The organism is Mesorhizobium ventifaucium, assembly GCF_935822925.1.
Classification (GTDB): Bacteria; Pseudomonadota; Alphaproteobacteria; order Rhizobiales; family Rhizobiaceae; genus Mesorhizobium; species Mesorhizobium ventifaucium.
Map to the genome: position 1 here is coordinate 1 of NZ_CAKXZS010000034.1, position 56,875 is coordinate 56,875.

At 62.4% G+C, this 56,875-nt stretch carries 52 protein-coding genes and 2 pseudogenes (1 of these 54 cut by a window edge); 32 read left to right on the forward strand and 22 right to left on the reverse strand.

What is annotated here, in order from left to right:
• Window positions 1–731 precede the first annotated feature (731 nt).
• Window positions 732–1,670 (forward strand): diacylglycerol/lipid kinase family protein, encoded by a 939-nt coding sequence (locus NMG70_RS25485; protein WP_254027082.1) that lies wholly within the window; start codon window positions 732–734, stop codon window positions 1,668–1,670.
• 151 nt (window positions 1,671–1,821) lie between these two features.
• On the opposite strand, the gene NMG70_RS25490 is transcribed toward NMG70_RS25485, so the two are convergent.
• The 3 genes from NMG70_RS25490 to NMG70_RS33050 form a co-directional block, all read right to left on the reverse strand.
• Entirely contained in the window at window positions 1,822–3,033 is a 1,212-nt protein-coding gene (locus NMG70_RS25490) for a mandelate racemase/muconate lactonizing enzyme family protein (protein WP_254027083.1), read from the reverse strand.
• On the reverse strand, window positions 3,030–4,646 hold the full coding sequence (locus NMG70_RS25495; protein WP_254027350.1) for a GMC family oxidoreductase: 1,617 nt from the start codon (window positions 4,644–4,646) through the stop codon (window positions 3,030–3,032). Before NMG70_RS25495 ends, NMG70_RS25490 begins: the two co-directional genes overlap by 4 nt.
• 162 nt (window positions 4,647–4,808) lie before the next feature.
• Window positions 4,809–5,288: a GNAT family N-acetyltransferase gene (locus NMG70_RS33050; protein ID WP_436798465.1), complete on the reverse strand. Its 480-nt coding sequence runs from the start codon at window positions 5,286–5,288 to the stop codon at window positions 4,809–4,811.
• Between the two features lie 207 nt (window positions 5,289–5,495).
• Here NMG70_RS33050 and NMG70_RS25505 point away from each other — a divergent pair, with 207 nt between their 5' ends.
• Window positions 5,496–5,891, forward strand: a complete 396-nt coding sequence (locus NMG70_RS25505) for an acyl-CoA thioesterase (RefSeq protein ID WP_027151084.1) — start codon at window positions 5,496–5,498, stop codon at window positions 5,889–5,891.
• A gap of 73 nt (window positions 5,892–5,964) precedes the next feature.
• Window positions 5,965–6,207 (forward strand): hypothetical protein, encoded by a 243-nt coding sequence (locus NMG70_RS25510; protein ID WP_254027085.1) that lies wholly within the window; start codon window positions 5,965–5,967, stop codon window positions 6,205–6,207.
• Window positions 6,208–6,393: 186 nt separating this feature from the next.
• Here the strand turns inward: NMG70_RS25510 and NMG70_RS25515 are convergent, their stop codons facing one another.
• A complete protein-coding gene (locus NMG70_RS25515; protein WP_167378795.1) occupies window positions 6,394–6,762 on the reverse strand; it encodes a winged helix-turn-helix transcriptional regulator in 369 nt (122 codons plus the stop codon).
• A 93-nt stretch (window positions 6,763–6,855) separates the two neighbouring features.
• Here NMG70_RS25515 and NMG70_RS25520 point away from each other — a divergent pair, with 93 nt between their 5' ends.
• The 5 genes from NMG70_RS25520 (at window position 6,856) to NMG70_RS25540 (ending at window position 11,882) form a co-directional block, all read left to right on the forward strand.
• The gene (locus NMG70_RS25520) at window positions 6,856–7,461 is read left to right on the forward strand and encodes an NADPH-dependent FMN reductase (RefSeq protein WP_254027086.1); all 606 of its coding nucleotides are present in this window, start codon (window positions 6,856–6,858) and stop codon (window positions 7,459–7,461) included.
• 251 nt (window positions 7,462–7,712) lie between these two features.
• Window positions 7,713–9,470 carry an adenylate/guanylate cyclase domain-containing protein gene (locus NMG70_RS25525; protein ID WP_254027087.1) on the forward strand — a complete coding sequence of 586 codons (1,758 nt, stop codon included), beginning with the start codon at window positions 7,713–7,715 and terminating at the stop codon, window positions 9,468–9,470.
• A gap of 106 nt (window positions 9,471–9,576) precedes the next feature.
• Window positions 9,577–9,840, forward strand: a complete 264-nt coding sequence (locus NMG70_RS25530; protein ID WP_254027088.1) for a hypothetical protein — start codon at window positions 9,577–9,579, stop codon at window positions 9,838–9,840.
• Window positions 9,841–9,870: 30 nt separating this feature from the next.
• The gene (locus tag NMG70_RS25535; RefSeq protein ID WP_254027089.1) at window positions 9,871–11,145 is read left to right on the forward strand and encodes a YcaO-like family protein; all 1,275 of its coding nucleotides are present in this window, start codon (window positions 9,871–9,873) and stop codon (window positions 11,143–11,145) included.
• On the forward strand, window positions 11,142–11,882 hold the full coding sequence (locus NMG70_RS25540) for a TfuA-like protein (protein ID WP_254027090.1): 741 nt from the start codon (window positions 11,142–11,144) through the stop codon (window positions 11,880–11,882). Before NMG70_RS25535 ends, NMG70_RS25540 begins: the two co-directional genes overlap by 4 nt.
• Here the strand turns inward: NMG70_RS25540 and NMG70_RS25545 are convergent.
• Window positions 11,808–12,289: pseudogene (locus tag NMG70_RS25545) on the reverse strand (IS5/IS1182 family transposase); the annotation flags it as partial. The gene NMG70_RS25540 and the pseudogene NMG70_RS25545 overlap by 75 nt on opposite strands.
• 206 nt (window positions 12,290–12,495) lie before the next feature.
• On the opposite strand from NMG70_RS25545, the pseudogene NMG70_RS25550 reads away from it, so the two are divergent.
• Together NMG70_RS25550 and NMG70_RS25555 are read left to right on the forward strand one after the other, a co-directional pair.
• Window positions 12,496–12,594 (forward strand): annotated as a pseudogene (locus NMG70_RS25550) (SDR family NAD(P)-dependent oxidoreductase); the annotation flags it as partial.
• A gap of 666 nt (window positions 12,595–13,260) precedes the next feature.
• The gene (locus NMG70_RS25555) at window positions 13,261–13,437 is read left to right on the forward strand and encodes a hypothetical protein (protein WP_254027091.1); all 177 of its coding nucleotides are present in this window, start codon (window positions 13,261–13,263) and stop codon (window positions 13,435–13,437) included.
• Window positions 13,438–13,802: 365 nt separating this feature from the next.
• On the opposite strand, the gene NMG70_RS25560 is transcribed toward NMG70_RS25555, so the two are convergent.
• The 3 genes from NMG70_RS25560 to NMG70_RS25570 form a co-directional block, all read right to left on the reverse strand.
• Entirely contained in the window at window positions 13,803–15,647 is a 1,845-nt protein-coding gene (locus NMG70_RS25560; RefSeq protein WP_254027092.1) for a peroxidase family protein, read from the reverse strand.
• 284 nt (window positions 15,648–15,931) lie between these two features.
• Complete coding sequence (locus tag NMG70_RS25565; protein ID WP_254027093.1) at window positions 15,932–19,084, reverse strand: ATP-binding protein; 3,153 nt, start codon at window positions 19,082–19,084, stop codon at window positions 15,932–15,934.
• A gap of 366 nt (window positions 19,085–19,450) precedes the next feature.
• Window positions 19,451–20,212, reverse strand: coding sequence for a LuxR family transcriptional regulator (locus tag NMG70_RS25570; protein WP_254027094.1), 762 nt, complete (start codon window positions 20,210–20,212; stop codon window positions 19,451–19,453).
• Between the two features lie 112 nt (window positions 20,213–20,324).
• Between NMG70_RS25570 and NMG70_RS25575 the strand changes: the two genes are divergently transcribed.
• Genes NMG70_RS25575 through NMG70_RS25595 form a run of 5 tightly spaced genes read left to right on the forward strand, consistent with a single transcriptional unit; the run spans window position 20,325 to window position 26,271 of the window.
• Window positions 20,325–21,215, forward strand: a complete 891-nt coding sequence (locus tag NMG70_RS25575; protein ID WP_254027095.1) for a proline iminopeptidase-family hydrolase — start codon at window positions 20,325–20,327, stop codon at window positions 21,213–21,215.
• A gap of 51 nt (window positions 21,216–21,266) precedes the next feature.
• Window positions 21,267–22,205, forward strand: coding sequence for an ABC transporter permease (locus tag NMG70_RS25580; RefSeq protein ID WP_254027096.1), 939 nt, complete (start codon window positions 21,267–21,269; stop codon window positions 22,203–22,205).
• A complete protein-coding gene (locus NMG70_RS25585) occupies window positions 22,202–23,050 on the forward strand; it encodes an ABC transporter permease (protein WP_254027097.1) in 849 nt (282 codons plus the stop codon). Before NMG70_RS25580 ends, NMG70_RS25585 begins: the two co-directional genes overlap by 4 nt.
• Window positions 23,047–24,723, forward strand: coding sequence for a dipeptide ABC transporter ATP-binding protein (locus tag NMG70_RS25590; RefSeq protein ID WP_254027098.1), 1,677 nt, complete (start codon window positions 23,047–23,049; stop codon window positions 24,721–24,723). The genes NMG70_RS25585 and NMG70_RS25590 overlap by 4 nt, the downstream gene beginning before the upstream one ends.
• Before the next feature lie 48 nt (window positions 24,724–24,771).
• Window positions 24,772–26,271: an ABC transporter substrate-binding protein gene (locus NMG70_RS25595; protein ID WP_254027351.1), complete on the forward strand. Its 1,500-nt coding sequence runs from the start codon at window positions 24,772–24,774 to the stop codon at window positions 26,269–26,271.
• Window positions 26,272–26,617: 346 nt separating this feature from the next.
• Here the strand turns inward: NMG70_RS25595 and NMG70_RS25600 are convergent, their stop codons facing one another.
• A complete protein-coding gene (locus NMG70_RS25600) occupies window positions 26,618–27,520 on the reverse strand; it encodes a LysR family transcriptional regulator (protein ID WP_254027099.1) in 903 nt (300 codons plus the stop codon).
• Window positions 27,521–27,617: 97 nt separating this feature from the next.
• On the opposite strand from NMG70_RS25600, the gene NMG70_RS25605 reads away from it, so the two are divergent.
• On the forward strand, window positions 27,618–28,463 hold the full coding sequence (locus tag NMG70_RS25605) for an SDR family oxidoreductase (RefSeq protein WP_254027100.1): 846 nt from the start codon (window positions 27,618–27,620) through the stop codon (window positions 28,461–28,463).
• Window positions 28,464–28,593: 130 nt separating this feature from the next.
• Entirely contained in the window at window positions 28,594–29,016 is a 423-nt protein-coding gene (locus NMG70_RS25610) for a RidA family protein (protein WP_254027101.1), read from the forward strand.
• 76 nt (window positions 29,017–29,092) lie between these two features.
• On the opposite strand, the gene NMG70_RS25615 is transcribed toward NMG70_RS25610, so the two are convergent.
• Entirely contained in the window at window positions 29,093–30,025 is a 933-nt protein-coding gene (locus NMG70_RS25615) for a LysR family transcriptional regulator (protein WP_367185593.1), read from the reverse strand.
• Window positions 30,026–30,141: 116 nt separating this feature from the next.
• Here NMG70_RS25615 and NMG70_RS25620 point away from each other — a divergent pair, with 116 nt between their 5' ends.
• From NMG70_RS25620 to NMG70_RS25640, 5 genes are all read left to right on the forward strand, one after another.
• Window positions 30,142–31,020, forward strand: coding sequence for an NmrA family NAD(P)-binding protein (locus NMG70_RS25620; protein ID WP_254027103.1), 879 nt, complete (start codon window positions 30,142–30,144; stop codon window positions 31,018–31,020).
• Window positions 31,021–31,206: 186 nt separating this feature from the next.
• On the forward strand, window positions 31,207–32,106 hold the full coding sequence (locus NMG70_RS25625) for an alpha/beta fold hydrolase (RefSeq protein WP_254027104.1): 900 nt from the start codon (window positions 31,207–31,209) through the stop codon (window positions 32,104–32,106).
• An 11-nt stretch (window positions 32,107–32,117) separates the two neighbouring features.
• A complete protein-coding gene (locus tag NMG70_RS25630) occupies window positions 32,118–32,981 on the forward strand; it encodes an alpha/beta fold hydrolase (protein ID WP_254027105.1) in 864 nt (287 codons plus the stop codon).
• Window positions 32,982–33,385: 404 nt separating this feature from the next.
• Window positions 33,386–36,808 (forward strand): adenylate/guanylate cyclase domain-containing protein, encoded by a 3,423-nt coding sequence (locus NMG70_RS25635; RefSeq protein WP_254027106.1) that lies wholly within the window; start codon window positions 33,386–33,388, stop codon window positions 36,806–36,808.
• Window positions 36,809–36,837: 29 nt separating this feature from the next.
• Window positions 36,838–37,224, forward strand: coding sequence for a YybH family protein (locus NMG70_RS25640; RefSeq protein WP_167378781.1), 387 nt, complete (start codon window positions 36,838–36,840; stop codon window positions 37,222–37,224).
• Between the two features lie 222 nt (window positions 37,225–37,446).
• On the opposite strand, the gene NMG70_RS25645 is transcribed toward NMG70_RS25640, so the two are convergent.
• Window positions 37,447–38,757, reverse strand: a complete 1,311-nt coding sequence (locus tag NMG70_RS25645; protein WP_254027107.1) for a hemolysin family protein — start codon at window positions 38,755–38,757, stop codon at window positions 37,447–37,449.
• 76 nt (window positions 38,758–38,833) lie between these two features.
• Window positions 38,834–39,748 (reverse strand): LysR family transcriptional regulator, encoded by a 915-nt coding sequence (locus NMG70_RS25650; RefSeq protein WP_254027108.1) that lies wholly within the window; start codon window positions 39,746–39,748, stop codon window positions 38,834–38,836.
• Between the two features lie 225 nt (window positions 39,749–39,973).
• Here NMG70_RS25650 and NMG70_RS25655 point away from each other — a divergent pair, with 225 nt between their 5' ends.
• Window positions 39,974–40,504 (forward strand): zinc-dependent alcohol dehydrogenase family protein, encoded by a 531-nt coding sequence (locus tag NMG70_RS25655; protein WP_254027109.1) that lies wholly within the window; start codon window positions 39,974–39,976, stop codon window positions 40,502–40,504.
• Window positions 40,501–40,893: a zinc-binding dehydrogenase gene (locus NMG70_RS25660; RefSeq protein WP_254027110.1), complete on the forward strand. Its 393-nt coding sequence runs from the start codon at window positions 40,501–40,503 to the stop codon at window positions 40,891–40,893. Before NMG70_RS25655 ends, NMG70_RS25660 begins: the two co-directional genes overlap by 4 nt.
• Window positions 40,894–40,937: 44 nt before the next feature.
• On the opposite strand, the gene NMG70_RS25665 is transcribed toward NMG70_RS25660, so the two are convergent.
• The 4 genes from NMG70_RS25665 to NMG70_RS25680 all read right to left on the reverse strand — a co-directional run bounded on the left by NMG70_RS25665 (window position 40,938) and on the right by NMG70_RS25680 (window position 44,284).
• A complete protein-coding gene (locus NMG70_RS25665; RefSeq protein ID WP_254027111.1) occupies window positions 40,938–41,639 on the reverse strand; it encodes an LssY C-terminal domain-containing protein in 702 nt (233 codons plus the stop codon).
• Between the two features lie 164 nt (window positions 41,640–41,803).
• Entirely contained in the window at window positions 41,804–42,604 is an 801-nt protein-coding gene (locus NMG70_RS25670; protein WP_254027112.1) for an extensin-like domain-containing protein, read from the reverse strand.
• A gap of 195 nt (window positions 42,605–42,799) precedes the next feature.
• On the reverse strand, window positions 42,800–43,783 hold the full coding sequence (locus NMG70_RS25675; protein ID WP_254027113.1) for an extensin family protein: 984 nt from the start codon (window positions 43,781–43,783) through the stop codon (window positions 42,800–42,802).
• Between the two features lie 75 nt (window positions 43,784–43,858).
• Window positions 43,859–44,284, reverse strand: a complete 426-nt coding sequence (locus NMG70_RS25680; protein WP_254027114.1) for a DUF3775 domain-containing protein — start codon at window positions 44,282–44,284, stop codon at window positions 43,859–43,861.
• A gap of 197 nt (window positions 44,285–44,481) precedes the next feature.
• Here NMG70_RS25680 and NMG70_RS25685 point away from each other — a divergent pair, with 197 nt between their 5' ends.
• Window positions 44,482–45,021 (forward strand): tetratricopeptide repeat protein, encoded by a 540-nt coding sequence (locus NMG70_RS25685; RefSeq protein WP_254021224.1) that lies wholly within the window; start codon window positions 44,482–44,484, stop codon window positions 45,019–45,021.
• A gap of 275 nt (window positions 45,022–45,296) precedes the next feature.
• A complete protein-coding gene (gene greA / locus NMG70_RS25690; protein ID WP_023799806.1) occupies window positions 45,297–45,770 on the forward strand; it encodes a transcription elongation factor GreA in 474 nt (157 codons plus the stop codon).
• Window positions 45,771–45,908: 138 nt separating this feature from the next.
• Here greA and waaC read toward each other — a convergent pair whose 3' ends face one another.
• The 3 genes from waaC to rfaD are packed head-to-tail and all read right to left on the reverse strand — an operon-like array spanning window position 45,909 to window position 48,810.
• Window positions 45,909–46,883 (reverse strand): lipopolysaccharide heptosyltransferase I, encoded by a 975-nt coding sequence (gene waaC / locus NMG70_RS25695; protein ID WP_254027115.1) that lies wholly within the window; start codon window positions 46,881–46,883, stop codon window positions 45,909–45,911.
• Window positions 46,880–47,887: a lipopolysaccharide heptosyltransferase II gene (waaF, locus tag NMG70_RS25700; RefSeq protein WP_254027116.1), complete on the reverse strand. Its 1,008-nt coding sequence runs from the start codon at window positions 47,885–47,887 to the stop codon at window positions 46,880–46,882. The genes waaC and waaF overlap by 4 nt, the downstream gene beginning before the upstream one ends.
• Window positions 47,860–48,810, reverse strand: coding sequence for an ADP-glyceromanno-heptose 6-epimerase (rfaD, locus tag NMG70_RS25705; protein ID WP_254027117.1), 951 nt, complete (start codon window positions 48,808–48,810; stop codon window positions 47,860–47,862). The genes waaF and rfaD overlap by 28 nt, the downstream gene beginning before the upstream one ends.
• 166 nt (window positions 48,811–48,976) lie before the next feature.
• On the opposite strand from rfaD, the gene NMG70_RS25710 reads away from it, so the two are divergent.
• The 4 genes from NMG70_RS25710 to NMG70_RS25725 all read left to right on the forward strand — a co-directional run bounded on the left by NMG70_RS25710 (window position 48,977) and on the right by NMG70_RS25725 (window position 52,489).
• Window positions 48,977–49,609, forward strand: a complete 633-nt coding sequence (locus tag NMG70_RS25710) for a LysE family translocator (RefSeq protein ID WP_254027118.1) — start codon at window positions 48,977–48,979, stop codon at window positions 49,607–49,609.
• Window positions 49,610–49,760: 151 nt separating this feature from the next.
• The gene (gene rfaE1, locus NMG70_RS25715; RefSeq protein ID WP_254027119.1) at window positions 49,761–51,251 is read left to right on the forward strand and encodes a D-glycero-beta-D-manno-heptose-7-phosphate kinase; all 1,491 of its coding nucleotides are present in this window, start codon (window positions 49,761–49,763) and stop codon (window positions 51,249–51,251) included.
• 7 nt (window positions 51,252–51,258) lie between these two features.
• On the forward strand, window positions 51,259–51,831 hold the full coding sequence (locus NMG70_RS25720; RefSeq protein ID WP_254027120.1) for a D-sedoheptulose-7-phosphate isomerase: 573 nt from the start codon (window positions 51,259–51,261) through the stop codon (window positions 51,829–51,831).
• Window positions 51,824–52,489, forward strand: coding sequence for a D-glycero-alpha-D-manno-heptose-1,7-bisphosphate 7-phosphatase (locus tag NMG70_RS25725; RefSeq protein ID WP_301555186.1), 666 nt, complete (start codon window positions 51,824–51,826; stop codon window positions 52,487–52,489). Before NMG70_RS25720 ends, NMG70_RS25725 begins: the two co-directional genes overlap by 8 nt.
• On the opposite strand, the gene NMG70_RS25730 is transcribed toward NMG70_RS25725, so the two are convergent.
• Window positions 52,486–52,971, reverse strand: coding sequence for an Lrp/AsnC family transcriptional regulator (locus NMG70_RS25730; protein ID WP_254027121.1), 486 nt, complete (start codon window positions 52,969–52,971; stop codon window positions 52,486–52,488). The two genes, NMG70_RS25725 and NMG70_RS25730, sit on opposite strands and share 4 nt — an antisense overlap.
• 253 nt (window positions 52,972–53,224) lie before the next feature.
• Here NMG70_RS25730 and trxB point away from each other — a divergent pair, with 253 nt between their 5' ends.
• Window positions 53,225–54,199 carry a thioredoxin-disulfide reductase gene (gene trxB / locus NMG70_RS25735; RefSeq protein WP_254027122.1) on the forward strand — a complete coding sequence of 325 codons (975 nt, stop codon included), beginning with the start codon at window positions 53,225–53,227 and terminating at the stop codon, window positions 54,197–54,199.
• Window positions 54,200–54,272: 73 nt separating this feature from the next.
• Window positions 54,273–55,169 (forward strand): LysR family transcriptional regulator, encoded by an 897-nt coding sequence (locus NMG70_RS25740; RefSeq protein ID WP_254021215.1) that lies wholly within the window; start codon window positions 54,273–54,275, stop codon window positions 55,167–55,169.
• Window positions 55,170–55,357: 188 nt separating this feature from the next.
• Here the strand turns inward: NMG70_RS25740 and NMG70_RS25745 are convergent, their stop codons facing one another.
• Complete coding sequence (locus tag NMG70_RS25745) at window positions 55,358–55,606, reverse strand: hypothetical protein (protein WP_254027123.1); 249 nt, start codon at window positions 55,604–55,606, stop codon at window positions 55,358–55,360.
• A 761-nt stretch (window positions 55,607–56,367) separates the two neighbouring features.
• Window positions 56,368–56,875 carry the 3' portion of an elongation factor G gene (locus tag NMG70_RS25750; protein ID WP_254027124.1) on the reverse strand. 1,544 nt of this gene lie beyond the right edge of the window, so the window shows 508 of its 2,052 coding nt (coding positions 1,545–2,052); the start codon falls outside the window, past its right edge; it ends in the stop codon at window positions 56,368–56,370.

The window sequence follows — 56,875 nt, forward strand, 5'->3', positions numbered from 1 at the left end:
AACCTGAGCGTCCGACGCTCTAGGTGTTCGAACTTGAGGTGCTGCCAGCTTCTGAATCAACGCCAGGAAGCTTCCCTCCGCGCGAAGCTGGCAGTCAGATCGCGAGAGCAGCCCAAACGACAGTCGGCGCCGGGATTTCTCCCAGCGCCTCCCTGTCAGATCAGGACACGGTCGCGGCAGCAACTTCCGTAAAGACGTCGCGCGATGCCGGCCTTGATGTTGACGGTCCTGCCAGCCGCCGCCCGAGGGCAGCGTCCGTTCTGGACCTCGCCAGTCTCCACCCTTGCGAGCTTCGGCCAGCGCCATCGAAGGTTTTGCCGTCCTTCATGGCAGCATCGGTCCGCCGTAGGCGTTCGCACGCTTTCCGCGGCCCCGTAGGTCTCGGTCCTCAAAACAGGCAAGCCTGCCTTCGTTCGGGGCCGTACGGGCCTCAGGAAATCTGCCGTTTCGCTTTGCCTTTCGGCTTGGCAATCGGTAGCCGCCTGAGATGGGTTTAATCTACGCCGAGTAAGCGTTTGGCGAAACGGCTGCGAGCCTGTGGATAGCGGGATTATCGGGGACCAGGGCCTGCATCGGAGCGTTTTTTGACGGGATGCGGGGCGGCACACGCCCAATCTGCGGCGAGCCGCAGGATCACACATTCTGCCCTTGCCCCACACTGCGCCGCGGGCTTCAATGCCGGCGAAGGATTTTAGGACAGCAGTGTCGTTGCTGTCCCGGGGAGGACATTCTTGAAGGTCGGGGTGGTTCTCAATCCGATTGCCGGCGGCGGCTGGCTCAAGCGGCATTGGCCCGAGGCCAGCGCTTCGCTTAGGCAACATTTCGGCGATTTCGAGATGCGCGAGACGCAGGCGACCGGCGATGCCGAACGCCTGGCGCTGGTCCTTGCCGCCAGCGGCTTCGACCTGGTGATCGCGGCGGGCGGCGACGGCACCGCCAGCGAAGTCGCCGACGGGCTGCTGCAGGCGTTTGCGGAAACCGGCCGGACGGCCGAGCTCGGCCTGCTGCCTTGCGGCGCCGGCATCGATTTCGCCCGCGGGCTCGGCCTGTCTGGCGAGGTCGACCTGACGCTGAAGCGCATCGCCGGTGCCACGGCCCGCAAGGTCGATGCCGGCCGCATCTCCTATGTCGACGATCATGGCGCGCTGGCCAGCCGCCATTTCATCAACATCGCCAGCCTCGGTCTGTCGGGCGCCACCGACCGCGCGGTCAACGCCGACAAGCGCAAGGGCAATGTGTCGGCCAAGGCGCTGTTCTACTGGCGCACCGTGTGGGAATTCATGCGCTACCGGTTCCAGGACGTCGTGATCACCGTCGACGACGGCGTCCCGATCGAGGCGCGCGTGGCGCTGGTGGCGGTGGCCAACGGAAGATTCTTCGGCGCCGGCATGATGATCGCGCCCGATGCCGAACTGGACGACGGGCAGTTCGACATCGTCATCCTGCGCGCGGCTGGCAAGCTGAAGCTGATCTGGGATATCCGTCTGCTCTATGGCGGCCGGCATCGCAACCACCCGGCGATCACCATTTTGCGCGGCAGGAAAGTCGTTGTCGAACCGCTGGGCGATGTGCAAAAGAACGGCGCCCCGGTCGACATAGACGGCGAGTCGCCGGGGCGTATACCGGCAACCTTCGAGATCCTGCCCGGCGCGCTGACGCTGAGGTATTGAATCAAGGTGTTGAGACTTTGGTTCCGGTCGCTTCGATCGTGATTCCGGCGATCAAGCCAATATGCTGGAATCGCGTGACAATTACCTGATGGCTGAGATCGAGCTTGGCTGTGAACCCGGTGACCGATGAACGCGTGGCTCTCGCGCGCGCTCACGGCACCAACGGCGTCTGCATCATCTGCAGATGCAGGTCCGTGCCGGTCCAGGGATATGCCTCGCAGACGGCTTCGTCGAGCTCGACGCCGAGGCCTGGCTCTTTCGATGGAATGACGTTGCCGTCCTGCCATTCGATCTTCTTCTTCAGCAGCTTCTCGTGAAAGCCGTCCCATTGCTTCAGCGATTCCAGGATGAGGAAGTTGGGCAAGGTCACGGCAAGCTGGATGTTGGCCGCACCGACGATCGGCCCGCAATAGCAGTGCGGGGCGATCTGGATGTGATAGGCCTCGGCCATGGCGGCGATCTTCTTGGTTTCGAGAATGCCGCCGGACCGGCCAAGGTCGGGCTGCAGAATGGTCGCGGCGCGGTTCTCGATGACGCGGGCGAATTCGAATTTGGTCGTCAGCCGTTCGCCGGTGGCGATCGGGATCGACGTGCCGCGCGCCACTTGGCCCATCACTTCGGGCATATCGGGCGGAACCGGCTCCTCGAACCACAGCGGGTCGTAACGTTCGATGGCGCGTGCCATGCGCAGCGCGCCCGATGCGGTGAACTGGCCATGCGTGCCGAACAGGATGTCGGCCCTTGTGCCGACCGCCTCGCGGATCGCCTTGATCATGCGGGCGGAGAGATCGATGTCGACGAGACGCGGCTGGTGACCGTCAAAGGCGGTGTAGGGGCCGGCCGGATCGAGCTTGACGGCATTAAAACCCTGCTCGACATATTCGAGCGCGCATTCGGCCGCCAGGTCGGGGTCGTTGTAGACGTTCTTGCCGCGGGCGTCTTCCGAATGGACGCTGCCGCTGTGCGGATAGAGGTAAGTATAGGAACGCAGCGTTTCGTTAACCTGCCCGCCGAGCAGCTTGTAGACCGGCTTGCCGGCCTCCTTGCCGATGATGTCCCAGCAGGCGATTTCGAGCGCCGAAAAACAGCCCATGCCGGACACGTCGGGGCGCTGGGTGAAGCCCGACGAATAGGCGCGGCGGAAGAAGTTCTCGATGTCGTGCGGATCGCGGCCGATGAGATAGCGTTCGGCCATGTCCTCGATCATTTTCGCGGTGACGTGGGCGGAGAAGGTGGCGTTGTAGGCCTCGCCATAGCCGACGACGCAGCCGTCGGTGGTGAGCTTGACGAAGATGAAATACTTGCCGCCGATACCGGGCGGCGGATTGCCGACCACCCAGGTTTTTACGTCGGTGATTTTCATTTTTGATCCTCCAGAACCAGTTCGGCGCCCTTCCATCCGGTCATGATCGAGGCGGCGTTGGTGTTGCCGGTGATGTTATCGGGAAAGATCGAGGCGTCGATGACCCGCAAGCCTTCGAGGCCGTGAAGCCGCAGGCGCGGGTCGACGACGGCGGCGGTGGCGTCCGGTCCCATGCGGCAGGTCGAGACCGGGTGGTAGACGGTGCCCGAGCGTTTCCTGAAATCCTGAATGAGATCCGCGTCGGAGGTGATTGACGGGCCCGGCAACACCTCTTCCTCGATGATATCGACCATCGCCGGCATGGCGGCGATCTTCCGGATGAACTTCACCGCCGCCAGCATTTCGGCGACGTCCGGTTCGGTCGAAAAGGCGTTGGCGACGATCTTCGGGTAATCGCGCGGATTGGCGGAGCGGATCATGATCTCGCCACGGCTCGATGGACGGCAGTTGGACAGGCCGATGGAAAAGCCCGGCCACGGATCTGGGGTCAGGATCGGGCGCTCGCCGCTCTTCGGAATGACGGTCGAGAACGCCTGGAAATAGAGCTGCATGTTGGGCCGCGAAAGCGCGGGGTCGGTGCGGAAAAAGCCGCCGGCATTGTTCATCGAGAGCGACAGCGGGCCGGAGCGCATCAGCATGTATTGCATGCCGACCATGAGCTTGCCCCACCACGGACGCAGGATCTGGTTTAGCGTCGGCAGCCTGCCCCTGAAGGTGTAGTTGATGCCGACATGGTCCTGCAGGTTTGCCCCGACATTTTTGTTGGCATGGACGACGGCAATGCCGAGAGCGCCGAGCAGGGCCGACGGGCCGACCCCGGAAAGCTGCAGCAATTGCGGCGAGTTGATCGAGCCGCCCGACAGGATGATCTCGCGGCCGGCGCGGGCGGTTTTCGTCTCACCATTTTGGAGATACTCGATGCCGACGGCGCGCTTGCCCTCGAACAGGATCCTGGTCGCCAGCGCATTGATCTCGACGCGGAGGTTTTTGCGCTTCATCGCCGGGCGCAGGAAGGCGCGGGCGGCCGACATGCGGCGGCCGTTTTTGGTGGTGATCTGATAGATGCCGGCGCCTTCCTGGGAGGCGCCGTTGAAATCCGGGTTGAACGGCAGGCCGGCCTGATTGGCGGCCGCCAGATAGCGCTTGGTCAGCGGATGGACCGAGGTCGAGCAGTCGGTGATGTGCAGCGGACCGCCAACCGCGCGCCATCGATCGGCGCCGGCCTGATTGTCCTCGATCGCCTTGAAGACGGGCAGCAGGTCGTCGAAGCCCCAGCCGGGATTGCCCGCGTCACGCCAAGCGTCGAAATCCTCGCGCGCGCCGCGGATCCAGACCATGGCGTTGATCGAGCTAGAGCCGCCGAGCAGCTTGCCGCGCGGCCAGTGGTCGACATTGCCGGCGAGGCCGGGGTCCGGCTCGGTCTTGTAGTTCCAGTTGACCGCCGGGTCGAAGAAGGTCTTGCCGTAGCCGAGCGGCATCTGCACGTAAAAACGCCGGTCGGTGCCGCCGGCCTCGAGCACCAGCACCGAAAAGCGGCCCGAGGCCGAAAGTCTTTCGGCCACAACCGAGCCGGCCGAGCCGGAGCCAACGATGATGAAATCATAGGTCTGCATGATGGTTGCGGCCGGCTCCGAATTCTCACTCAACCTAGACGCCGCGAGCCGCCGCGATCACCGGAGCTTCCGGCATCGCCTGTGAAAAAAGCGACCGGCGCTTGGTTTGCATTTGGCGTCCTGCCCGAAGCGGCCTTTGCCTCGTGGCCAAGCGGTCCAGCATTACACGCCATCATCAACATTTTGCTTGAAATCATAACGCATCATCGGGCGGGATGGCACCCTGCGAGCGACGACCCTGAACCCGGCGCGAGCGAAGGTGGAGGCGTATCCGCTGCCGGAAGCGCTCGGCGATACGTCTGCATCAAAAGGATAGGCTTCAAGCGCATGGGCGTTTGCGCGCCTTGCAGCGTCCAGCGCCGCTGCGATCAGGTGAGATGTGATGCCTTGCCGGCGGTATGCTTTTCGCACGTAGAGGCAGGACAGGGACCAGACCGGCGCGTCACCCGCTTGAGTTGCCACAGCCGATCGAGCCAGGGCACCGCATTTCGCGGCGTCACCTGGCACCACCCGACAGCAGTGTCGCCGTCGAAAGCGAGTACGCCTGGAGGCGGACCATGCTCGACGGCTTGCCGGAACGCAGCCTTGTTTTCCTCGCCTGGTCGCTTTCGATAAGAACTGCCGATCCGCCCGTACATGCACCAACAACGACTGCAGACGGCGCTCTCACCGAACAGCTCCTCGAGTGCGGGCCAAAAATCTGATGTCAGGGGGCGAGAGGTAAGATTCATGTCAGCTGCCTTCCTCAACTCACTATGCGCAGTTTAGCACTTTGGCAGTGCGCGTTGACGCATCGGTGCCATCCCGATACGGGATCGGGAGAAGATCGATATCGAGGGGATTTGGCGCATGGTGCATTACGCGGATGGGCGGCCGATTGGCGATCTGACGCTGAGGACCTTGGCCATGCCTTCGGACGCCAATGCGGCGGGCGACATTTTTGGCGGCTGGGTGATGGCGCAAATGGACCTGGCCTGCGGCATCCGCGCCGCCGAGCGCGCCAAAGGCCGCGTGGTGACGGCGGCGGTGAAGGAAATGTCGTTCGCCAAAGCGATGAAGATCGGCGACACGCTGTGCATCTATACGCATGTCGAGCGCGTCGGCCGCACCTCGATGACGCTCAAGGTCGAGGCATGGGCGCAGCGCTACCTCTCCGATCTGATGGAGAAGGTCACCCACGCCGACTTCGTCATGGTGGCGCTGGACGGCGAAGGCAAGCCGAAGGCTGTTCCGGCGGAAAGCTGACCGGCTGGATGCAATCAAACGGCAACGCCGCTGCCACGCTCTCGCAAGGAGACGGGATCAGCGATGCTGTGCGATGCTTTTCATATTCGCGTTCGCACATTTTCGTGACCATGTTTGGCAGGCATGGGGAAAAGACAATGCGTCAACGATTGCTGAACGGCGCATTGGCAGGCGTGCTTGCAGCCTTGTTCTGCCTGATGGCCGCGACCGCCTGAGCGAGGTCAAACGAGACGAGGCTGCAGCCAGTTGCGGCTCCGAAAACCGCACCCTCAAGCGGCAAGTGCGCCAGGTGCGAAATCTGCCTGCGACGACGTAGACGCCGGCGCGAGAACCGTGAGCAATTGCGGCAAAGGGGGCGGCCTGCGCCATCGACAGCAAGGTGGTAAATCGGATCCCGAAATCGAAGTGGAGTCGGAACCCTCTGCGGGCCGGAACGCAGATGCAGCCGTAGAATTCGTCTACGTTACGCGCCGTGCGCAAACACCCTTGCGGCGCAAGAGTTTCAGGCATGAATCTCGTCGAACCTCGCGCGCGCGGCCTTGACCCGCTCGGTGTTCTTGCGCGCCCATTCGCCGAGCGCGCCGACCGGCACAAGCAGCTCGTAGCCAAGGTCGGTCAGCTCATAGTCGACGCGCGGCGGAATGGTCGGAAACACGGTGCGGGTGACGAAGCCGTCGCGCTCCAGCCCGCGCAATGTGGTGGTCAGCATCTTTTGCGAAATGCCGCCGACGGCACTGCGCAATTCGTTGAAGCGCAACGGCCCGTCACCGAGCTTGCCGACGACGAGCACGGTCCATTTGTCGCCGACGCGCTGCAGGATTTCCGAGATGGCGCGGCAGTCCTCGGTGCGGTGCGGGTGCCTTGGTATCAAAAAGGTGCCTCCTTGCGCCTCGTCGGCGCAGTCACTCATATAGCTCAGGTATCTAAACGATACCAGAAATTCGCCTGAAGGAGAGCCTCCCAAATGTCCAAACCCAAAATCGCCATTGTCGTCGGTTCGACCCGCGCCGCACGCTTCGCCGACGTTCCGACCCAGTGGATCGCCAAGATCGCCAGGTCGCATGCCGACATCGACGTGGAAGTGGTCGACCTGCGCGACTTCCCGCTGCCGTTCTTCGACGAGGTCGCTTCGTCCGCCTGGGCGCCGTCGCAGAATGAAGTGGCAAAGCGCTGGCAGAAGAAGGTCGCCGAGTTCGACGGCTTCATCTTCACCGCCGCCGAATACAATCATGGCCCGACCGCCGTGCTGAAGAACGCGATCGACTACGCCGCCAATGAATGGAACAAGAAGCCGGCCGGCTTCGTCGGCTATGGCAGCGTCGGCGGCGCGCGTGCCGTCGAGCAGCTCAGATTGCATGCCGTCGAGCTGCAGATGGCGCCGGTCAAGTCGGCAGTCCATATTGCCTGGGCCGATTTCCTCGCCGTCAGGCAAGGTGAAAAGAAGCTCGAGGAGCTCGAGCACCTGAACCAGGCGGCGGCCGCACTGGTCAACGACGTTGCATGGTGGGCCAAAGTGCTGAAGGCGGCGCGTCAGGCCGACGCGGTGGCCGAAGAAGTCAAGGCGGCCTGAACCGCAGGCCAGAACAATCCTCCCAAGGATTCCGGGGCGGCGCTTGCGTCCCCAAGTATTTCCCCTCCAATTATGGTTGTAGGAATTTGGCTGAGCGACAAACAGCGTGGTCGCATCTGAGCGGGATCGTGTGATGCCGGAGAACTCAGGCAAACTAGATCCGCCCATTCGCAGAAGCGGCCGAAAATGCTTTTATGCCAATCTGCAACAGGTTACATTTCGCCCCATTAACGTGGAAGTCAGGATTAAAAATGGCGCCTGCCCGACACCGTCGGCAACTTGCCGCGATCCTGAGCATCGACATGAGGCAGTACAGCTGGTTCATGTCGCTGGACGAGTCATCAACCCACGAAATCACCAAATCCGGTCTCCGACGCTTCGAGAAATTGCTCAAGCAGCACGCCGGTCAAATAATTGGCCATGCGGGCGACGGCATGATTACGAAGCTGAACAGCGCAATCGACGCTGTTGAGCTCGCAGTTGGTTTCCAAGAGCATATGCAAGCCGACCCCTTGCCAATATCTGAGGTCGGGCTCGCTCGATTCAGAATTGGTATCCACGTGGCGGACGTAATCAGTGACGGCGGACGGATCCATGGCACCGGAGTCAATATCGCAAAAAGGCTGGAAAGCCTCGCAGATCCGGGCGGCATTCTTGTTTCCCGTTCAGTTTACGATCAAGTCAAGGACAAGAACAAATACGAACTTGAATATCTCGGGCCCCTCCATCTCAAGAATATTTCCCAATCTACCACCGCCTACCGCCTGTTCTCGAAAAAGAACGGTACAATGCTCCGGCCCACCGTTCGTGAAGCCGCAAACCCTCTACCTGTTCCTACTCGGAAGTCCATAGCCGTGCTTCCATTCAAGGATGTCAGCCCTAACCAAGATCAGGTTTATTTTTGCAGCAGCTTGAGTGACGAGGTAACATCAAATCTCGCTCGGTTCCATGACCTATTCGTGATATCGTACAGGTCGTCATCCATCTTCAAGGGTCTCGACGTTCCGGCTGAATCCATTGGGCGGGACCTTGGCGTCGAGTACATTTTGCAGGGAAGCGTAAACAAATCCGGGAACCGTCTTCGTGTTGTCAATCAACTGATCGAGACCAAGCTCGGCAGCCATGTTTGGTCTGAGCGATTTGACAGCGATATCACGAACATTTTCGACATTCAGGACCACGTTACGCAGATGCTGTGCGTCCGCCTGGCCGTCCAAGTCGAAGGCAATGAGCTCGCTCGGAACAGAACCAAGGAAACGCAGGACCTCGAAGCTTACGGACTGATCCTTAATGCCCAAGAAAGTCTGTTTGCGTATACCAAGCAGGGCAATCAAGCGGCCAGGTCCCTCTGCGAAAGGGCCATAAGCCGGGACCCGGAGTATGCCCGTGCCTACGCAGCGCTGTCCCGAACCCACATATATGACTGGCGCTATCTATGGTCAGATAGCCCAAGCGACTCATTCGACAAGGCTCTCGAAGCAGCCAAAACTGCCGTTCGGCTGGACGAAGGCGATGCGCGCGGCTATGCCGAACTCGGCTTCGTACACCTCTGGTCGAAGGAAATAGAGGTAGCTGTTGATCTTTACAGGCGGGCTCTGCTGTTGAATCCGAACAGCGCTGATATCATGGCCGAGTTGGCGGATGCTTTGGGTTACGCCGGCCGCCTGGAGGAAGCGGAGAGCCTGATAAAGTCGGCGATGAGGCTGAATCCTTACTACCCTGACTGGTACTTGTGGTATCTCGCCGACATTTACTATGGCATGAGGCGGTTCCGGGATGTCATCTCGTCAATTGCCAAAATGCGGGACCGCCGCGAGGGTTACCGTCTCCTGGCGGCAGCTCATGCCATGCTTGGCGAGGAGGAACAGGCGAGACTTTTTGCGGGCCAGGTTTTGCTGAGGCAGCCCAATTTTTCGGTAACCCGCTGGGTGGAAATACAACCTGAAGCAGACACTGTCAGCAGTCAGCTTTTGGCCGAGGGACTGTTGAAAGCGGGTCTTCCCGCTTAAAGAAAATCGCGTCGAACCGTGCTTCTTCGCAAGGTGGCAATGACAAACTATTCGTGCTAGGCTTTTAGTCGTATTTGCAACTTTTGTAACCTTGGACGGGACGGTCATGGCGACGAGCTACCAGAAGCCCGGAATAATCTTGATCTTTGATCAAGAGGTTTGGTATCAACCTGTAAAGCAGTACAGCGACCTCAAAGCTGAGATAGACAATATCAAGAGCGCGCTCGTCGACCCTGCAAATCAGCAAAGAGTGCTCAAGACAGCTGTTCAATTGCAGACACTGGATGAACTTGAGCTTCTTAAGGTTGAAAAAGACGACATCCGGGATTTGTTGCTGGGCGGAGTGACGATTCGTCCTACGGGAAAGTAACGGCTCCCCTTGCTTCTCACGCGGTCTTGCTTGCGCAACGGTTTGGAAGAAGTAAGCATTGCTTCATCGGCCCTGATAGCCGGACTGTCAGCCGAGTCGCATAAGGTTTTTCGGGACGGCGGCCGACGGGCCGTTACTCCCGAACAGACGATCGCTCGGATTTCGCCTTTCCTTGGCCAAATTGGCGTCACGCGTGTCGCTAATATCACGGGGTTGGACCGTATCGGAATCCCTGTGGTGGCCGTTTGCCGGCCAAACTCCCGCTCACTGGCGGTTTACCAAGGGAAAGGTGCCACGCTCGCTGCTGCCAGAGCGTCGGGGCTGATGGAGTCCCTTGAGCGCTACCACGCCGAGTTTGCCCGGGTACCAGAGTTGGTCGCGTCCTATGAATCCATTCGCAAATCGGCAAGTGCCGTGGATGTGAAGAAGCTGCCCAAAAGAGAAGGTTCGACCTTTCATGCGGACCTCCGACGAGGCTGGATTCAGGGTATAAATTTGTTGGACCGAATGCCTGTTTGGGTTCCGCACGAGATTGTACACTACGCAACAGCAGGCGAGTTTGGCGAAGATCGATACTTTCAGACCAGCAGCACAGGGCTTGCGGCGGGAAACAGCTATTCAGAAGCCGTCTTGCACGGCATGTGCGAGGCGATAGAGCGCGACTGCTCGACACTTTGGCGGTTGCGCAATCCTGCTGTGCAGCAACTGTCACGCATTGACTTGGCCTCAGTCAGCGATCCGCGCTGCTTGACTCTGATCGAAAAGCTCAAAGCAGCCGGATTGGGGGTCGCTGCGTGGGAAACCACCACCGAAATCGGAGTAGCTAGTTTCGTTTGCCGTATCGCGGAGCCCGAAAGCTCGGGTCCGTCGCCTTATGAATTCACCGATGCTGCCGGCTGCCATCCCTCTAAAGAGGTTGCGCTGGCACGAGCCATACTGGAAGCGGCCCAAGGACGGGCAACGGCAATCTCGGGAGCGCGCGACGATTTATTTGACGATTATTATGAACCCGTGGGCCGGGCTTTGGCCGAAAAGCTTCACAACGACTTGCTTTCAGGTCAATGTTTCAGGTCTTTTCAACACACTCCATCATTTGACGGCGACATAATCGAATCCGACGTCTCCTACGTCCTCGGGAAGCTTGCAGCGGCCGGCATTCAGGACGTTGTTGCAGTTTGCCTGACGAGGAGCGACTTCCGGATACCGGTCGTCCGCATCATCATCCCCGAACTGGAAGACGGTGAGCTCAACGACTGCTATTCACCACGCGGCCGCGCGATTCGCGCCTATAGGGGGAGGTCGTGAAGCCGGTCGTCTTTGTGGGGCCCACCGTGGACGTCCGGACCGCCCTCGCCCTATTGAAAGCAGAATACAGGTCCCCCGCCCGGCAGGGGGACATCCTGCGCAGTGTTCTGGACGGTGTCCCGGCCATCGGCCTGATAGACGGCTATTTTGAGCGTGTTCCCTCAGTCTGGCACAAGGAGATTCTTGTCGCCCTCGCCAGGGGCACTCATGTTTACGGTTCTTCAAGCATGGGGGCGCTCCGGGCTTCGGAGCTTCACAGTTTTGGCATGAGAGGCGTTGGTAAGGTCTTCCAAAGCTACCAAGAAGGGAGAATCGAGGACGACGACGAAGTCGCTATTCAGCACGCACCGCCAGAACTCGGCTACGCCCCATTGTCAGAAGCCATGGTCAACATCAGGGCGACTCTGACGGCAGCATTGGAGGCAAAGGTTATAGGAGCGGCCTTGGCCGCCAGCCTCACTCGAATTGCGAAGCAAACCCATTACAAGAACAGGTCATATGAGAACCTTATCCGGCATGGAAGGGAGAACGGTCTCAGTATTGACTGTCTGTCGCGGTTTGAGTCGTGGCTCGGAAATGGGAAGGTGGATCAAAAGAGATTGGATGCCTTGGAATTGCTGAAAGAAATGGCGAAAGACCAAAAACGCGACTTCCGCGTCCGCTCACTGCCGCCAGTTGTGGTTGAAAGAAGTCTCTCGTGCCAAACGCTGCTCGAGTCGCTTGGAAAGAGGAATTAGTCGGCCGTGGACAAAGCCGGCGGCGGCCAAGATGGCGTTGACGGCGTCCCTGCTTGCCGGCGAGATAGCTGCGGCCCATCCGGTGCTCGGCCTTGATGTGGCTCGATCGCTGAGCGGCGGCGCATCTGGCGCTTGATGGCTGGGGTGATACGGCGTTTCTAGCCGCTGGTGAAAACCCTGAACTTGTGGCTCTCCGGTGCGTTGTGGCCGCGAATAGCCGGCGTCGGCGAGAACGCGGCTGATCTCGTTGCCGATGGTCTTTTCCATGTCAGGAATGATCGCTGCGAGCGTGTGGCCGTCATAGGGATTGCCGGGCAGTGCTTTCGCGTGCAGGGCGAACTGGCCGCCTTTTGAGCGCTGCAGCGAGTAGCCAGCGAGACCTTCACCCCAAACTCGTAGGGCGCATGCTCAATCCTTGCCGTTCACTGGATCAGGGCCGGTCGATCGTCACATCGGTGACGTCGATGGTGATTGGCAGCAATGGGCATGGCCAGGCGTCCGAAACAATCTACCACCGTCGTCGCAATTTCTTCGGCACGGCAGCAGCTTCGTGACGGCATCGCTTCAAAAACAGGGCGCCACTGCTGGCGCAAGGAACAAGAGGACAAACGACATGGGTATTTCCGCGAACGGGACAGCTCTCGTGACAAGCGCGTCCTCAGGCATCGGCGCGATTTACGCCGATCGGCTGGCGCGCCGAGGTGATGATCTGTTCAGCAAGAACTGTCGAGCGCGCTCTGTCGCAAGCTGGCAGATTGCTCTCACCACAGGAGAGCATTCAAGGGGTGACGGGTCAGCTAGCAGTCGGGCCCGTTCCAGAAGTTCCTGCGCGAGTGCCTAGGACACATTATCTACACGTAATATATAACCTAGCCGATTTCGAAGAAATGGGACATAGTTGAGGAGCATATGATCTCTTGTTCATGAATCCGGGCGAGTCGCCCGCCAGCGATTGGAGATATGTCATGGCAGCCAATTGGGATCCTATTCAGACTCTTAACTCCGGCCGGGTCGAGTGGCCGAAGGGTGATATCGATATCACAGACCTCCCCGCAGGCAATTTTGTCCCCAGGTGGGTCGACGCCTGGGTTGTGCAGGGGGGAGGCATGGGCGCAGGACAGATCTTGGAGGGCCCAAGTCAAAGCACTAGCCACAGCTCATATTGGTCACCTTGGGTGCCGCCGTATAATCGCTGGACTGCAGACACGGCGGGGTGGGTAATGGGAACCTTCCAGGCCGGGCAGCCGGCATTGGGAATCTCGGTCCTGGCGTGGCGCGATAGCAACACAGGGACTAATCTGTACGAATGGTGGTTTGACTTTATCGTTCTTCAGTAGCGCTCGGTGACTGCCGGGCGGGGCACAAATGGAGGAATGAAATGGCCATCATCACCGACGAATTTATCAAGAATTTCCAGAATCAGATCTATGCCCTTAAGAGCTTGGAGAAGAAGATCCAGGATGCGATCGTAAGAGGCAACTACGAGCTCGAGCAACTGAACAAAAACAAAGGGGAACCTGTGGAGAAGGTCTTTCGTGTCCCGCCAAAGAAATAAGTCCGGCGGCTCAGGGCAGTGGTGGCCAGGATCGCTCGGTAGAAGCGACCTAAAGGCAGCAGCTTTCAGCTCCCTCGGGACAGCCGCAGCTGGTTTCGCGGGTGGTCGCGTGCGTCGTCATGGACGATAGAACTTCGCGCACCGCCGTTTTTGGACGGTAGCGGGGCTTGAGTTCACAACCTTGGCAGTCTCGTTTGCTGGCCCGATATTTCCGGTTTCCACTGGCATTGTCGGAACGCGGGTAGTTGCGACGATACTGCATGTGCTGCTGCTCGCCAGCGGGACAGGTAAACTGGTTCTGGACCGGATCGAAGATGAAGTCAGCACGGCTGAAGGTCCCGTCATCGGCGTTCGCAACGCGATTTCTATGGTTGCGTTACCCCGGCGAACGCCATCAGATCGGCCACCGTGAAGTTCCCAGGCGTGGACGAAGGAAGGATAGGTGTGAACCCACCGGCGACGTTCAGATAGGATGACGCATCTCGCTTCAAAATCCTGACAAACGTCTCCGCCACGATCCTGCCGCCGACCGGGCCCAACTGATTTCCGCCGGCGAGGACCGCAGCCTCGCGAAGGACGTAATACCACAGTGGCGTCTTGTTCAGCAGTAAACCGCCGCTGGAATTCAGCACAGCCATTTCGGCCGCCGAAACCCCAGATGTCAACTGCGCCGCGGTCATCGGCGCGATGCCGAATGAGTTGGCCATGCCCTGTCCACTCGGCAGACCGAGAGCTAGAGCGCGCCGGAGGTTTCGCGTTGCCAGAATCGCCATTATTCCAGAGAATCCGGGCAACGATTCCAATCCGTTAGCCATGAAGCTATCGATTTTCCGGGCCTTGTTGTGAACCGGTACTGGCACTCCGGTGTCAAAGAACGCGTTGAAGTCAACGACCCAGGTGGAAAAGACCGGCAGCCGTGGATCGCGATTGAACTCAAACACCTTTCCAAGTGTGGCTTCCGGGAAGTTGAAATTCACCCAGTACGTATCACGGATCATACTGTGGCCGAACCGGTACGCTGCCACGGCGAACTCGACGGGCATTCGGAACGAGCTACCGATGGGAGCAGATACGCTCGCCATCGCGTTGTTCACGGCAGCCACTCCGCAGATTTTTTCCAGAAAGTCATGCACCACGGCCCATTGGTAGTGATGGGTCACGATTCGTTTGGCCTCTGCGAAGATGTCGCCCGCAAACGCTACTGCCACCAGCAGATCAACGACGGCGTTATGGAAACGCAGCATAGCGTGCTGGAACTGTACGATGATCAGATTTTCGTCGTTGCGCGGATCGCCGATCGCAGCAGTATTCGTACCCTGCATGCGGGGCACATCCCAACTCGTCTGCTGGACCATGCCCGATTTGTCACCGTTGTTGCTGGGGCCGCCCGGGCCAATAGGAGTGTTCGAGCCCCTATGCAGCTTGATTGCGGTAGCTGGACCACATGTAGGAAAAACGTAGAGAAATGGATCTAAGCCAGGCCCACGGCCGTAAACGGACTCCAGATCGAGCGCCGGGCTTCGCATGTTACTGATTGTATTTGCATCGGTAGCGGCGTCGAGAGTCGACGAGACGTCGAACGTGATGTCATGGTCCACAAACTGACCAAAATAAGTGAAGCCTGCTGGTATCGAAGACACGCCCGCATCAGCGGGATCGTGAGACGCAGGATTAGGATCACGGCCGGGGTCTCCCATCATGTTACCGAGTTGGCCCAGAAGTGCTTGCGTCGCGACATTGAATGGCAACTTCGTTGCCGCACGGGTGGCCGCGGACGACATGTATCCGAAGCGATCTGCACAGGCAGAACTCAGCCAGGGAAACGGGAACCAGTAGAGCGGAATTTTAACGCCGTGAAAACGTCGAATCCCTGGCTTTAGTGCGAGGATAGACTCTTTGACGTCTTCCGGTAACTTCTCCACGGGAAGGTCCGCCGGCTTGATGCGATTCGCGCTGGCCAACAGTTGCTCCAGCGAAACGGTGGGTCTCAGATTCGTCTCGGTCACGCGCTTTCGCAACTCCGACAGCACGATCGGCTTTGGGTTAACGAATCCTGTAGGAATCGATGTCTTCTTGAGAAATTCGCGGACTGGCTCGGCAATTTCGGAAGTTGCGGCTGGGTTCGCTGTCTCAGCTTTTCGCTTTGTAGGCTTCGTCGCACCGAGTCGCTTGGGTGTCTGTTTCGCTGGGGCTTTCTTTTTCGTGACCATGCTTGACCTCTGAAAATGATTTCAGGACGTAGCACCCTCACCCGATGGGAAAGGAGCCTTCAACAAGTTGGGATTAAGCAGAAAGGCCCATGCAGGTGCCACCCGGCTGGAGGACCCAAATGTCGAGCCTCAGCACTGTCTCGCCCGGTCCAGCTCTAGGGGCCAGCGGTGAGACATATTTATGCTCGTCGATCGTATCGAAGTTCGGTGGCATCACATCACCTCCGATCCAGAGCGGTTCACAAGGAGGTGCGGGCGGTGCCCCTTGCCGCCTCCCTACGGTGTCACATTTTGACGAGTTTGCCTAGGCGGAGCTGGGTCGCGGCCGCGGCGACCACGTTTCCCTTCAGCTCGTAGAGATGCAGCGCTCCGGACACAGCGGCGACCGCCTCGTCGCCGAGGCGGGCGGCCTCGAGCACGTGCGACAGGTCGACCAGCGCATCCGCCCGGTCGTTGACGAAGTCGGTCGCTTCGGCGATCGTCACTGCTTCGCGCGCGAGCGCCTCCGCCGCCCGGAGCTCTGCCCGCCGCGCATGCACGCGTGCGCGCACGCGGCGCCAACGGACCTGCGTCACCAGGTCTCCGCTTGCAGCCAGCTGGGCGCTGAGTTTAGCAAAGTCCTCGGCCTCTTCGTCGCGTCCCTGTTCGAGGATCACCACGGCGAGGGACGCGGCCATCGTCGAACGGAACGCGCGCTCGCCCATCTCCTCAAGCGCGTGATACGCCGCGCGCGCGCTCCTCTCGGCCGCAGCAGGGTTCCCGGCGAGCAGCTCGATGACGGCCTCGTGCTCTGAGGACGCCACGTAGAGCGTAAGGCCGAGGTCGGCGTAGGTGGCGTTGCTCGTCGCGATCAGCTCGCGGGCAATCGCGAAGCGGCCGACAATCGCGTTGAGGCACGCGAGCTGGCGGAGGATCGCTGCCTCGGACTCGGGGCTTTCGCCCACCTGCACGCGCATCGCCTCGCAACGGCGGATGCCTTCGGCTGCCGGGGTGGGCCCGAACCACAAGGAGGAAGCGATCCACGTGAGGATTTCGTAGTACTCATGCCAATCCCCCGCACGTCGCGCGTGATCAGCAGCTTGCTCCCAAGCTGCAATGGCGGCCTCGCCGCGAGCTGCGGTGAAGGATAGCCAGGCCTCGAGCCGCCGTGCGCGGCAGAGGCCGAGGTCGTCCCCGAGGCGCTCGAAGACCGGGATCACCGCAGCTGCCGCGCGTGCCGCCTCCTCCAGCCCGCCCTCTTCGCCGTGGAAGATCCGGAGGAACTGCCGCTGAACGAGCACATGCGCTGCCAAGCGCTGGTCGTCAGCGGCAGCGGCCAAGCGCTCCGCGTCGTCCAGCGCGCGCCCGGCGTCGTCCAGCCGGCCGCTTTCGATCAGCGCGCCGCTCAACTCGGCGAGCAGCGCGATCCGCCGTGTGTCATCGGTGGGAAGCAGCCGGGAAACCCTCTCAAGCAGGCTGATCGCCGCCGGCAGGTCGCTGCGGACAAGCGCCCGCCGCCCGGCTGCCTCGAGCCGTTCGCACGCCCGGGCGGCAAGCGAGGCCGCGCGCACGTCGCGCGGACCGAGCGCGACACGGTACTGAAAGGCCTGCTCGAGGTGATAGCCGACAATCTCCTCAAACTCGCGTAGCCGGTCCGCGGCCGCTAGCTCGAGCCAGGCGGCGAAGCGCTCGTGCAGGTCGGCGCGCGCATTCTTCGGCAGGGAGCGATACGCGGCGTCGCGGATCAGGACGTGACGGAAGCGATAGGCCTTCTCGCCGGCGAACAACGGCGCCTCCGGGCGGATCAGGTCCCGGCGGACGAGCGCGAGCAAACCGTCCTCGAATGTGTCGAGCACCGGGCAGGCGAGCTCGCTGACGGCGCTCCGATGGAATACTGAGCCCTCGACCGCTGCGGCCGTCAGGATGGCGCGCTCGACGGACGGGAGGCCCTCGAGACGGGCAGCGAGAAGCGCGTTGATAGTCGAGGGGACGGGCAGCTCAACGAGGTCCGACGCGGCGACCCAGCTGTCGGGCGCCTGCCTGAGCAACGCGTCGTCGACGAGCATCGCCACGAGTTCCTCAGCGAAGAGCGCATTGCCTTCGGCCGCGCTCGCGATCCTCGACTCGGCAGCGGGCGGCAGCGGCGCGTGGCCAAGCAGGTTGGAGATCAGCTCGCGGCATTCCGCGTCGCTGAGCCGCTCGAGGACGATCGACGTCGCGTTGCGTTTGCCGGCCCCCCAGCCAGGACGCGAGTCGAAGAGCTCCGGCCGCGCGATGCAGATGAGCAGGATCGGGAAATCGCGTGAGAAGTCGGCGACGTGCTCGACTAAGTCGAGGAATGTCGACTCGGCCCAATGGACGTCGTCCACCACAACGACGAGCGGCCCCGCTCGCGCGAGCGCCTCAAACAGCCTCCGGACGGCCCAGGCGGTCTCCTCGGTCGTCCCTTGTCCCGCGCCGCCAAGCCCGAGCGCCCCGGTCACACGCTCGGCAATCAGCCGCGCCTTCTCGTCGCCTGCGAGCCGCGCCTCGACCACCGCTGCGAGTTGCTTGCCGGAGTCCGGTCCCTCCGCGCGGGTAAGCTCCCGGACGATCTCGGCCAGCGGCCAATAGGTGATGCCCTCGCCATAGGGCAGACAGCGGCCGTGCAGGACTGTGACATCCTCGGCAAGGCCGCTCGTGAACTCCCGTACGAGCCGCGACTTTCCCACACCCGCGTCGGCGAGAATGGTGACCAGGTGGCAGGTCCTATCGCCGACCGCATTGCGGAAGACGGTCTCAAGCAAGGCTCGTTGGCGTTCGCGCCCGACGAAAGGCGAGTCGAAGCGGCGCGCAACGCCGGGGGCGTGGGCGAGGACTTCTAACACGGCGAGGGCGCGGATGGTCGCGCCGCGCTTGAGTGCGCGCGGCCCGCTCGGCTCGACGACGACCGCATCGCGCACGAGCTTGTGCGTCGGCTCCCCTATCAGGATCTCATTCGCCGTCGCTGCCTCCTCAAGGCGCTTCGCGACAATGACGGCCTCTCCGGCGACTGACAAGTATCCCTGCGTTTGGTCGCCGGCGATGACCTCGCCGGTGTTGATGCCGGTTCGGTTCATAAGGCGGACGCCCCAACCGGCTTCGAGCTCGTGGTTAAGGATGGCAAGTTTTTCGCGCATCTCCACCGCTGCCCGCACCGCGCGCAGCGCGTCGTCTTCGTGGACGAACGGCATGCCGAACACAGCCATGATCGCGTCCCCGATATAGTTGTTCACGATTCCGCCGTGCCGTTGAACGACGGCGCTCAACTCGCCGAAGTACCGGGAGAGCAGGTTCCGGAGCGCTTCGGGATCGAGGGAGAGGCTAAGCCGCGAGGAATCGACGATGTCGGCGAAGAGGATGGTGACCGTCTTGCGGGCGTCCGGCCCGGGCTCCCGCGCGGCCGGCGCTGCCGGCTTAGCTGGAACCGAGGAAGCCACCTTAGGCCTCCGCTTCGGGTTCGGCCGGAGATGGTTATCCGATGACATGGCACGGCTCCGTGTCTTAGCCTCCCCACGCCGCTGACCAGTTGCGGATTGTCATGGGTGCTGCTTTCACGATACAGCCGCTTCTCAACAAGAACAAAGCGGTTTCCTCGCCGGTCAAAACTCCCGCACTTCTTCCAAAGATACCTTTTGGGCTATCTGCGGGGCTTTAGTTGGCTTCTCCCTCATAGGTGGAAGAACCGGCTGCAAACTTGCCGAGCGGTCCGTCCGCAGAAAGCGATACCCGCACTATTAGGAATAACCACCGGGCAGGGCGAGCCTGTCAGAGGGGCAGCTATGAAAAGTGATAGGGTCTCTCCGTCAGTTGTCGAGCAGGCGGAAATGCGCGGCGCGAACGACGGCCTGCGTGCGGTTCCTGGCGCCCAGCTTCCTGGCGGCGGCGGTGAGGTGCATGACGACCGTAGGAATCGAGCGCCCGATGACGCGCGAGATCTCATTGGCAGAGAGGCCATGTGCCGAATGGCGGAGACACTCGCGCTCGCGCTCAGTCAAGGACGGCAGGAGCGGACTGAGAGCCGATCGGTCGTAGAGGGCGTAGGCCGTGTCGTGGAAGACATGCGCCAGCAAGCTAAAGCGCGCGATGGTTCCCGCATCCCGATCTACCATCTCGTCCGCGCCGAGGCGGATGCCGGTAACCGTGGCATAGCCGCCGCGCGGCATGTGGATAGGGATCGTGACGCCGCTAGTGAGGTCGCGCTCGCGCAGATAGCGCGCGACGGGTTCCGTAGTCTCGTCGAGGAGCGCGCCTATCTCGGTGTCGATCTCCTTGTTGTAGCTCCAGGCGAAGGGGGTGGAGCTGCGCGCCGCCACGATCTGCACTGGATCGATGCGGAAGTAACCTCGATCGCACCAATAGTCGCGCATGTCGTCATCGATGTTACGCAGCTTGAGCATCGACGGGATCATGATAGCGCCGTCGAGATCGTACGGGATGGGCGTGTAGTCGTAGACCAGCGCGTCGTAGCCTAGGCCGGACAGGGCGGCGAACGCCTCGTCGATGCATTCGTCCAAGGTGCCATGGCGAGTGAAACGCCGCCTGATCGTTGTAATTTCGTCCAGCATGAGCTCTTCCGCCTACATCCCGGACCACCCTATCACTTCTTATAGCTGACGCACTCCCAACGTTTCGCTTAATATATGAGCATGCCTAAAATCTGTGCATTCGGAGCGTATCATGTGGCGTGAGATGGCGGCCGACGATCGCATCGAGGTAAATGTCGACGGCTTTAAGGTCGTCGCCTACAGCTTCGGCTCCAGCACCGAGACGGTGTTCTGCCTCAACGGCGGGCCTGGCCTGGCCTGCGACTACCTTCGCGAATCGCACTCCTGCCTGGTAGACCAGGGATACAGGGTCGTGGCGTTCGACCAGCTTGGCACCGGCGCCTCCGACCGGCCGACGGACACCTCGCTCTGGACTATCGCGCGCTACGTCGAGGAGACCGAGACGGTTCGCAAGACGCTGGGACTCGGCAATGTACACATGCTGGGTCATTCCTGGGGCGGCTGGCTGGCGATCGAATATGCGCTTGCCTACCAGGAGAACCTGCAGACGTTGATCCTCGAGGATACCGTCGCCGACATGCCGCATCTTGTTCTGGAACTGGAACGTCTGCGCGCCTCGCTGGGACCCGAGACCGTATCGATGATGCAGAAGCACGAGGCGCAGGGAACCTACGATCATCCGGAATACATGGCGGCGGTGACGATCCTCAACTACCGCCATGTCTGCCGCCTGCCCGAATGGCCGGCGCCGGTGCGCCGCTCGCTCGACGACTGGAACATGGGACCCTACGCGACCATGCAAGGTCCGAACGAGTTTCTCTACATCGGCAATCTCAAGGACTGGAACCGGGTGCCCGACCTGCCCAGGATCAAGGTGCCGGTGCTGATCACGCATGGCGAGCACGACGAACTGACACCAGCCTGTGGTCTGCGCATGAAGCTTGACCTGCCGCAGTCGGAGTTGCACATCATCCCGAATGCGAGTCACATGCCCTTCTACGAGAACCCAGCTGCATACTATCCGATCCTTTTAGGGTTCCTCTCGCGCAACAAGGCAGGCTGATGCAGGCGGAATGCAGGGGAAAGGGAGCGGACGGGGAAACACCTCAGGGCCATGCACCGCTATAAGTTCGTTCTATACCGTCCGCTTCAGTTCCTGCCGGTGCTGTTCGGCATCAGCGTGATCACGTTCATCCTTGTCCGGCTGATCCCCGGCGACCCCGCTCGCGTTCTGCTCGGTACCCGCGCCACCCCCGAAGCGATCGCCCGCGTCCGCGCGCAGTACGGCCTCGATGAGCCCATGCTCGCCCAGTATTTCTACTTCCTGCGCAACCTCGCGGACGGCGAGATGGGGCGCTCGATCCTCTACAAGATCGATGTGCTGAAGCTGATCGCCACGCGCATCGAGCCCACTCTGACGCTGGTGCTTTGCAGCGTTGTGCTGTCGGTATTGATCGCCGTGCCGGTGGCGGCGATCGCGGCGCGCAATCAGGGCAGGCTGGCCGACCAAGTTATCCGCATCGTTTCCACCTTCGGCATCGGCTTCCCGCCCTTCTGGCTCGGCCTGATGCTGATCATCCTGTTCAGCGTCGAACTCGCCATTCTCCCGGTGTCCGGTTACGGCAACACGCTTTCTGAAAAGCTTGCACATCTCGTGCTGCCGAGCCTCACTGTCTCGCTGTCGCTGTCGACCGTTCTGGCGCGCAGCTTGCGTGCGGCGATGGTCGAAGGCTTGAAGTCCGACGTGGCGACTGCCGCGCGCGCGCGCGGCATGCCGGAGAGCATCGTGTTCTGGCGCCACGTGCTGCCAAATTCGTTGGTGCCGACCGTCAACCTTCTCGCCGTAAACATAGGTTGGCTGCTAGGCGGCACCGTCGTGGTGGAGACCGTTTTCGCGCTGCCCGGCATGGGCCAGCTGCTGGTGCGCGCCATCTTCTCGCGCGACTACATGGTCGTGCAGGGCGTGGCCATGGTCTTCGCCTGCGCCACCGTGCTGATCAACTTCCTGGCTGACATCGTCACGGTGGCTCTCGATCCGAGGGTGAAGCTGTGAGCGAGCCCTTGGCCGCGCCCGCGCTCGGCAGGAAGGGCCGCTTTCGCCGCCGCGGTACGCTGGCGGCCGGCGTCTTCCTGCTTGGGGCGTTCGTCGTCCTCGCGCTCGGCGCGCCGCTGATCGCGCCCTACGATCCGATCGCCCAGGACGCGACAGCACGGCTCCAGGGGCCGTCCTGGCTGCACCCGTTCGGGACCGACAATTTCGGCCGCGACATCCTCTCGCGCGTCATCTGGGGCACGCGCATCGACCTCAAGATCGCCGTCATCGGCGTTATCTTTCCCTTTCTCATCGGCACCACGGTGGGCACGGTAGCCGGGTTCTTCGGCGGGATAGTCGACGCCATCTTCATGCGGCTGGTCGACGTCATCTTGGCCTTCCCGTTCTTGGTATTGATGCTGTCGATCATTGCGATCCTCGGGCCTGGCCTGGCCAGTTTTTACATCGCCATGGCCCTCGTCGGCTGGGTTTCCTACGCGCGGCTCATCCGCGCCCAGATGCTCGTGCTCAAGAACCACGACTACGCGGTTGCGGCGGTCAGCCTCGGCTTCAGCCGCATGCGCATCATGTTCCGTCACCTCCTGCCCAATGCCGCTGCCGGCTCGGTCGTCTTCGCGATGTCCGACGCGGTCCTCGTCCTGCTGAGTGGCGCGGCCATTAGCTATCTCGGGCTGGGCGTGCAGCCGCCAGTCGCGGAGTGGGGCGTGATGGTGGCGGAAGGCCAAGCCTTCGTCACCACCGCCTGGTGGATTACACTGTTCCCGGGGCTTGCGATCGTGACGCTCGCCTTCGCCTTCAGCATGATCGGCGACGGGCTGGCCGATTTGTTCGGGGTTCACGAGTGATCGCGGCGCTGCTCAAGGTCACCGACCTGACGGTCGTCCATGACGGTGACGGCGGGGAGCGTACCCTGCTTGATGCCGTGTCGCTTGATCTCGCCCCGGGAGAAGTGCTCGGGCTGGTCGGCGAGAGCGGGTCGGGCAAGAGCCTGCTCTGCCGCTCACTCGTTAGGCTGCTGCCATCGAGCCGGCTCAGGATCAGCGGCGGCTCGATCACACTTTCCGGGCGTGAGCTGACGACCGCGCCGGAAGCCGAGATGCTCGCGGTGCGCGGCGGTGAAATCGGCATGATCTTTCAGAATCCGAGCAGCCATCTCGACCCGGTCATGAGGATCGGCGACCAGATCACCGAGGGCATCCGCTTTCACCAGCGGCTGGACGCCAAGGCGGCGCGCGCCGCGGCGGTGGATATCCTCGCCCAGGTCGGGTTTCCGGATCCGGCTCGGCAATACGACAGCTACCCGCACGAATTCTCCGGCGGCATGCGCCAGCGCGCCATGATCGGCGCGGCGCTGTCGAGCAATCCCAGGATCCTGATCGCCGACGAGCCGACGACGGCACTCGACGTGACGATACAGGCGCAGATCCTGCGGCTTCTGATGGACATCCGTGCCAGGCGTGGACTCTCGGTGATCCTGGTCACCCACGATCTCGGCATCGTCGCCCAAGTCTGCGACCGCATCGCGGTGATGTGGCAAGGTCGACTGGTGGAGATTGGAGAGAAGCGCGGTCTGCTTGCGGCGCCGGCGCATGCCTACACCCGTTCGCTGATCGCCAGTCATCCTTCGCTGCCGGAGGAGGACATGCCGGCAAAGGCTGAGAAGCTCCGGACACCCGGAGCGGTGCCGGTGGTCGACATCGAGAAGCTGCACGTGCGCTTCGCCACGGGCGGCCTGTTCCGGCGAGGCGCGGTTGATGCCGTCAATGGGGTCACACTCCGTGTCATGCCGGGCGAAACGGTCGGCATTGTGGGCGAATCCGGAAGCGGCAAGAGCACTCTGGCGCGCGCCGTCCTTGGACTTACGCCGGTCTCGTCAGGCACGATACGGTTCGATGGTACGGACATCGCATCGGGTCGCGCAGTCCTCGGCATGCTGCGACGTCAAACCGCCATGGTTTTCCAGGACCCCTACAACGCCCTCAATCCTCATCTTACCGTTGGCAAGATGCTGGCGGAGGTCCTGCGGGTACAGGGCAAGATCGAGACCGCGCAAATTCCGGCACGCTGCGGCGAACTGCTCGACCTGGTCGGCTTGGGGCGCGCGTTCCTCGACCGCAAGCCGCGCTCGATGAGCGGCGGCCAATGCCAGCGGGCCGGCATAGCTCGCGCGCTCGCCGTCGACCCGAAACTTATCATTGCGGACGAGTGCGTGGCCGCCCTCGACGTCACCATCCAGGCGCAGATCGTGGAGTTGTTCCGCGAACTGGTGGAACGTATGTCGCTCACGCTGATATTTATCGCCCACGATCTCGCAATCGTTCGCAATCTCTGCCAGCGTGTTGTGGTGATGCACCGCGGCGTGATCGTCGAGGAAGGTCGGTCGGAGGAAGTGTTCTCCCGGCCGAAGCATGCCTACACCGCCGCGCTGATTGCCGCCGTTCCGCATATCGATCCGGACAAGCCGCTGCTTGCTCCCTCGAAGATGGCGACCCCGCAGGCCTACGGGGTCGCAAACTGAAACCAAAGGCAAACCAGAAGGGGAATACCGATGTTAAGAAGCAAATGGATGCGCATCGGCTTGGTCACCGTTATGACCAGCCTGTCCCTGGGGGCGACGCTCGCAGAAGCCGCCGGCGTACTCACGATTGGCCGGCGCGAAGACTCGACCACCTTCGATCCGATCAAGACCGCCCAGAACATCGACCTGTGGGTGTTCGCCAACGTCTATGACGTGCTGATCCGCGTCGACAAGACGGGCACCAAGCTGGAGCCCGGTCTCGCCGAGAGTTGGGAGGTCAGTCCGGACGGCCTCACCTATACGCTCAAGCTGCGCGACGCGAAGTTCTCGGACGGCTCCGACCTGACGGCCGACGACGTGGTGTTCAGCCTCACCCGCATCAGGGATGACGAGGGCTCGCTGTGGGCGGATCCTTTCAAGGTGATGGATACGGTCGAGGCAACCGATCCAAAGACCGTCACGATCAAACTCAAGCAGGCGACCGCGCCGTTCCTGGCGACGCTGGCCTTCCCGATCGCCTCGGTTCTTTCCAAGAAGGGCTTCGAGACGCTCGGTCCGGAGAAATATGCCGAAACACCCATCGGCTCTGGCGCCTTCACCATCACGGAATGGAGGCGCGGCGACCGTGTCATCCTGGCGAAAAACCCGCATTTCTGGGAGGCCGATCGTGTCAGCCTCGACGGCGTCGAGTGGATCTCCGTGCCGGACGATAACACCCGCATGCTGAACGTGCAGGCCGGCCAGCTCGATACCGCGATCTTTGTGCCGTTCTCACGCGTGGCCGAACTGCAGAAGGATTCCAACCTCACCGTCCATCTCGACCCGTCGACCCGCGAGGATCACCTGCTGATTAACCACGAGCATGGCGCGCTGACGAAGAAGGAGGTGCGGCAGGCCCTCGACATCGCCATCGACGAGCAGGCTGTGGTCGACACGGTGACGTTCGGCTACGGCGAGGTCGCAAATTCCTACGTCCCGAAGGGCGCGCTCTATTACTACGCCGACAATCTGAAGCGGCCCTACGATCCGGAAAAGGCCAAGCAGATGCTGGCCGACGCCGGGGCCTCGGACCTGACGCTCAACTACGTCGTGCGGGCCGGCGACGAGATCGTCGAGCAGACGGCCGTGCTGCTGCAGCAGCAACTCGCCAAAGCCGGAGTCACCGTCAACATCCAGAAGGTCGACCCGAGCCAGGAATGGGACATGCTGGTGGCCGGCGACTATGACATCTGTGTCAACTACTGGACCAACGACATCCTCGACCCAGACCAGAAGACCACCTTCGTTCTCGGCCACGACGCGAACATGAATTACATGACCCGCTACAACAACGAGAAGGTCAAGGAGCTGGTCGCGGCGGCGCGCATCGAGATGGATCCGGCCAAGCGCGAGCAAATGTACACCGATCTGCAGAAGATGGCCAAAGAGGACGTCAACTGGATCGATCTGTACTACAGCCCGTTCATCAACGTCTCGCGTAATAACATCGAGAACTTCTACCAGAATCCGCTCGGCCGGTTCTTTCTGGAAGACGTGGTCAAGAACTAGACTTGTGAACGAAGCCACGGGACGCCGGTCTCGGCGTTCCGCCCAGCCCTGACAGCACGCTTGGCGTGCCGCCCGTCTCACCGCGCGTCGTTTGTTGGGACAGGTGAGCGATCTGCTGCTGTCGCTACTTCCGCTTTTTGACAGTTCCGCGCTGATTGCGGACGGTCCGCACTCGCCCCCAACTTGCGTCATCGCCTGCTTCAGCCTGACCGATTGAAACTGGTCATCGGCCCAATGCAGGATTCGTCCGCACTGAGGCAGAACACTGGTTCGTTGGCGCAATAGCAACGAACCGAGCACTCCGAATCCCTGGCCCAACGGCCGGCGCGGCTGCTCGTCGCTTTGGTCAAGGTTCTTTCTTCCGCAGGTCCTTGACGACATCGAGAAAAGCCCGCAGTGCGGGCGGTACGGCTCGATGTCCGGGGTAGTAAACCGCAACTTCTTCCGGAGCGGGCATCCATGCGGTCAGGACCTTGCGCAGCCGGCCGTCGGATATGGCCGCTTCGGCGGCCCAATCGGCCACGTAGGCGATGCCCAGACCCTCTATTGCGGCTTCGACCATCAGCTCCTCGTCGTCGAGGACGATGGAGCCGTTTGCGTCGATCACGAGTTCCTGGCCGGCGCGTTCGAACTCCCATCGGTAAAGCTTGCCGCTGGGCATACGGTGGCCGATGCAGCGGTGGCGTTGCAATTCCTCGGGGGTTCCCGGGTCGCCAAAGCGATCGAGATAGGCGGGCGAGGCGACACAGATGAACGTCAACCTGCGTGCAAGCGGCACGGCGACCATGTCCTTGGGGACCGATCCGAGGAGGCGCACGCCGGCATCGAACCCGCTGGACACGATGTCGATGAGCCGCCCCTCGACGACGATGTCTACGGTCACGTCCGGATGGCGCTCCGCCATGCGCGGAAGAACCCCGCGAACGAGAAGCCCGGCCACCAATCGCGGTGCGTTGATGCGGACGGTGCCCGCGACATTGCCCCGGAACCCCGCGACGCTGTCGAGCGCCTCGTCCAGCGAGGCGAGCGCCGGCTGAAGGCGATCGAGCAACTGGAAACCGGCTTCCGTCGGTGAGACGCTGCGTGTGGTGCGGTTCAGAAGGCGCACCCCCATGCGTTCCTCGAGCGCACGCATGGCGTGGCTCAATGTGGAAGGTGCCGTGCCGATCTCGTCCGCTGCGCGGCGGAAGCTGCGGTGTGTGGCAACAGCCACGAAGGCGGTAAGATCGTTGAGCGACGGGCGGGGCATTGATGGGGATTTTGCATCAACTCATGCCGATTTCAACGGCTAATGCACGCAATGGGATTGCCCTATCTCCTGCCTGGATCAATTGGAGATATGAGAAATGGCAAAGACCTGGCTCGTAACGGGTGTGTCGTCCGGTCTAGGCCGGCTGCTGGCGGAGAAGGCCCTGATCAGGGGAGACCGCGTCGCCGGTGCCAGCCGCAGCGAGGGCGCACTTCCCGACCTGCGTGCACGCTACCCCGAACGGCTCCGCATCGTTGCAATGGACCTCAAGGACCAGAGCTCGGTCCGTGCCGCGGTCGACCGCGCCTTCGCCGCATCCGCTCGGATCGACATCGTCGTCAGCAATGCCGGCTATGGCCTGTTCGGCGCGGCGGAAGAGGCTGGCGATGTGCAGGTTCGGGACATCATCGACACCAATCTCGTCGGCCCGATCGCACTCATCCGGGCGGCGTTGCCGCATCTGCGCAGCCAGGGTGGCGGGCGTATTCTACAGGTATCGAGCGAGGGAGGCCAGATCGCCTATCCGGCTTTCAGCCTCTATCACGCGACCAAGTGGGGTATCGAGGGGTTCGTCGAGTCCGTGGCGCAGGAGGCGGCTCCCTTCGGCATCGAGTTCACCTTGGTGGAACCCGGGCCCGCGCGGACCGGGTTCGGCGGCAATCTCGCGCGGACCGAGCCGCTCGCGGCCTACGAGGGCACCCCCGCCGATCAGGTCCGCGAAGCGCTTGGCTCCTGGGTGATCAAGGGCGACCCCGAGCGCATGACGGACGCAATGATCAGGCTTGCCGACCAGGATGGTCCGCTTCCGAAGCGGCTGGTGCTCGGCGCCGAAGCTTATGCCGGCATCCGCAGGGCACTCGGCGGGCGCATCGAGGAACTCGACCGGCAGAAGGACGTCGCCGTCGCGGCGGATTTCACCGACGAGGAGTTGGCGCGGCTGTGACCCACCCTGTCCGGCCGATCCACAGCTGCATGGTACCGTCGTGCAGCTCCGCCAGTTGATCCCGATAGATTCCCCCGGCTCCGGCCCGCTGCCGGCCCGCTCCCGTTATCAAGACAGAAAGGAACACGAAATGCCTGCACGTGACGCCATCTATCCGGCCAAACGCCACGCGTTATACGATATCCATCGATATTCCGCGGCCATTCGCTCCGGCGATCTTCTCTTCGTGTCGGGTCAGGTCGGGAGCCGTGAGGACGGCTCGCCCGAGCCCGAATTCGAGGATCAGGTTCGGCGGGCCTTCGCCAATCTGCGCGCGGTCCTGGCCGCCGCCGGGTGCAGCTTCGACGACGTTGTCGACGTCACCACCTTCCACACCAACCCGGACGAACAGATCGAAACGGTGCTGGCCGTCCGGGCGGAAGAGATCGGCGGACCTCCCTATCCGAACTGGACGGCGGTAGGCGTCAACTGGCTTGCCGGCTTCGATTTCGAGATCAAGGTCATCGCCCGCATCCCTTCGACGACCAGCGGCCAGCCGGCGGGCAAGCGCTGATCGCTCGCCCTGCAATTTCTGTACTGAACGCGGAGTCGGCTCGAGGCGTTGTGCTCCAGAGAGCCGCTTTGCGGCCTCAGTTTCCAACGTCAGTCGCCGATGACATATCGGCCGCCGCCGCGACAATGGCACGTCTCAACCATATATGCCTGGGCGCGTCCTGCTGGCGCGCGTGCCAGACAAGGCTCATCGTGAAGCTGCCAAGATCGAGCGGCGGCGGCAACGATACGAAGCGCTTCATGTTGGCGGCCGCTCGCGCCAGGCTCGAAGGCAGGGTCATGATCAGGTCGGAGCGAGCGGCGATCTCGACCGCCGCGAAGAAGTTCGGCACGCGCAGTTTCACCCGTCGCGTTCGCCCGATGCGGGCAAGCGCCTCGTCGACAGGCGCAGGCCCGGCGCTTGTGACGCTCACCACGATATGCTCAAGCTCCAGGAAACGCTCGAGCGTCAGCTTTCGGGCGAGCGCTGGGTGCTCCGCGCGTATCAGCGTCACGAGCTTCTCGTCATAGAGGCCGCGCCGACGGATGCCGGCTGGGGCTTCGTCGACCAGCGCCACCATCGCATCCGCGATACCCTGCTCCAGCGCTTCGACGGCGTCCGAGCCCGGCGCGACGATATCGAGATCGAGGGACGGCGCCTCGCGACCAAGGCGGGCGAGCAGATGCGGCGCGAGCACGGCGGCCTGGAGATCGGGCATCAGCAGCCGGATCCGGCCGGTGGCCGTGGCGGGATCGAACGCGTTCGCCTCCACCATGTCTCTCACACCCGCCAATATGCCGCGCAGCACGGGGCGCACCTCTTCCGCACGGGCGCTGAGGATGTAGCCGCCCGGTCCATCGACCAGCAGCGCGTCCGAAAACAGCGCGCGCAATCGGCCGAGCGCTCGGCTCGCGGCGGGCTGGCTCATGCCGAGCCGGCTTGCGGCACGGGTGACGTTCTTCTCGTCCAGCAGCGCTTCGAGCGCCACCAGCAGGTTCAGGTCGATCCGGCGTAAATCCACTTCGCGCATGGTGACTATATACACCATGCATGCGACGCATGGAATGCCTGCGCCTATTGTTCCCCCGTCAAGCGAGATGAAGGTCAAGCGAGATGAAGGTCAGGCGAGCTGAAGGAGAAGAAGTGATGTATGTCGTGCTTGGAGCAAACGGACGCGCCGGCGGCGAGGTAGCGCGCGCCCTGATCGCAGGCGGCGAAGCCGTGCGCGTCGTCCTGCGTCACCCAGAGCAGGGTAAAAAATGGACAGCCCTTGGCGCGGAGGTGGCTGTCGCAAACATGGAAGATGCCGACGCGATGGCCGCTGCGCTTATGGGGGCATCGGGAGCATTCCTGCTCAACCCGCCGCCGGTGAGCGGTGATCCCTATCAGCGCACGCAAGAAATCGGCGCCGCGCTTGCCGATGCGGCACGGCGTGCAGGTCTGCCAAAGGCCGTCGTCCTGTCGTCCATCGGAGCGCAGCATGCCTCCGGCACCGGCGTCATCGCCACCCTCAACCGGTTCGAGGCGCTGCTCGACGGCGTGGCACCCGCCACCGCTTTCCTGCGGTCGGGGTATTTTGTCGAAACCTGGAGCGAGGTGGCGCAACCGGTCCTGTCGCAACGCATATTGCCGACCTTTATCGAGCCCTCGCAGAAAATCCCGTTGGTGAGCACGATCGATGTCGGGCGCGCGGCAGCGACCGTGCTGTGCGAGGAATGGACAGGCAAGCGGGTCGTGGAACTGGGCGGACCGGAAGACTGGAGCGCCGGCGATGTGGCATCGGCCTTCGCGGAAGTTCTCGGCCGGCCGGTAACGCCTGTGCTTGTTCCGCCGGAGAAGCGTGCCGCGCTGCTTGCCGAGGAAGGCGTGCCTGGCGAGGTGGCAGACGCGCTGCTCGGTATGTACGAGGGAATCGCCAACGGCCTGTTCATGCGCCAGGACAGCAGCGAGCACCGGCGCGGCGCGATCTCCCTGGCGACGGCGATAGCGCGCGTTGTCGCAACGGTTGAACCAGCCGGCCGCTGATCCCTCGGCCAAGTAGCGACGGCCGAATCCGAAACAGGGGTGGATCACGGGTTTCCAGCCACTTGCAGGGAACGTTTTCGGCCGCAATACCCCCGCGTCTCGCCGGCCAACGCTGTCGGCGACATGCGGAACTCGCGCCACTGGTTTGGATTAACTCCATTCCGGACGGCAAAAAGGGAATCTGACATGAGACTACCTGCCTCACGCCATTTGCGTCTCTCCGGTGGAACCGAGCTTGCCTACGTCACTGCGGGCGATCCATCCAACCCCGCTTTGCTCCTCCTGCATGGGTTTCCCAGCTCCGCACGTGCATTCCGAGATGTGATTCCAGGTCTGGCGGGCGCAGCCTATGTGATCGCGCCCGACCTCCCGGGCCATGGCCAGTCCGACGTCCCGCCGACACCCGCCTTCGCCGCGATCAGCGATGCGATTTCCGAATTGCTGTCCCACCTCGCGATCGGGCACCGCTTCATCCACATTCATGACTGGGGCGCCGCCGTGGGTCTGCAGATTGCCACGCAAGCGCCCGAGCTGGTTTCGGGTCTCATCATTCAGAACGCAAACGCGCATCGAACCGGCTTCGGCCCCGTTTGGGACGCCGTGTTGAAATTCTGGTCAGAACCGACAAAAGAGAACGAAGCGGCCGCGACCCCCGACCTGACCTTTGAATTCACGCGCGAGCAATATACCGGCGGCCTGCCAGAGGATGTCGCCGCCACGATCAGGGGCGAACCCTGGGTCGAGGACTGGAGGGTGATGAATCTTCCCGGCCGCATGGAGACCCACCACGCGCTAATCGGCGACTACAAAAGCCATGCCGAGCGTTTCGATACGATCGCCGCGTATCTGAAGAAATGGCAACCGCCGGCGCTCATGCTGTGGGGCCGTCACGACCCCTATTTCGATATCGCCGAAACGCTGTCCTGGATGCAGGATCTGCCACGTATGGAGGCTCATATTTTCGACGGCGGGCATTTCCTGCTTGAGACGCACGCCGAACCAGCACTCTCCCTCATGATCGACTTCATCAAGCGAACACAGGAGATGCACCCTGATCAACGCCCCGCCCATCCCGGACCAGTGTGAGGAGTGCAGGCATGACATCCCCCACGCAACAGCGGCTGCGCCTGTCCGGCGGGACCGAGCTTTCCTTCATCACCGCGGGAGATGCGTCCAATCCCGCGCTGCTGCTCCTGCACGGCTTCCCGAGCTCGTCGCGCACCTTCCAGGGCATCATTCCCGGCCTTGCGCGCGTCGCCTTCGTCATCGCACCCGACTTGCCTGGCTACGGCCAATCGGCGCCGTTGCCCGCGCCCTCGTTCGAAGCGTTCAGCGGCGCAATCCAAGAGCTCCTAAGTCATCTCGGGATCGATCGGCGCTTCATCTACCTGCACGATTGGGGCGCGCCTGTAGGTCTCCAGGTCGCTATGCAATCCCCCGACCTCGTCTCCGGCCTTATCATTCAGAGCGCCAACGCACACCGCACAGGGTTCGGACCGCAATGGCAAGCGACATTCGAGTTCTGGTCAAATCCCACAAAAGAGAACGAAAGGCAGGCTACCGCGTTTTTGACTTTGGAAGGCACCCGCGAGCAATACATGGGCGGCTTGCCGGAGGATGTCGCCGCCCGGATCAAAGGCGAACCGTGGATCGAGGACTGGAGGGTGATGAAGCAGCCTGGCGGCATGGAAACACAACGCGCGCTCCTCGCCGACTACGCCAACCATGCCGCTCGCTTCAGTATCATTGCCGACTATATCGAAACGTGGCAACCGCCGGCGCTCATGCTGTGGGGCCGCCACGACCCGTTCTTCGATATCGCCGAAACACTGTCGTGGATGCGAGACCTTCCGCGTATGGAAGCGCACATCTTCGACGGCGGCCACTTTCTCCTTGAAACCCACGCCGAGGCGGCAGCCGCGTTGATGATTGACTTTATTGAGCGAACGCGGCGACCTTGAGCACCGCTCGCGCCAATATGAAGCGCGCTGTGCTACGCTCGCGGCCCGCCATGACCTTATCCGGCGGCAGCATTCCTGGGCTTCCTAAACAGCCCGGCTATGCTCGCAGATGCCCCGTGCCGTCGCCAGCGCCCAACTTCGAGGAGACCGATGCTGGCGAGCGCGTAGAGGAGCCGCGACAGACGGTTGGGCTCGACTTTGAGCGCGGCCCCACGGCTGTCAGCAGTCACCGCTGCCATCGAGCCCGGTGAAGATACCAAGGTCCAGCCCGGCGCGGAGCGCTAAGGGCGGAGGGCACCGCTGCGAGAGGCTCGTGCACGTCGCGCCGGCGTCGTGGATGCACGAAGGAGCGTGTTATCGCAATGTCATTATGATAAACTCGTTCCCCGCCGAAGGAGGCGTCGATGGCCCTGAGAGGCCAAATGAACGTTGCAGTTTGGCTCAAGAGCTTGGGCCTGGAGCAATATGTTCCGGTTTTCGACGACAACGCAATCGATGCCGAAATCCTGCCCCGCCTCACCGCCGAAGACCTGAAAGAAATTGGGGTTGGCGCGCTTGGCCACCGCAAGCGAATACTTGAGGCGATTGCCGCGATGGAAGGCCAGCCGGAGGTAGTGTCGGCCAAGCCGGCTTCTGCCTCACCAATTCTGATGTCGGCTTCGGTTGAGCGGTTCGGCGAACTTGGTCGCCCCCGGGAGGCGGAACGGCGGCAACTGACGGTCATGTTTGTGGATCTCGTCGGTTCTACGGCGCTCGCTACGCGGCTTGACCCCGAGGAGATGCGCGACCTCCTGAGGCAGTTCCAGAATACCACGGCGGGCGAAGTCCTTCGCTTCGAGGGGCACGTCGCGAAGCTCATGGGCGACGGTGCGTTGGCCTATTTCGGTTGGCCGCAGGCGCACGAAGACGAAGCCGAACGCGCCGTCCGTGCGGCGCTTGCGGTAGTGAGCGCTGTCAACCGTCTGTCCGTCAAGGGCGGTCAGCAACTCTCAGTTCGGGTCGGGATCGCGACCGGGGTGGTGGTCGTAGGTGACCTCATTGGCATCGGGTCAGCGCAGGAGAACGCGGTCGTGGGAGAGACTCCCAATCTTGCCGCGCGGCTCCAGGCCATCGCCGAGCCGGGAACGGTAGTCATCTCTGAGCTTACCTATCGACTTATTGGAAACCTGTTCGAGGTGACCAGCATTCGGCCGCAGAAGCTAGCAGGGTTCGACACGCCCGTCAGCGCATTCAAAGTGATTGGAGAGGGCCGCGCAGAGAGTCGGTTCGAAGCACTTCATGCAGACGAATCTGCGCCGCTTACCGGGCGCGAACACGATATCACCTTGCTGCTCGACCGGTGGCGGCTCGCGGCGGCCGGTGAAGGACAAGTAGTCGAGCTGTTCGGCGAGGCTGGCATTGGCAAGTCCCGTATTCTGCAAGAGCTGCGGGAGCACTTGAAAGACGAGGCACACACGCGACTGCGGTACTACTGCTCCCCCTATCACGTAGAAACCGCCCTTTATCCTGTCACGGATCAGTTACTCCGGGCCGGGGACATAAGGCGGACCGATCCGCCCGACCGTCAGCTTGACTGTCTCGAGCAACTTCTCGCCGGTTCGACCAAGTACCCAAACGAGGCAATACCGCTGATCGCCGCATTGCTATCCATCCCGACTGAGGGGCGCTATCCCAAGGTCGATCTTGTGGCGCAAAAACAGAAGACGCGCACGTTCGAGTTGCTGATCGAGCAACTAGAGGCTCTTGCCCACAGCCAACCAGTGCTGATGCTGCTTGAGGACGCGCATTTTCTAGATCCGACCTCGGCCGAGCTATTCGACCAAATCGCAGGCCGGATTCAGCAACTACCTGTACTGCTGATTGCAACTTCGCGACCGGAAGGCGCAGTCCGGTGGAGTGGTCTCCCGCACGCGACATTTTTGACGCTCAATCGGCTCAGCCGCGCCCAGGCGGCCTCTATCATAGCGGCGATGACAGGGGGCAAGCAGTTGCCGGCCGCAGTGCTGGACCAGGTTCTGTCCAAGACCGAGGGCGTTCCGCTGTTTGTCGAAGAACTGACCAAGGTCGTCCTTGAATCAGGCCTGCTTCAAATGCGCGATGGAGAGCTGGTTCTGGCTGGCCCGCTACCTCCGCTGGCGGTTCCAGCGACGCTCCACGACTCGCTGATGGCCCGCCTCGACCGTTTGGATTCTATCAGGGACGTGGCGCAGGTCGGAGCAGTGATCGGGCGCGAGTTCACGCACGAGCTACTTGCCGCAGCCACGGGCCTTCCTGAATTGGAACTTGAGCGCGCAACGAACCAGTTAGTCGCGTCGGGCCTTGTTTTCCGCCGTGGCAGCGACAGTCAAGTGAGCTATGCCTTCAAACATGCACTTGTGCAGGATGCGGCGTACAGTAGTCTGCTGCACAGCCGCCGTCAGCAGCTGCATGCTCGGATCGCCTTAATTCTCGAGGAGCGCTTCCCCGAAATCGTAGCCACGGAACCCGAACTGCTTGCTCACCACTTTGGTCAGGCGGGGCTTTTGGAAAAGGCGGTCGAGTACAATGAACTGGCCGGTCGCCGAGCGCTTTCACGCTCGGTCCTGACGGAGGCGCTCGCCCGATTCGACAACGCCCTGAGCGGGCTTTTGGCGCTACCCCCGTCCGAAGAGCGTTCGCGCCGGGAACTTTCAATTCAGCTGGCGCTCGGCAGCACGCATGTTGCGGCGCATGGCTTTGCCGCGCCTCCCACAGCAGACGCCTATGGTCGCGCGCGCGAACTCTGTGAAGAGCTGGGCGAGACGCGTCAGCTCTTTCCGGTGCTTTACGGCCTATCCCTTTACCACATCTATGCTGCCGAATTTACTGAGGCACGTAGCGTCGCGGATCGCCTGCTTGAATTGGCGGAAGCGGACAACGATAGCGGGCTCTCCTTTTTTGCTCATCGGGCAGCCGGCGTCAGTGCGTTTCCTGCCGGCGAGTTCACCCGCGCCCGGATCCATCTGGAGGAGGCGCTTGCCCTTTACGACCCCCGAGCGCACAGATCGCCGGCGTTTGTTTACGCCTTCGATCCACGGGTCGTGTGCCTAGTTTATCTCGCTCGCACATTGCTGCCGCTCGGGTTTCCCGATCAGGCTCTACAGGCAAACGACGAAGCGGTTGCTGAAGCGCATGCTGTGGATCATCGCAACAGCCTCGCGCTGCCGCTATTCTTCGGCGGGGTTATCCGCCAGATCATTGGCGATCACGAGGGCGTCCAGGAACAGTGTTCAGAATTGACCCGCATCGCCAGCGAAGCCGGATTCCGCTTGTGGCTCGCCGGCGCCACAATCTTGAGCGCCTGGGCGATCGCCGAGGCGGGCGATTTCGATCGTGGCCGCCTGGAACTCCAACGAGGTCTTACTGAGTGGCGCGCGACTGGCGCAGAATTCATGGTTCCTTATTTCATCGCCCTTCAGGCGCAAATCGAGGTCAGAGCTGGCGATCACGATGCTGCATTCCTTCTGCTCGAAGCAGCGCAAGCAGGGATTGAGCGCACTAAAGAGCGTTGGTTTGCGGCCGAGATACTGCGTCTGCAGGGGGAGGTACTGCTGCAACTTGGGGAGGACAAAACCGGAGATTCGAGGGATCGCCTCTTGGACGCACTGGCGACGGCCCGGGCTCAGGGAGCGCGTTTCTGGGAACTGCGTGCTGCACTGAGCCTCGTGCGAGCCGACTGTCCCGCGCCTGGCGCGCGCGAGCGGCTCGCACTGATTTATTCCGGGTTTACTGAGGGCCTGACGTTGCCTGACCTGCAAGCAGCACAGACGCTCGCAACAACGAATGAAGGCCTTCGGGCCGCGAATTGATTGGGAAGGCGATAAACAAGGTGGACGCCATGACACAATCAACTGAGAATATCAGCGACGAAATTCAGCGAGCAAATGATGGCTGGAATTCGGCCTTCAACAGCGGCAATGCTGACGCAGTAGCTGCGCTATACACACAAGACGCGGTCGTGTTGCCATCCACTCACGCAGTCGTCAGGGGAACGAGCGCAATCAAAGACTTCTGGAATGGATTGATCTCGGCTGGAGTGAAGGATCATCGGATCGAGATGATCGATGCGCAGGCTGTCGGCGACATTGCCTATGCAACAGGGAAATGGTCGGCCAACGCTTTGGGCGAAGGCGGTAAAACGCAGCGTTATGAGGGAACTATCGTCACGATCTTCAGACGCCAAGGCGATGGATCTTGGAGGGCCTGCCTCCACACTTGGAACTGAGGCTGTGCCGTCGCTCATCAGGCATCCGGACCTTCGCGGTTCAGCGGCCGCAGCGGGTTTTTGGTCCCGTTTCGGTGACGTCCGCTTCCAAGATGCCATTCCGTCTCGGGACGGCCGCTCAGGGTCAAAGGACGAAGCCGCTCGCGCGCCATTGCCGCGCGAGCGGGTTCGTCCCAGGGTCAAAGTGGACCTCGACAACGGAGCGGCACATTGTGTTGACTGCTACCGCGCGATTTCGCGATGGCCGCCGGGCAGGCGCGTGGCGATGAGCTTGTCGATGCGGCGGCCGTCGAGGTCGACGACTTCGAAGCGCCAGCCCTGCGCATCGACGCATTCGCCGGTCGTCGGCAGATGGTGCAGATGCGCCAGCACGTAACCGGCGACGGTCTCGTAGTCGCGGTTCTCGGGCAGATCGATGCCGAGAACGTCCGCCATCTCGTCGGCCTGCATGTAGCCGGCGAGCAGCCATGAGCCGTCCTCGCGCTTGACGGCGTTTTCCTCGTCGCCGGCGTCGAGGTCCGCCCGGAAGACGCCGGTGATGGCTTCCAGTATGTCAGCCGGGGTGACGATGCCTTCGAAATGGCCGTATTCGTCATGGACCAGTGCCATCGGCACGTTGGATTCCTTGAGCGTCGAAAGGACATCCAGCGCGTCGGCCTGGTCATGGACGATGGGAGCGGTGCGCACGTGCCGGCGCGGGTCGAGCGCGCGACCGCCGAGCATCGCCGCCAGCACGTCGCGGGTCTGGACGACGCCGATCATGGCATCGACGCTGCCATCGCCGGCTGGCAGGCGCGAATGCTGGGTCTCCATCAAGAGCTTGCGGATCGCCGCGTCGTCGGACTGCAGGTTGATCCAGTCGACCTCGGTGCGCGGCGTCATCACCGCGCGGACGGCGCGGTCGCCGAGCCGCATGACGCCGGCGATCATGCGCCGCTCGTCGGATTCGATGGTGCCGTGATGCTCGGCCTCGGCGACCAGCATCTTGATCTCCTCGTCGGTGACCTTCTCCTCGCTTTCACCGCGTTGGCCAAGCAGCCACAGCATGGCGCGGCCGGAAATGTCGAGTAGGAAGACCAACGGCGCCGAGACGGTGGCGACGATGGTCATCGCCGGAGCAACCCTGGCGGCGACGCGTTCGGGATCGCGCAGCGCGATCTGCTTGGGCACCAGTTCGCCGATGATCAGCGAGAAGTAGGTGATGAGGGCGACGACGATGCCGACGCCGATCGGGTCGGCAAGGCTTTCGCGGATGCCGGTCGATGCCAGGAACACGGACAGCCGCTCGCCAAGCGTGGCGCCGGAAAAGGCGCCGGACAAAACACCGACCAGGGTGATGCCGATCTGCACCGACGACAGGAATTTGCCTGGATTGGAGCCGAGCGCCAAGGCGCGTCCGGCGCCGGTGACGTTGCGGTCGATCATCGCCTTGAGGCGGGCAGGCCGTGACGAGACGATGGCAAGCTCGGACATTGCCAAAAGGCCGTTCACGCAGATGAGGACGACCACGATAGCGATTTCAGCGTAAAGCATGCGGGGTCAATAGCATTGCGGCGCGGTCTTCGAAAATAGACGGCCGTCATTTTTTATGTCGGCGGGCGCAACCATCTCATGCGGCATCCCATGGCGGCGACGAAAAATGCTCGATCAGGGCGTCAACGACGACGCGGACTTTTGGCGTCAGGCTGCGCGTCACCGGCCAGACGGCGTGCACGACGATGTCTTCGACGAGACAGTCCGACAGGACCGTCTCGAGTTCGCCGCTCTTGAGGCTGTCGGCCGCCAGCCAGGTCGGCAGAAAGACGATGCCGCAGCCGGCAAGGGCTGCATCCAGCATCGGTTCGCCATGACCGAGGACAAGCCGCGGCCTTGGCACGAATTTTCCAACATGGCCGTCGGCATGCCTTACGGTCCAGGGCCGGACAATGCCGTCGCGGCCATAGCCGATGACGCTGTGGTTGGCGAGCTCCTCGATCGATCGTGGCCTGCCGTGTTTTTCGAGATAGCAGGGGGCCGCGCAGATCGCCGAACGCTGGGCGTAGATGCGGCGCGCAGCGAGCGACAGACTGTCATCGAGGTCGCCCATGCGGACCGACAGATCGATGCCTTCCTCGATAAGGTCGACGCGCCGGTCGTTGAAGGAGATTTCGATCGTCAGGTCCGGAAACTGTTTGGAAATATCGAAGAGCACGGGTGCGACGCATCTGCGGCCGAAGGCCAGTGGCACGTCAACGCGAAGGCGGCCGGAAGGCACCAGCCGATGGGCTGCAAGCAAAGACTGGGCGGCTTCGATTTCGGACAGCGCCCGGACGCAGGCTTCGTAGTAGCCCAAGCCTTCGCTGGTCGGGCTCAGGCTGCGGGTTGTGCGATTGAGCAGGCGGACACCCAATCGCTGCTCCAGTTGCGCGACCGCCTTGCCGACCGCCGACTTGGTCACATGCAGCCGCTGGCCGGCGCCGGTGAAGCTGCCGGCCTCGACCGTCTGTACGAATGCGAGGACGCCTTGCAGGCTGGCCGATTCCATGAGCTTCCCTCTAATTGTAGAATCCAAGTCCTCAATTTGTTTCCTAATATGCCGCATGGAAGCGCTTTTATCTATAGTCAAATCGCCTAGATGTCTCGCGTGGCCACCAACAACGGAGCGCGGACCGAGATGAGACCTGAGATCAACAAAATCCTGGCAGATGACCGGTTTCGGCCTGTCAAGGCTGGAGCCGGCTGAAGGAAAAATTCCCCACGCGACCTTCTGGTGCGGATCAAAGCCGTTGCGCTGAACTACAAGGACAGGATGATCGTCGACGGCGTGCTGATCCCGGACCTTGCATTTCCTTTCGTGCCGACATCCGACGCCGTCGGCGAAGTGGTGGCCATCGGAGGCGAGGTCAGCCGCTTCCGCGTCGGGCAGCGCGTCCTTGGCCAAGTGATCGCCGATTGGCCGGACGGCGACGCACCGCCTGTCCTGCACAGGCATACGCTGGGGTCGTCGCTGCCCGGCACGCTGTCCGATTATGTGCTTTTCCGCGAAGATGCCACCGTGGCGGCGCCGCCTTCTCTCAGCGACGCCGAGGCCTCGACGCTGCCGATCGCGGCGTTGACGGCGTGGTTTGCCCTGGTCGAGGCGACAAAACCGGTCCCGGGCGAGACCGTGCTCATCCAGGGCACTGGCGGCGTGTCGCTGTTTGCGCTGCAGTTCGCCGCCGCCTTCGGGCTGCGCGCCATCGTCACGTCAAGCAGCGACGAGAAGCTTGAGCGGGCAAGAAAACTCGGCGCTGGCAGGTGATCAACTATCGCACGCAGCCGGCATGGGACGAGGTTGCGCGCGCCCTGACCGATGGCGCAGGCGTCAAGCATGTGCTGGAGATGGTCGGCGGCGATAATGCGCGGCGCTCGCTCAATGCATTGGGCGCCGACGGCCGGCTGTCGGTCATCGGCCTTCTGGGCGGCATGGAGCTCAGCTTTCCGATCATCCCGTTCCTGCAAAACCGGATTGTCGTGCAGGGCATATCGATCGGTCACCGCCGCGCCTTCGAGCGGATGAACGAGGCGATCGAGACGCTTGCGATCAAGCCGGTTATCGACAAGGTTTATGGTTTCGACGAGGTGCCGCAGGCTTTCGAACTTCTGGAGAGTGGACCGTTCGGCAAGATCGTGATCGCCGGGTCCCGATAGCAGGCGGAAGGCTCGAGGCGGAAGGCCGGCCCTTCGTCTTGCGCCTACGGCAGCTGCCGCAGCACGCCCACCACCGCCTTGCCGTCGGTGAAATAGGGATCGCCGCCGCCATTGCGCCCGGTCTTTGTCGCGCCGATGCCTGATATCTCGCTGGTCGAGATCAGCATGCCTGCGGCAGACAGGGCGCGGATCAGGAAGTCGCGCTCGGCGTCGATGTCGGGACCGATATGGTGGGTGACCTGGCCGGTGTCGTGGCTGAGGCCGACGCCGCGATCGAAGCTTGCCGCACCCAGCCAGAGCGGCCGGCCATCGTCTCCGGTCGCATCGGTCTGCCAGAAGCGGACGTGATGACGCCGGTCGGCACTGTCGCCGACCGCCTTCTCGAAGGCCAGATCCTGCGCACGGCCTTCGAACAGCAGCCGGCTGACCGGCGCGTCGGGATAGGGCCGATCGAACAGCACGCTTTCGCCGATCTCGACTGCGGTCTTCAGTGTGAGGGCGTCGGCCGTGTCCCATCCGGCGACGGCGAAGGCATGGACCAGCTCTTTTTTGGTGCCGACGAGGCCGACATTGATCGGATCGCCCGCGATGCCTTGCGGCGTGTGAGTCACCATCTCGAAGCGCTGCGTACGGAAATTGCGCAGGGTCCAGAATTCCGGCGCGGCGAGATAGGCAAGCACGAGATAGCCGGCACAGAACGCCACCAGCCAGATCGTTGCGCGTCGTCGAAGGCTTCGTCGGCTCATGCGAAAGCTAAACGTCCAGTCTACTTGGCCAGAGCTTACCACGGCTTCGTCATTCTCGGGCGGAGCAGGAGCGAATCCTGTGATGTCGGAGCGTTGCTGCAGTGCAGAACCTTTGATGCCGGCGGGACAGAGGGGGCGCGAAGGATCGCTACGGAGCGTTTCTATCAGCGGCAGGCGCGGTAGCCGTTCCTGCGGTTCTTGATGTCGAAATGAAAATGGTTGCGGTGGTCATAGTTGTAGCCGGGGCCGAGCACGGTGGTGAAATACTGGCAGCCGTCGGCGCGCACGGTGTTGAGGAAGCCGCGGGTGCGGAAGGCGAACAGGCCGGGCTTGCGCACGTCGATCTCCTTGCCATTGCCGAGCTCGATGCTCATGACGTCGAGCGCGTTGCCCTTGCCGTGCTCCGACAGCGTGCCTTCGCCGGCGATCCTGCGGCAGGAATAGCTCGAGCCCTGGCGAATGGTCCTTACGCCGGAGAAATAACGCCAGCGGGCGGACGGGACCAGTTCATTCCTGGCCCAGCCGGCGAAAGTGGCGGCCATGTCGCAGGTCAGCGTCGCGGCCGGCTTCATCCCGATGCTGCCGATGGCCGAGATCTTGACCGGATAGTCGATGCCGCACTGGCCTTCGCGGATCGGCGCAAGGTCGGTGTAGACGACGCCCAGGCGCTTCAAATCCTGGCGGCACTCGACCTCGCTGGCCGGCATCTGTTCGGTCGGCGCCATCGGCTCGTCCATGCGCGGATAGGCGGCGGTCATGTAAGGGTTGGACGGGACGAGGCGCTGCATTCCAGCGTACTTTGGGACAGCTGATGTCTGGCTGCCGACATCGACGGCCGGTTCCAGCGAAAGCACGCTGCCGGTGGTGCAGGCCGAGATCGCTGCGATGCCAAGCCCGCCGGCAATCATGCGCGCGCGTCTCACTTGCCGCACGGCGACAGACGCGGCGCGAAATATCCCGGCCATTGGCAGGTTCCCAGTCCCCGAGCCGATCAGGCTCTATGTCATCGTTTGATCATGAGCTTTCTCCGAAAACCGGATCCCACTTTTCGGGGTCATGATCAGATGAAACGGAGCTTACCCGCCAACAGTAAAGGAAAAATCAGCGGCTGCGTTTACGGCTGCGGCCAAATTGCGGCGCGCGTCGGTTCCGGAACCATATCACTGACAGAAGGTGCCGCCGTTGCGGCGCGGTGCAAGATCGAGATGGAGATGCAGCGAATGATCGGCATCGCTGCCCGGGCCAAGCACGGTCTTGAACGGTCCGCAGGCTGCCTTGCGTATTGCGTTCAGGAATTTCGCGTCCTTTTCCGGCGGCGCCGGGCCGATGTCGATCCTCCTGCCGTCGGAAAGCGTGAAGCTGGCGATGTCGAGCGCGTTGCCGAAGGCGTGCTCCGACAATTTCCCGCCGCCATTGCGGTGTCGGCAGACGAAGGCCGATGCCTGGCCGACCGATTTGAGTTCGGCGCCGAGCTCGGCCTTGGCCGCCGGCTGGACGATATCGGTAGCGAAGCGCGCGGCGGCCTCGGCCATCTGGCAGTTCAACTCGGTTTCGGGGTTGATATCCAATGACTTGCCCAGCGTCTTCAGCGCGATCGGATAGGGGATAGAACAGCCGACCGCCGCATCGTGCTCGGCTTTGCGTTCCTCGAAATCGACGCCCATCGACTTCAGCCGCCTGCGGCAGGCCAGTTCTTCGTCCGGCATTTTCTCCTGCGGCACAGCGGCCGAGCGCGGGTCGGGAGGGATTTCTTTCTTCGGCGCTTGCGCCGGCTTCTCCGGTGGTTTTGGCGCGGCGGCCGGTGGTTCTGCCTCGGCGGGCTTTTCGGTCGGCGTCGGAGCGACTGCCGGCGGCTCCGGCCGGGCTTCCTGATGCTGGTCCGACTTCTGCTGGTTCAGCGTGTCGGTCGCGGGTTGATCTGGCTCTGGCGCATCCGCAGGGCGCGGCTCAGGGATCGGCACGTCGGCAGGTGCGGCTTCTTGCGCTGATTGCGGCTGATTGAGCTCCGGGACGGGCACGTTATCGGGCAGTTCCGGAGCTTGGGCCAGGGCCGCTCCTGCGGACAGCATCGCCGCCGCCAAAGGTAGCGCCAATCCGATCAATCCGGCCAATCTGATCGATGTAGAAGGGGTCAGCGCCGCCATTCGCCCTTAACGGCGGGCGAATGCGGAAGTTGCCTCAACGCGGGTTTTGGCCGATCACAAACGGTAACCGCGGTGTTACGCCCCGATTGCTTCCAGCCCTTCCTCCAGCCAGTCTGCCAGCAGCGGCATGCCGAGCAGATATTTCGCCGTGCGCTTGTTGGCGCGCTCGCGTGCGGCCGTCAGCGCGTCCGCCCATTCCGAAGCGTCATAGTCGCCGCGGCCAACCCAGGCCAGTGCTACGAGTTCGGCCGCCTCGTCGACATTGAGGTCGTTGATCAGTTCGCGCAGTTCTTCTTCGGTGAGGTCTTCGGAACGTTCCTCGACGAGACCGTCATGATGATGGTTGTCATGCGCCTCGCTATCGAGTTCTACCTCGTGCTCGGCGCCATCGGCATAGTCATCGTTGACGGCGGCGCTCAACGCCTTCGCCTTGAGGATGAACAGGCGCACCGTGTCAGGACCGATCGAAAGCTCCCATTCTTTTTCAAGGCGCTGCTGCACTGGCCGTCTCCGCATACTCCGTTGGCGTTCGTCGGATGATAGCGAATTTGCAGCGCTCGTCACGTTTTGTTCGGCGCTTCTGTTTTCCGACTGGCGCTAATCGTTCAAAAAGCGTTCAGTAGCCATGACTTTTTTCCGGGATGAAACGGCTTTTGCCCGGCGTTAGTCCTGCATTGTCATGCTTCAAGGAGGATTCGATGCGCAGACGATTGCTGATCCAGGTTCTGGCGGTTGCCGCCCTGCCGCTGTTTGCTGTTCCGGTGTTTTCGGCCGGTGAAGGCGGTGGCGGCGGCAGTGGCGGCCAGACGACACAGTGCAAGAAAGGCATGGTCTGGGACAAGAAGCTGAAGAAGTGCGTTGCACCCAAGCAAGGCATGCTGGACGACGACAACATTTATGAAGCCGGCCGCGCGCTGGCGATGGCCGGACGTTATGACGAGGCGATCGCCGTGCTCAGCCTAGCTGCAGACAAGAAAGACCCTCGCATCCTCAACTACCTCGGCTACTCGCACCGCCATTCCGGACGCGTCGCCGTCGGTCTCGGCTATTATGAGGAAGCGCTGCGCATCGATCCTGATTACACGCTGGTACGTGAATATCTCGGCGAGGCGCATCTGCAGATCGGCGATCTCGCCGGCGCCCGGGAACAGCTCCGCGAGATCGAGAAACGCACCGGCAAGGGATCTCGTGAATACGGCATGCTGGCAGAGCAGATAGACCGTTTCATGAAGAGCTGATTCGAAGCCCGGACCACACCGGCTGTGAGCAATCGCAGCCGGTTTTTATTGGTGCGCCCGGCCGGCCGGGCTGCCGTGACGGCATTTCCACAAATAGCGGGCGAATTTTTCAAAACCGATTTTTTGGCGTGAAAAACCCGCGAAGATTGCTATATTGAGGGAAATAGCGGTGACACGGTTCCGTTAGCCCGAGGCTGCCGGACCGTTTTCTTTTTGTACCCATCGACAAGGCCGCTCCCGGAATGCGGGGGCGGCGGCAGGAAAGGTCAGGCATCATGAACAAGGTCCCGATGACAGGCGAGGGGTTCGCGTCATTGAAGGAAGAACTGCGCTGGCGCCAGCAGGAAGAGCGGCCGCGCATCATCGAAGCAATCTCCGAAGCGCGCTCGCACGGCGATCTGTCTGAAAACGCGGAATACCACGCGGCGAAAGAGGCGCAGAGTCTCAATGAGGGCCGCGTCAACGAGCTCGAGGACTTCATCGCCCGTGCCGAAGTGATCGACATCACCAAGCTCAGCGGCGAAAAGGTCAAGTTCGGCGCGACCGTGGTGCTGGTCGACGAGGACACGGAAGAGAAGAAGACCTACCAGATCGTCGGCGACCAGGAAGCGGACGTGAAGTCCGGCCGCATCTCGATCTCCTCGCCGATCGCACGGGCGCTGATCGGCAAGGAAGTCGGCGATGCCATCGAGGTCAACGCGCCAGGCGGCGCGCGGGGCTACGAGATCGTCCAGGTGCAGTTCATCTAGGGCCTTTTGATAATTCTACTCGGGCGGTCGACTAGCGCGGTTTTCTGCGCTTCCGGTGCTCACGTACCCAATGTACGCTCCGCTCCGGTTCTCGAAAACCACGCTATTCGACTCACCGGAGCGAATTCTGAAAAGATCCTATGTCGCGGCCTGCCATTTGAGCGCCAGCTGCCTCTCTGCCTCCGCTACCACCTCTATCGGCGCGACACGGCTGCCGGGCGCGGCCAGCAGCGTTGACGAGAACGGCCCGCGCGGGCCGGTCAGGCCGGGTTCTGTCGCCACAAACACGGCGACGGTCGGAAGGCCGAAGGCACTGGCGAGGTGGGTAAGGCCAGTATCGGCGCCGATGACCAGCACCGACCGGCCGATGATCGCTGCGATCTCGGCAAGCGGTGATTTCGGCACCAGCACGGTCTGTGGAACGGCTTGGGCGATTGCCTCGGCAACCGCCTTTTCCCTGTCGTTCGACCAGGTGGTGACCGGCGTCATTCCTCTTTCCACGAGAAGTCTGGCAGTCTCGATCCAGTTGCCGACCGGCCATTTCTTGTCCTCGCGGCTGGTGCCGTGCAGAAGGAAGGCGGTTTTTCCGCCGACAAAAGTCGAAGCGACGGCGGGCGGCACGATGCCGGACTCGAGCCCGGAAAAATCCGGTTCATAGCCGAGCGCCAGCCCGAACAGCCGCCTTGTGCGTTCGATGGCGTGCAGGTCGCGCGGCACAGCATAGCGGCGGTCGTAGAACAAGGTCGCCGAAAGCTCGCGAGCGCTCGACCAGTCGAAGCCGGCGATCGGCGCCGCGGCCTGTTTCGCCACCACGGCCGACTTCAGCAATCCTTGCGCGTCGATGACGAGATCGTAGCGGCAATCCCGCAAGGCGCGGCGCAACCCCGCTGCCTCGCGCCATGTGCCGCGGCCAAGCGGGCTTGTGCGCCAGCGCCGGATTGCCACGGAGTGGACGGTTGCGATCGCCGGATGCAGCGCCACGATGCCGGCAAAAGCCTCTTCCACACACCAGTCGAACGACACGTCCGGCCGGTTGCGGCGCGCATCCTCGACGGCCGGAAAGCTGTGGATGACGTCACCCATCGAGGATGTCTTGACGATGAGCACCCTCATGCGGCGGCCGGCATTTCCAGCAGCCGTTCCGCCGCTGCCGCGACCTGTGCCACCTCGAGTGTGTTCAGGCAGTTGAGATGGCCGAGCGGGCAGATTTTCCGGTGGCAGGGCGAACAGGACAGGCCGAGCCAGACCAGTTCGCGCTGCTCGGCGAGCGGCGGCGTATTGTGCGGCGAGGTCGAGCCGTAGACGGCTACGATCGGCGTGCCGACAGCGGCGGCAACATGCATCAGCCCACTGTCGTTCGACACCGCAAGCCTGGCCGCGGCGATCAGGTCGATGGCGTCCTCGAGCCGCGTCTGGCCGGCGAGATCGACAACATCAGGTGCAAGCGTGGCGATTTCCGCCGTTACGTCGGCGTCGTTCTTCGATCCGAACAGCGCGACCGCAAAACCTTTCGCCATCATGTCGCGGGCAAGACCGGCATAGCGTTCGCTCGGCCAGCGTTTGGCGGGCCCGAACTCGGCACCGGGCATCAGCGCGACGAACTTTTCCGCCTCCAGCCCGAAACGGCCCAGTAATGCCGTCTGGTTCTTTGTGTCGACAGCGAGCTCGGGAGCACGGAACGTGCCGCCTTGCGCGAGCCCGAAATAGGCCTGCGCCGTGCGCCGTTTGGCATTGTCGGGCAAGGCAACGATTTCGGTCAGCAGCCCGTAGCGCATTTCCTTGAGATAGCCGACACGGCGCGGAATGCGGGCAAAGAACGGGACCAGCGCCGACTTCCAGCTTCCAGGGATGACATAGGCAATGTCGTAGTGGCCGCGCAGAAGGCGGCCAAAGCGCCTTCGCATGCGGAATTCCAGCGCGCCGGATTTCAGCGGCAGATCGATCTGCTGGCGTATTTCGCGCATCCGCTTGACCAGTGGCGCCGCCCATGCCGGCGCCAGCACGTCGATCGCGGCGTCCGGGTGAAGCTCTCTCAGCGCCGTGAACAGGCACTGCGCCATCACCATGTCGCCTACCCAGCGTGGGCCGATCACGAGGATCGTTGGGCTTTCAGCCATTCGACATAGTCTCTGACGCCGGTTTCCACTGTGCGAAACTGACCATTGTAACCGGCGGCGCGCAACCGGGACATATCAGCTTGCGTAAAACTCTGGTAGCTGCCCTTGAGATGATCTGGGAAGTCGATGAACTCGATCTCGCCTTTGCCGAGCGCGCCGATCACCGTTTCGGCAATGGCGCGGAACGGCTGGGCTCGGCCGGTGCCGCAGTTGAAGATGCCGCTTGAGCCCCGTTTCCACAACCACAGATTGATATCGGCAACGTCGCCGACATGGATGAAGTCGCGGCTCTGCTCGCCAGGCCCAAAACCGTCATAGGCGCCGAACAGCTTTGGGTTGTGGCCTTGCACGACCTGGTTGAACAGATGGTAGGCGACCGAGGCCATGGCGCCCTTGTGCGCCTCGCGCGGTCCATAGACGTTGAAGTAGCGCAGGCCGGCCACCGGCGAATGATCGGTATCGAAGACGGTGCGGCGGACATAGTCGTCGAACAGCTTCTTTGAATAGGCATAGACATTGAGCGGGCGCTCGCAGTCCGGCTCCTCGCGAAACTCGGCGCCGCCGCCATAGACGGAAGCCGAGGAGGCATAGAGGAAAGGCAGCCGCAGCGCGAGGCAGGCATGCAGCAGCCGCTTCGAATAGGCGTAGTTCACCTCCATCATGAATTTGCCGTTCCATTCGGTGGTGGTCGAGCAGGCACCCTGGTGGAAGACGGCCTCGATGCGGCCGAGGTCCCCGGCCTCAATCCGCGGCAGGAAATCGTCCTTGTCGAGATAATCGGCGATCTGGAGGTCGGCGAGATTGGCGATCTTGTGGCCGTCGGTCAGGTCGTCGACGACGAGAATGTCGCTAATCCCTTCGGCATTGAGCCCGGCGACTATGTTTGAGCCGATCATGCCGGCGCCGCCCGTGACGATGATCATGAAAGCCTCTGGTATCTTGTGCCGATTCCGGCCCTTATAGGGGAGGCTTGCAGGACTGTCGATAAAGCAGGTCGCAATCCGGCGGTTGGCTGCATGCCTCAGTGCCGCCGCACAGCTTTCGCTTCAGTTCCGCGATTCACCGGCGAAGCACGACAGGAGCAAGGCAATGCCGTCCACCGAACTGCTTATCGCCTTTTTCGCCACCACGGCGATCTTTGCCTACATCCCCGGTCCGGCGATGCTTTACGCTGCTGCGCAAACCATGGCGCGCGGCCGCTGGTCCGGCCTGACGGCGGCATTGGGTATCCATCTTGGCGGCTATGTGCACGTCGCCGCCGCCGCTGCCGGGTTGTCCGTGCTTTTCCACGCCGTGCCGACGCTCTACGTGGCGGTCAAGCTGGCCGGCGCGCTCTATCTGATCTGGCTGGGTGTGTCGCTGTTTCGCGCCAGGGCTCAAGACGATGCTGTTATCTCAGGTGTCGAGCCGAAATCCGCCCGCCGCGCCTTTTTCGAGAGTATCACCGTCGAGGTGCTCAATCCCAAGACTGCAATATTCTTCATGGCGTTCCTGCCGCAATTCATCGACGCATCGGCGACGTTTCCCGTCTGGCTGCAATTCCTCGTCCTCGGGACGATCGTCAATCTGATGTTCTCCTCGGCGGATGTCATGTGCGTGGTGCTGGCGGGTGCGCTGATCACCAGGCTGCGACCCTCGAGCCACGCGCAACGCCTGATGCGGCGTGCGGGCGGCGCGGTGCTGGTCGGATTGGGTGTTCATGTGGCTTTGCAGAAAAGCTGATCCGCCAACCGGCGTTGGCTGTGGTCCGTTCGGTGCCTGCCGTTGCGCTGAGCCGAATTGCGGTATATCGGCTTCGCCATGAACGATCAGCCCTGCCAGTCCAGCGTTTTCACAGCATCGGGACCGGCTCTCATTGCACGTCGAAGATGACATGAGCGAGCAGTACCTGCCTTCTCCCGAACCGCTTCACCGCGCCATCTCGCGGTTCGGCAACGTCACCGTGCTGGTGGTCGGCGACTTCATCCTCGACCGTTTCGTCAACGGCGTCATAGAGCGGATTTCGCCTGAAGCGCCCATTCCGGTGCTGCGCGGGCGTGGCGAAACGTCGGCGATGGGCGGCGCCGGCAATGTCGTCGCCAACATCGTCTCGCTCGGCGCTGCCGCGATTCCGGTTTCGGTGATCGGCGCCGATCAGGCCGGCGACAATCTCATGCGCATGCTCGCCGAGCTTGGCGTCGACACTGGCGGTCTCGCGCAGGACGCCAACCGGATGACGTCGTCGAAAAGCCGCTTCAGCGCGCTCAACCAGCAGGTGCTGCGCTTCGACGAAGAGGAAATCAAGCCGCTGGGCGACGCGGAGCGGGCGACGCTGATCCGGCTTTTCCGCGCCGGGCTGGCGCAAGCCGACATCGTCATTCTGTCCGACTACGGCAAGGGAATGTTGCTCGACGGCGTTGCCGGCGAGCTGATCTCGATCTGCCGCGAGGCGGACAAGCCGGTGCTGGTCGATCCCAAGGGCCGCGACTATGCTTGCTATTCCGGGGCGACGGCGATCACGCCCAATCGCAAGGAACTTGGCGAGGCGGTCGGACGCGCGGTGTTTGCCGATGACGAGATCGTGGCCGCGGCGCGTGAGCTGATCTCGGCACATGGCTTCGATTTCGTCGTCGCGACGCGCAGCGAAAAAGGCATGAGCGTCGTCGACGCGGACGATGCCCGGCATATTTCCACGCAGGCGCGGGAGGTGTTCGACGTTTCCGGGGCCGGCGACACTGTCATCGTTACGTTTGCGTTGGCTCTGGCTGCGGGCGCCGACCGCGTCATTGCCGCGGCCATCGCCAACGCGGCGGGTGGCGTGGTGGTGGGCAAGCGCGGCACCGCGCGGCTGACGGTCGAAGAGCTTACCGGCGCGCTGTTTCGCTCGCACGGACCGATTGCCCACAAGGATGCAATCCTCGATGCCGCTGCCGCCGCACGGCTGGTGGCGACGTGGAAGGACGAAGGCCTGAGCGTCGGTTTCACCAATGGCTGCTTCGATATCCTTCACGCCGGCCATGTCAGCCTTTTGCATGCGGCGCGCAGCCAGTGCGACCGGCTGGTTCTCGGCCTCAACAGCGATGCCTCTGTGCGCCGGCTGAAAGGGCCTGGACGCCCGGTCAACGACGAGCATGATCGCGCCTGCGTGCTGGCGGCGCTTGCCTCGGTCGATGCCGTCGTCGTCTTCGAGGAAGACACGCCGCTCGCGCTGATCGAGGCGCTGAACCCCGACATACTGGTGAAGGGCGCCGACTATACGATCGATCAGGTGGTCGGCGCCGAAATCGTGCAAAAGGCGGGCGGCCGCGTCGTGCTGGTCGATCTCGTCGCCGGCAAGAGCACCACCGGCACCATCGGCAAGTTGCGCGCCGGCAGCACAAACTGAGGTTTTCATGTCGGAACTGAACGAATATCTGGTCCGCTCGGCGGCCGCGATCACCGCGATGGTCGAGCGCGACCTCACCAGCGAGATGGAGCGGGCGGTTACCGCCGTCGTCGCCGCGCTTTCGCAGGGCAAGGCGCTGCTGATCTGCGGCAATGGCGGCTCGGCCAGCGACGCCATTCACATCGCCGGCGAACTGGTCGGCCGCTTCCTGAAGGAGCGCAAGGCCTACAACGTCATCGCGCTGCCAGCCAATGCGGCGGTACTGACCGCCTGGGGCAATGACTACGGCTTCGACACGGTGTTTTCACGCCAGGTCGAGGCGCATGGCGCCGCGGGTGCTGTGCTGCTCGCCATCTCGACCAGCGGCAACTCGACCAGCATCCTCGCCGCCGCCGAACAGGCGCGCATGATGGATATGACGGTAATCAGCCTGACCGGTGACAGCGGCGGCAAGCTCAAGCCGCTCTCCGACATCCTGCTCAACGTGCCTTCGACCTCGACGCCGATCATCCAGCAGGGGCATCTGTGCCTCTATCATCATCTGTGCGAAATGGTCGAAGCGCGCCTCTGTGATGGCTGACCTCGGCCCGGTCGTGAGGTCTGATCATTACCCGCTTGAAGCGCCGGGCCTGTGGGTCGAGCGGATTGGCAGCTCGGTTTTTGCAGCTGGCACGCCGGCGCTGTTTCTCGACCGCGACGGCACCATCAATGTCGATAGCGGCTATCCCAGCGATCCTGCTGACATCGTGCTGCGGCCGCAGATGCTGCCGGTGATCCGAACGGCCAACATCGTAGGCGTTCCTGCGATCGTGGTCTCCAACCAGTCAGGCATAGCCCGCGGCTATTTCGGCTGGCCGGAGTTCGCCGCAGTCAATGCTCGGCTGCTGACACTTCTCAAAGCACAGAATTGCCGGATAGATCTGGTGCTCGCCTGCGCCTACCATTCGAGCGGGACGGGTGAACTGGCAGCAGGTGATCATCCGATGCGCAAGCCCAATCCGGGCATGCTTCTGCGCGCGTGCGATCTGCTGGGCGTGGATATCAGCCGATCAATCATCGTCGGCGACAAGGCCGATGACATGGAAGCCGGGCGGCGAGCCGGGCTATGCGAGGGTTGGCTGGTGAACGGCAGATCCAATCGGACTTCCGGCGAAGGTATGTTCAGGACGCGCAGCCTGACGACCGATAACGACCACAGCAAACTCTGCGAGGCCATCGCCGGACTCGGCCGGGATTAAGGTCTCACTTCGCTGAAAGCCACCAGGCCCTCGTCCTTGACGCGACGGATGGTCAGTGCCGTCCGCACCGTGTCGACATTCGGCGCCGAGGCCAGTTCCTCGATGACGAAGGTCTGAAAGGCGCCGAGGTCGCTTGCCACGCAATGCAGCAAAAAGTCGGATTCGCCCGACACCATCCAGGCGTCGCGAACGATCGGCCAGCCGCGGGTGCGTTCGGCGAAAGTTTTCAGCTCCGCGTCGGCCTGGTGATGCAGGCCGATGAGGCAAAAGGCGACGACATCCAGGCCGAGCGCCGGCGCATTGAGCAAGGCGCGATAGCCGCGGATGATGCCGGTTTCTTCCAGCCGCCTGATGCGACGCAGGCATGGCGGCGCCGAAATGCCAACGCGGCCGGACAGCTCGACATTGGTCATTCGCCCGTCGTGCTGAAGCTCGCGCAGGATCTTCCAGTCGATGGCATCGAGATCGGCTTTGAGCGGCATGGATACCTTCGGCGCTTCACGCAAGAATCTTTCGTGATTTTGTAATTAAACCACTTCGCTGTCCATTCCATCGCCGGTGATTTTCGGGCAATCGCGCGCCAGGATGTTCATGGATCGTCTATTTGTGCGGAAGCTTTCCGGGGACGAAGGCCAGGTCGTCTTGCTGGCGTCGTCCGCAACACCTAGATTAGGCCGGAAATCGATCCCTGTGCCGGACGCTTCATTCGCGTCCGGTTGTTGTGAAAGCCCTGATATGACGTCCAAGCACGCACCCGTTCTCATTATCGGCTCCGGCCCCGCCGGCTATACGGCGGCAATCTACGCCGCCCGCGCCATGCTGAAACCGATGCTGGTCGCCGGGCTGCAGCAGGGCGGCCAGCTGGTGATCACCACCGACGTCGAAAACTATCCGGGCTTCGCCGATCCGATCCAGGGTCCGTGGCTGATGGAACAAATGCTGAAGCAGGCCGAGCATGTCGGCACCGACGTCATCAATGACATCATCACCGAAGTCGACCTCAATGTGCGGCCGTTTCGCGCCAAGGGCGATTCCGGCACCACCTATACGGCCGACGCGCTGATCATCGCCACCGGTGCGCAGGCGAAATGGCTGGGCATCCCGAGCGAGCAGACCTTTATGGGCTTCGGCGTATCGGCCTGCGCCACCTGCGACGGCTTCTTCTATCGCGGCAAGGATGTCGCGGTGATCGGCGGCGGCAATTCGGCGGTGGAGGAGGCGCTCTACCTTTCCAATCTGGCAAAGAGCGTGACGGTCATCCACCGGCGCAGCGACTTCCGCGCCGAGCGCATCCTCAGCGAGCGGCTGTTCAAGAAGGACAATGTCCGCGTCATCTGGGACACTGTCGTCGACGAGATCACCGGCCAGTCCGGCAAGACGCCGCTGCCGCCGTCGGTGGAAGGGCTGAAGCTGCGCAACGTGGTGACCGGCCAGGAGATGCATCTGACGGTCGACGGCGTGTTCGTGGCGATCGGCCATGCGCCGGCGGTCGAGCTGTTCGCCGGCAAGCTGAAGCAGAAGCCGAACGGCTATCTGTGGACGGCGCCGGATTCGACCTGCACCGACGTGCCGGGCGTGTTCGCCGCCGGCGACGTGACCGACGACATCTACCGCCAGGCGGTGACGGCGGCGGGGCTCGGCTGCATGGCCGCGCTCGAGGCGGAAAAGTACCTCGCCGGGATCGAAGTTCACCGCGAAGCGGCGGAGTAAGGAAGCGGCCGAGAAAAGCCGCGCAAAAGCCTGATTTTTCATTCAGACGCCAGAAAACAGAGCGAGGGGCATCATGGCGTTGGACTGGGACAAGCTACGCGTGTTTCACGCTGCGGCGGAAGCTGGGTCGTTCACCCATGCCGCCGAGACGCTGCATCTGTCGCAATCGGCGATCTCGCGGCAGGTCAGCGCGCTCGAACATGATGTCGGCGTGCCGCTGTTCAATCGCCATGCCCGCGGCCTGGTGCTGACCGAGCAGGGTGAGATGCTGTTCCGCACGGCGCATGACGTGCTGATGAAGCTGGAGACGATCAAGTCGCGGCTGACCGAGGCCAAGGACCGGCCCTCCGGCGTGCTCAGGGTGACGACCACGGTGGGGCTCGGTGCCGGCTGGCTGACCGAGCGCGTGCAGGAATTCATTGAGCTCTATCCCGAGATCAGCCTGCAACTGATCCTGGCGAACGAGGAACTCGACCTCACCATGCGCCGGGCTGACTGCGCGATCCGGCTGCGCCAGCCGCAGCAGCCTGATCTCATCCAGCGCCGGCTGTTCACTGTGCATTTCCATCTCTACGCCGCCCCTTCTTACGTCAACAAATATGGCAAGCCGGCGTCGGTCGCCGAGCTGAAGAGCCATCGCATCGTCACCTTCGGCGTGCCGGTGCCGGCGCATCTGTCGGAATTGAACTGGCTGGAAACGGTCGGCGATTTCGAAGGCGGGCAAAGGGTGCCGACGCTGCAGATCAACGACATATTGTCGATCAAGCGCGCGGTACAAGGTGGCGCCGGCATCGCCATGCTGCCCGACTATGTGGTCAGCAAGGACTCAGGGCTGGTGCAGTTGCTGCCGGAGACCGAAGTGCCGTCCTTCGACACTTATTTCGCCTATCCCGATGCGATGAAGAACCAGGCGAAGCTGCACGTCTTCCGCGATTTCATCATCGCCAAGGCCCGAAGCTGGTCGTTCTAAAGCGCGTCGCATTTGAACGGATATATGCGACGCGCTTAAGTTTCTTGTTTTTATGCATGTCGTTGTCCCAAAACCGCTGCGCACCCTCGGGTCAGGCCCGAGGGCATGCTTTTGGGCGACACGCATTAGGTATATCGATATTCAGGTGATGCCGGCCTAGGAACGGCTGATACCAGCGCTCCCGGTACTCACGGACCCGATGTCCGCTCCGTTCCGGTTCTCGGAACCCACCATTCGAGGGCAAAACGGGCGAAGGCATGAAGCAGCAAGGCCGCTGCAACGCCAATCAGGACCCAGCCGACCGGGACCAGGCCGGGCTGGGTCGACCATGGCAGACGATAGCGATCGGTCAACAGCCAGGGCAGCAATCCCGCGACCACACCGGGCGCTGCGATGAAGAACAGCGCGCTGCCGGCGATCGCCTGACGGGTCCTCATCGGGGCTTCCTTCGTCGCGATTTTCGGGCCGATGCATGTCTGCCGCAAAAATAATGGCTGCCGCAAAAATAAACGCGCGCTGCCTGATTCGCCATCATTCGTTGTTTTCTGCGTTCTGGGCCAAAAATCAGCGCTGATTCGCTATTTCGCGATGATTCTTGACCGGCTGCGCACCGCATTTCGCGATTCTTCTGGTCCTACGAGGCCAAGCAACGGGTTAGACCACAGCCTGTGTCATTTTGCATGCGAGTGTTGCAAAATAGATGCTTGTTTCTTGGGCATGATGAGCACATATATGGATCATCTCCTGGGCGCGTTCTCCTCCCATTAGCGCCCTCGAGTGTTCCCCTCTGGAGGTTAGCCTTAACAGGCACTTCCAATCAAACTCAGCCGGATCTTTGTTGATCCGGCTTTTTTGTATCCCGAACCTGCCGGCGCTGACGCAAAGCCGACCGAAATTTTCATGTAACAGTGACATGTAACCTCAGGTAACATGTCGCAGGCGCGCAGCATCGACTAAGCAGATCATAGGACGCGGTGTGGTTCGTGCGGGAGATGGGGGCATCACTCGGACGATCCGGGCTCAGGCGGCTACCGCGTCCGAACCATTCTTCCGCTGAGGCTGGCAAGCGTTGGCGGCATATGCGGCGGACCTGCCGCTTCGCCTCCCACGAAGACGGTCCGCAAGAGAACGGCGTCCGGATCATTTCCGGGCGCCGTTTCCTTGTGTTCTGCAGCCTGACTGTCGCCAAGTTCCAGTGTTAGGCGGCCTTGCCATTGGCGTTCAACGCCTCGTCGGCCAGGCGGCCGGTGAGTTCGGCCATATGGTCGAAGCTGGCACGATAGCTGGCCACGCCCGCGGTGGCCGAACGCAGCTCGATGATCAGATCGCCGATCTCGGCCTGCGGCATGGTCGCCTCGACGACATCCCATCCCGGCCAGCCGGGCCGCGCATCGTAGCCGAGGATTTGGCCGCGCCGCTGCGGGATCAGGGCGATGATTTTCGATGTCGCGTCGGACGGCGTGACGATTTCCACCTTCATGATCGGTTCAAGCAGCACCGGCGAGCAGGCGGCCATGCCTTCCTTCATCGCCAGCTTTGCCGCCATCTGGAAGGCCATGTCCGATGAATCGACAGAATGATAGGAGCCGTCGGACAGGTTGACGGCGACGTCGACCACTGGAAAGCCGAGCGGGCCCGATTTCAGATAATCGCGCACGCCGGCCTCGACCGACTGGATATAGGTTTTCGGCACAGCGCCGCCGGTG

Coding starts and splice junctions, on each gene's coding strand:
- NMG70_RS25600 (WP_254027099.1), bottom strand. CDS start 27,520: ATGCCCCGCCCGTCGCTCAACGATCTTACCGCCTTCGTGGCTGTTGCC.
- NMG70_RS25645 (WP_254027107.1), bottom strand. CDS start 38,757: ATGCTTTACGCTGAAATCGCTATCGTGGTCGTCCTCATCTGCGTGAAC.
- NMG70_RS25730 (WP_254027121.1), bottom strand. CDS start 52,971: ATGCCGCTCAAAGCCGATCTCGATGCCATCGACTGGAAGATCCTGCGC.
- NMG70_RS25620 (WP_254027103.1), top strand. CDS start 30,142: ATGTATGTCGTGCTTGGAGCAAACGGACGCGCCGGCGGCGAGGTAGCG.
- waaF (WP_254027116.1), bottom strand. CDS start 47,887: ATGGCTGAAAGCCCAACGATCCTCGTGATCGGCCCACGCTGGGTAGGC.
- trxB (WP_254027122.1), top strand. CDS start 53,225: ATGACGTCCAAGCACGCACCCGTTCTCATTATCGGCTCCGGCCCCGCC.
- NMG70_RS25725 (WP_301555186.1), top strand. CDS start 51,824: ATGGCTGACCTCGGCCCGGTCGTGAGGTCTGATCATTACCCGCTTGAA.
- NMG70_RS25710 (WP_254027118.1), top strand. CDS start 48,977: ATGCCGTCCACCGAACTGCTTATCGCCTTTTTCGCCACCACGGCGATC.
- NMG70_RS25610 (WP_254027101.1), top strand. CDS start 28,594: ATGCCTGCACGTGACGCCATCTATCCGGCCAAACGCCACGCGTTATAC.
- NMG70_RS25570 (WP_254027094.1), bottom strand. CDS start 20,212: ATGCTGGACGAAATTACAACGATCAGGCGGCGTTTCACTCGCCATGGC.
- NMG70_RS25560 (WP_254027092.1), bottom strand. CDS start 15,647: ATGGTCACGAAAAAGAAAGCCCCAGCGAAACAGACACCCAAGCGACTC.
- NMG70_RS25575 (WP_254027095.1), top strand. CDS start 20,325: ATGTGGCGTGAGATGGCGGCCGACGATCGCATCGAGGTAAATGTCGAC.
- NMG70_RS25675 (WP_254027113.1), bottom strand. CDS start 43,783: ATGGCGGCGCTGACCCCTTCTACATCGATCAGATTGGCCGGATTGATC.
- NMG70_RS25580 (WP_254027096.1), top strand. CDS start 21,267: ATGCACCGCTATAAGTTCGTTCTATACCGTCCGCTTCAGTTCCTGCCG.
- NMG70_RS25495 (WP_254027350.1), bottom strand. CDS start 4,646: ATGCAGACCTATGATTTCATCATCGTTGGCTCCGGCTCGGCCGGCTCG.
- NMG70_RS25555 (WP_254027091.1), top strand. CDS start 13,261: ATGGCCATCATCACCGACGAATTTATCAAGAATTTCCAGAATCAGATC.
- NMG70_RS25505 (WP_027151084.1), top strand. CDS start 5,496: ATGGTGCATTACGCGGATGGGCGGCCGATTGGCGATCTGACGCTGAGG.
- NMG70_RS25685 (WP_254021224.1), top strand. CDS start 44,482: ATGCGCAGACGATTGCTGATCCAGGTTCTGGCGGTTGCCGCCCTGCCG.
- NMG70_RS25605 (WP_254027100.1), top strand. CDS start 27,618: ATGGCAAAGACCTGGCTCGTAACGGGTGTGTCGTCCGGTCTAGGCCGG.
- NMG70_RS25520 (WP_254027086.1), top strand. CDS start 6,856: ATGTCCAAACCCAAAATCGCCATTGTCGTCGGTTCGACCCGCGCCGCA.
- waaC (WP_254027115.1), bottom strand. CDS start 46,883: ATGAGGGTGCTCATCGTCAAGACATCCTCGATGGGTGACGTCATCCAC.
- NMG70_RS25640 (WP_167378781.1), top strand. CDS start 36,838: ATGACACAATCAACTGAGAATATCAGCGACGAAATTCAGCGAGCAAAT.
- NMG70_RS25510 (WP_254027085.1), top strand. CDS start 5,965: ATGCTTTTCATATTCGCGTTCGCACATTTTCGTGACCATGTTTGGCAG.
- NMG70_RS25595 (WP_254027351.1), top strand. CDS start 24,772: ATGCGCATCGGCTTGGTCACCGTTATGACCAGCCTGTCCCTGGGGGCG.
- NMG70_RS25615 (WP_367185593.1), bottom strand. CDS start 30,025: ATGCGCGAAGTGGATTTACGCCGGATCGACCTGAACCTGCTGGTGGCG.
- NMG70_RS25650 (WP_254027108.1), bottom strand. CDS start 39,748: ATGGAATCGGCCAGCCTGCAAGGCGTCCTCGCATTCGTACAGACGGTC.
- NMG70_RS25720 (WP_254027120.1), top strand. CDS start 51,259: ATGTCGGAACTGAACGAATATCTGGTCCGCTCGGCGGCCGCGATCACC.
- rfaD (WP_254027117.1), bottom strand. CDS start 48,810: ATGATCATCGTCACGGGCGGCGCCGGCATGATCGGCTCAAACATAGTC.
- NMG70_RS25670 (WP_254027112.1), bottom strand. CDS start 42,604: ATGGCCGGGATATTTCGCGCCGCGTCTGTCGCCGTGCGGCAAGTGAGA.
- NMG70_RS25490 (WP_254027083.1), bottom strand. CDS start 3,033: ATGAAAATCACCGACGTAAAAACCTGGGTGGTCGGCAATCCGCCGCCC.
- NMG70_RS25525 (WP_254027087.1), top strand. CDS start 7,713: ATGGCGCCTGCCCGACACCGTCGGCAACTTGCCGCGATCCTGAGCATC.
- NMG70_RS25635 (WP_254027106.1), top strand. CDS start 33,386: ATGGCCCTGAGAGGCCAAATGAACGTTGCAGTTTGGCTCAAGAGCTTG.
- NMG70_RS25530 (WP_254027088.1), top strand. CDS start 9,577: ATGGCGACGAGCTACCAGAAGCCCGGAATAATCTTGATCTTTGATCAA.
- NMG70_RS25665 (WP_254027111.1), bottom strand. CDS start 41,639: ATGAGCCGACGAAGCCTTCGACGACGCGCAACGATCTGGCTGGTGGCG.
- NMG70_RS25745 (WP_254027123.1), bottom strand. CDS start 55,606: ATGAGGACCCGTCAGGCGATCGCCGGCAGCGCGCTGTTCTTCATCGCA.
- rfaE1 (WP_254027119.1), top strand. CDS start 49,761: ATGAGCGAGCAGTACCTGCCTTCTCCCGAACCGCTTCACCGCGCCATC.
- NMG70_RS25740 (WP_254021215.1), top strand. CDS start 54,273: ATGGCGTTGGACTGGGACAAGCTACGCGTGTTTCACGCTGCGGCGGAA.
- NMG70_RS25630 (WP_254027105.1), top strand. CDS start 32,118: ATGACATCCCCCACGCAACAGCGGCTGCGCCTGTCCGGCGGGACCGAG.
- greA (WP_023799806.1), top strand. CDS start 45,297: ATGAACAAGGTCCCGATGACAGGCGAGGGGTTCGCGTCATTGAAGGAA.
- NMG70_RS25625 (WP_254027104.1), top strand. CDS start 31,207: ATGAGACTACCTGCCTCACGCCATTTGCGTCTCTCCGGTGGAACCGAG.